The organism is Acetobacterium tundrae (genome assembly GCF_008086615.1).
GTDB lineage: Bacteria > Bacillota > Clostridia > Eubacteriales > Eubacteriaceae > Acetobacterium > Acetobacterium tundrae.
On record NZ_RXYB01000018.1, the window covers coordinates 1 to 57,671 of the forward strand.

51 protein-coding genes and 2 riboswitches are annotated in these 57,671 nt (G+C 44.0%); of the genes, 41 read left to right on the forward strand and 10 right to left on the reverse strand.

The window, feature by feature from the left end; genetic code table 11:
* Together FZC40_RS13035 and FZC40_RS13040 are read right to left on the reverse strand one after the other, a co-directional pair.
* Nucleotides 1–2,213: MFS transporter (locus FZC40_RS13035; protein ID WP_148605032.1), on the reverse strand; the 2,213-nt coding region annotated here is incomplete at its 3' end.
* Nucleotides 2,210–2,635 (reverse strand): MarR family winged helix-turn-helix transcriptional regulator, encoded by a 426-nt coding sequence (locus FZC40_RS13040; RefSeq protein WP_148605034.1) that lies wholly within the window; start codon nt 2,633–2,635, stop codon nt 2,210–2,212. The genes FZC40_RS13035 and FZC40_RS13040, both read right to left, overlap by 4 nt.
* Before the next feature lie 213 nt (nt 2,636–2,848).
* Here FZC40_RS13040 and FZC40_RS13045 point away from each other — a divergent pair, with 213 nt between their 5' ends.
* The 6 genes from FZC40_RS13045 to FZC40_RS13065 are packed head-to-tail and all read left to right on the forward strand — an operon-like array spanning nt 2,849 to nt 7,294.
* Nucleotides 2,849–4,333, forward strand: coding sequence for an urease accessory protein UreH domain-containing protein (locus FZC40_RS13045; protein WP_148605036.1), 1,485 nt, complete (start codon nt 2,849–2,851; stop codon nt 4,331–4,333).
* 13 nt (nt 4,334–4,346) lie between these two features.
* Nucleotides 4,347–4,496: a P-type ATPase actuator domain-containing protein gene (locus FZC40_RS17905; RefSeq protein ID WP_475638847.1), complete on the forward strand. Its 150-nt coding sequence runs from the start codon at nt 4,347–4,349 to the stop codon at nt 4,494–4,496.
* A gap of 17 nt (nt 4,497–4,513) precedes the next feature.
* On the forward strand, nt 4,514–4,930 hold the full coding sequence (locus FZC40_RS13050; RefSeq protein ID WP_148605038.1) for a SoxR reducing system RseC family protein: 417 nt from the start codon (nt 4,514–4,516) through the stop codon (nt 4,928–4,930).
* A 23-nt stretch (nt 4,931–4,953) separates the two neighbouring features.
* Nucleotides 4,954–5,163, forward strand: a complete 210-nt coding sequence (locus tag FZC40_RS13055; RefSeq protein ID WP_148605040.1) for a copper ion binding protein — start codon at nt 4,954–4,956, stop codon at nt 5,161–5,163.
* A gap of 39 nt (nt 5,164–5,202) precedes the next feature.
* The gene (locus FZC40_RS13060; RefSeq protein ID WP_148605042.1) at nt 5,203–5,916 is read left to right on the forward strand and encodes a response regulator transcription factor; all 714 of its coding nucleotides are present in this window, start codon (nt 5,203–5,205) and stop codon (nt 5,914–5,916) included.
* Nucleotides 5,906–7,294, forward strand: a complete 1,389-nt coding sequence (locus FZC40_RS13065; protein WP_148605044.1) for a sensor histidine kinase — start codon at nt 5,906–5,908, stop codon at nt 7,292–7,294. Before FZC40_RS13060 ends, FZC40_RS13065 begins: the two co-directional genes overlap by 11 nt.
* 92 nt (nt 7,295–7,386) lie before the next feature.
* On the opposite strand, the gene FZC40_RS13070 is transcribed toward FZC40_RS13065, so the two are convergent.
* The gene (locus tag FZC40_RS13070; RefSeq protein ID WP_148605046.1) at nt 7,387–8,175 is read right to left on the reverse strand and encodes an amidohydrolase family protein; all 789 of its coding nucleotides are present in this window, start codon (nt 8,173–8,175) and stop codon (nt 7,387–7,389) included.
* Nucleotides 8,176–8,298: 123 nt separating this feature from the next.
* Between FZC40_RS13070 and FZC40_RS13075 the strand changes: the two genes are divergently transcribed.
* From FZC40_RS13075 to FZC40_RS13095, 5 genes are all read left to right on the forward strand, one after another.
* Complete coding sequence (locus tag FZC40_RS13075; protein WP_148568274.1) at nt 8,299–8,622, forward strand: winged helix-turn-helix transcriptional regulator; 324 nt, start codon at nt 8,299–8,301, stop codon at nt 8,620–8,622.
* 365 nt (nt 8,623–8,987) lie between these two features.
* Nucleotides 8,988–10,007, forward strand: a complete 1,020-nt coding sequence (locus FZC40_RS13080; RefSeq protein WP_148605049.1) for a uroporphyrinogen decarboxylase family protein — start codon at nt 8,988–8,990, stop codon at nt 10,005–10,007.
* 44 nt (nt 10,008–10,051) lie between these two features.
* Complete coding sequence (locus FZC40_RS13085; RefSeq protein ID WP_148605051.1) at nt 10,052–10,669, forward strand: GTP-binding protein; 618 nt, start codon at nt 10,052–10,054, stop codon at nt 10,667–10,669.
* On the forward strand, nt 10,666–11,124 hold the full coding sequence (locus tag FZC40_RS13090; protein ID WP_148605053.1) for a hypothetical protein: 459 nt from the start codon (nt 10,666–10,668) through the stop codon (nt 11,122–11,124). Before FZC40_RS13085 ends, FZC40_RS13090 begins: the two co-directional genes overlap by 4 nt.
* Nucleotides 11,125–11,373: 249 nt before the next feature.
* Nucleotides 11,374–12,003, forward strand: a complete 630-nt coding sequence (locus FZC40_RS13095) for a flavin reductase (RefSeq protein WP_148605055.1) — start codon at nt 11,374–11,376, stop codon at nt 12,001–12,003.
* Nucleotides 12,004–12,234: 231 nt separating this feature from the next.
* Here the strand turns inward: FZC40_RS13095 and FZC40_RS13100 are convergent, their stop codons facing one another.
* Nucleotides 12,235–12,780: a flavoprotein gene (locus FZC40_RS13100; RefSeq protein WP_148605057.1), complete on the reverse strand. Its 546-nt coding sequence runs from the start codon at nt 12,778–12,780 to the stop codon at nt 12,235–12,237.
* A 189-nt stretch (nt 12,781–12,969) separates the two neighbouring features.
* Here FZC40_RS13100 and FZC40_RS13105 point away from each other — a divergent pair, with 189 nt between their 5' ends.
* The 4 genes from FZC40_RS13105 to FZC40_RS13120 all read left to right on the forward strand — a co-directional run bounded on the left by FZC40_RS13105 (nt 12,970) and on the right by FZC40_RS13120 (nt 17,542).
* Nucleotides 12,970–13,458 (forward strand): flavodoxin family protein, encoded by a 489-nt coding sequence (locus FZC40_RS13105; protein ID WP_148605059.1) that lies wholly within the window; start codon nt 12,970–12,972, stop codon nt 13,456–13,458.
* A 252-nt stretch (nt 13,459–13,710) separates the two neighbouring features.
* A complete protein-coding gene (locus FZC40_RS13110; protein ID WP_148605061.1) occupies nt 13,711–14,376 on the forward strand; it encodes a zinc-ribbon domain-containing protein in 666 nt (221 codons plus the stop codon).
* 147 nt (nt 14,377–14,523) lie between these two features.
* Nucleotides 14,524–15,231 (forward strand): phosphatase PAP2 family protein, encoded by a 708-nt coding sequence (locus FZC40_RS13115; protein ID WP_148605063.1) that lies wholly within the window; start codon nt 14,524–14,526, stop codon nt 15,229–15,231.
* Nucleotides 15,232–15,436: 205 nt separating this feature from the next.
* Nucleotides 15,437–15,496: riboswitch (Fluoride riboswitch) on the reverse strand.
* A gap of 200 nt (nt 15,497–15,696) precedes the next feature.
* Nucleotides 15,697–15,767, forward strand: a riboswitch (Fluoride riboswitch).
* Nucleotides 15,768–15,865: 98 nt separating this feature from the next.
* Entirely contained in the window at nt 15,866–17,542 is a 1,677-nt protein-coding gene (locus FZC40_RS13120) for a dynamin family protein (protein WP_148605065.1), read from the forward strand.
* A 20-nt stretch (nt 17,543–17,562) separates the two neighbouring features.
* Here FZC40_RS13120 and FZC40_RS13125 read toward each other — a convergent pair whose 3' ends face one another.
* A complete protein-coding gene (locus FZC40_RS13125; protein WP_311135689.1) occupies nt 17,563–18,312 on the reverse strand; it encodes a DMT family transporter in 750 nt (249 codons plus the stop codon).
* Complete coding sequence (locus tag FZC40_RS13130) at nt 18,282–20,273, reverse strand: oxidoreductase (protein WP_148605069.1); 1,992 nt, start codon at nt 20,271–20,273, stop codon at nt 18,282–18,284. Before FZC40_RS13130 ends, FZC40_RS13125 begins: the two co-directional genes overlap by 31 nt.
* Before the next feature lie 396 nt (nt 20,274–20,669).
* Here FZC40_RS13130 and FZC40_RS13135 point away from each other — a divergent pair, with 396 nt between their 5' ends.
* The 9 genes from FZC40_RS13135 (at nt 20,670) to FZC40_RS13170 (ending at nt 33,243) form a co-directional block, all read left to right on the forward strand.
* Complete coding sequence (locus tag FZC40_RS13135; RefSeq protein ID WP_243135815.1) at nt 20,670–21,494, forward strand: phosphate ABC transporter substrate-binding protein; 825 nt, start codon at nt 20,670–20,672, stop codon at nt 21,492–21,494.
* 76 nt (nt 21,495–21,570) lie between these two features.
* Entirely contained in the window at nt 21,571–22,956 is a 1,386-nt protein-coding gene (locus FZC40_RS13140) for a PP2C family protein-serine/threonine phosphatase (protein WP_148605072.1), read from the forward strand.
* A 360-nt stretch (nt 22,957–23,316) separates the two neighbouring features.
* Nucleotides 23,317–23,727, forward strand: coding sequence for a GlcG/HbpS family heme-binding protein (locus FZC40_RS13145; RefSeq protein WP_148605074.1), 411 nt, complete (start codon nt 23,317–23,319; stop codon nt 23,725–23,727).
* Between the two features lie 399 nt (nt 23,728–24,126).
* Entirely contained in the window at nt 24,127–25,152 is a 1,026-nt protein-coding gene (locus FZC40_RS13150; protein ID WP_148605076.1) for a molybdopterin-binding protein, read from the forward strand.
* Nucleotides 25,153–25,194: 42 nt separating this feature from the next.
* Nucleotides 25,195–26,226 carry an XdhC family protein gene (locus FZC40_RS13155; RefSeq protein WP_148605078.1) on the forward strand — a complete coding sequence of 344 codons (1,032 nt, stop codon included), beginning with the start codon at nt 25,195–25,197 and terminating at the stop codon, nt 26,224–26,226.
* A gap of 174 nt (nt 26,227–26,400) precedes the next feature.
* A complete protein-coding gene (locus FZC40_RS13160) occupies nt 26,401–26,832 on the forward strand; it encodes an MOSC domain-containing protein (protein WP_148605080.1) in 432 nt (143 codons plus the stop codon).
* Nucleotides 26,833–26,846: 14 nt separating this feature from the next.
* A complete protein-coding gene (locus FZC40_RS17165) occupies nt 26,847–27,014 on the forward strand; it encodes a hypothetical protein (protein WP_186843749.1) in 168 nt (55 codons plus the stop codon).
* Between the two features lie 388 nt (nt 27,015–27,402).
* A complete protein-coding gene (locus tag FZC40_RS13165; RefSeq protein WP_148605082.1) occupies nt 27,403–30,495 on the forward strand; it encodes an EAL domain-containing protein in 3,093 nt (1,030 codons plus the stop codon).
* Between the two features lie 69 nt (nt 30,496–30,564).
* A complete protein-coding gene (locus tag FZC40_RS13170) occupies nt 30,565–33,243 on the forward strand; it encodes a bifunctional diguanylate cyclase/phosphodiesterase (protein ID WP_148605085.1) in 2,679 nt (892 codons plus the stop codon).
* 82 nt (nt 33,244–33,325) lie between these two features.
* On the opposite strand, the gene FZC40_RS17460 is transcribed toward FZC40_RS13170, so the two are convergent.
* Both FZC40_RS17460 and FZC40_RS13180 read right to left on the reverse strand, forming a co-directional pair.
* Nucleotides 33,326–35,161, reverse strand: a complete 1,836-nt coding sequence (locus FZC40_RS17460) for a beta strand repeat-containing protein (protein ID WP_148605087.1) — start codon at nt 35,159–35,161, stop codon at nt 33,326–33,328.
* Between the two features lie 107 nt (nt 35,162–35,268).
* Nucleotides 35,269–35,928 (reverse strand): TetR/AcrR family transcriptional regulator, encoded by a 660-nt coding sequence (locus FZC40_RS13180; protein WP_243135816.1) that lies wholly within the window; start codon nt 35,926–35,928, stop codon nt 35,269–35,271.
* A gap of 331 nt (nt 35,929–36,259) precedes the next feature.
* Between FZC40_RS13180 and FZC40_RS13185 the strand changes: the two genes are divergently transcribed.
* The 4 genes from FZC40_RS13185 (at nt 36,260) to FZC40_RS13200 (ending at nt 40,864) form a co-directional block, all read left to right on the forward strand.
* Complete coding sequence (locus FZC40_RS13185; protein ID WP_148605091.1) at nt 36,260–36,889, forward strand: corrinoid protein; 630 nt, start codon at nt 36,260–36,262, stop codon at nt 36,887–36,889.
* Nucleotides 36,890–36,915: 26 nt separating this feature from the next.
* Nucleotides 36,916–37,893 (forward strand): uroporphyrinogen decarboxylase family protein, encoded by a 978-nt coding sequence (locus FZC40_RS13190; RefSeq protein ID WP_148605093.1) that lies wholly within the window; start codon nt 36,916–36,918, stop codon nt 37,891–37,893.
* Nucleotides 37,894–37,941: 48 nt separating this feature from the next.
* Nucleotides 37,942–39,117 carry an MFS transporter gene (locus tag FZC40_RS13195; protein WP_148605095.1) on the forward strand — a complete coding sequence of 392 codons (1,176 nt, stop codon included), beginning with the start codon at nt 37,942–37,944 and terminating at the stop codon, nt 39,115–39,117.
* Nucleotides 39,118–40,360: 1,243 nt separating this feature from the next.
* Complete coding sequence (locus FZC40_RS13200) at nt 40,361–40,864, forward strand: GNAT family N-acetyltransferase (protein ID WP_148605097.1); 504 nt, start codon at nt 40,361–40,363, stop codon at nt 40,862–40,864.
* Nucleotides 40,865–40,948: 84 nt separating this feature from the next.
* Here FZC40_RS13200 and FZC40_RS13205 read toward each other — a convergent pair whose 3' ends face one another.
* Nucleotides 40,949–41,401: a hypothetical protein gene (locus FZC40_RS13205; protein WP_186843750.1), complete on the reverse strand. Its 453-nt coding sequence runs from the start codon at nt 41,399–41,401 to the stop codon at nt 40,949–40,951.
* Nucleotides 41,402–41,411: 10 nt separating this feature from the next.
* Complete coding sequence (locus tag FZC40_RS13210) at nt 41,412–41,618, reverse strand: helix-turn-helix transcriptional regulator (RefSeq protein WP_148605102.1); 207 nt, start codon at nt 41,616–41,618, stop codon at nt 41,412–41,414.
* 348 nt (nt 41,619–41,966) lie between these two features.
* On the opposite strand from FZC40_RS13210, the gene FZC40_RS13215 reads away from it, so the two are divergent.
* The 13 genes from FZC40_RS13215 to FZC40_RS13275 all read left to right on the forward strand — a co-directional run bounded on the left by FZC40_RS13215 (nt 41,967) and on the right by FZC40_RS13275 (nt 57,595).
* Nucleotides 41,967–43,592 carry a diguanylate cyclase gene (locus tag FZC40_RS13215; protein ID WP_148605104.1) on the forward strand — a complete coding sequence of 542 codons (1,626 nt, stop codon included), beginning with the start codon at nt 41,967–41,969 and terminating at the stop codon, nt 43,590–43,592.
* Between the two features lie 227 nt (nt 43,593–43,819).
* Nucleotides 43,820–44,248 carry a MarR family winged helix-turn-helix transcriptional regulator gene (locus FZC40_RS13220; RefSeq protein ID WP_148605106.1) on the forward strand — a complete coding sequence of 143 codons (429 nt, stop codon included), beginning with the start codon at nt 43,820–43,822 and terminating at the stop codon, nt 44,246–44,248.
* 179 nt (nt 44,249–44,427) lie between these two features.
* Nucleotides 44,428–45,795 (forward strand): citrate/2-methylcitrate synthase, encoded by a 1,368-nt coding sequence (locus tag FZC40_RS13225; protein WP_243135817.1) that lies wholly within the window; start codon nt 44,428–44,430, stop codon nt 45,793–45,795.
* 446 nt (nt 45,796–46,241) lie between these two features.
* Complete coding sequence (locus FZC40_RS13230; protein ID WP_148605108.1) at nt 46,242–47,000, forward strand: class I SAM-dependent methyltransferase; 759 nt, start codon at nt 46,242–46,244, stop codon at nt 46,998–47,000.
* A 320-nt stretch (nt 47,001–47,320) separates the two neighbouring features.
* On the forward strand, nt 47,321–47,641 hold the full coding sequence (locus tag FZC40_RS13235; protein WP_148605111.1) for a metal-sensing transcriptional repressor: 321 nt from the start codon (nt 47,321–47,323) through the stop codon (nt 47,639–47,641).
* Nucleotides 47,642–47,655: 14 nt separating this feature from the next.
* Nucleotides 47,656–49,095, forward strand: a complete 1,440-nt coding sequence (gene nikB, locus FZC40_RS17705) for a nickel ABC transporter permease (protein ID WP_186843751.1) — start codon at nt 47,656–47,658, stop codon at nt 49,093–49,095.
* 3 nt (nt 49,096–49,098) lie between these two features.
* A complete protein-coding gene (gene nikC, locus FZC40_RS13245) occupies nt 49,099–49,962 on the forward strand; it encodes a nickel transporter permease (RefSeq protein ID WP_148605115.1) in 864 nt (287 codons plus the stop codon).
* Nucleotides 49,963–49,978: 16 nt separating this feature from the next.
* Complete coding sequence (locus FZC40_RS13250) at nt 49,979–51,532, forward strand: ABC transporter substrate-binding protein (RefSeq protein ID WP_148605118.1); 1,554 nt, start codon at nt 49,979–49,981, stop codon at nt 51,530–51,532.
* Nucleotides 51,533–51,553: 21 nt separating this feature from the next.
* On the forward strand, nt 51,554–52,339 hold the full coding sequence (locus FZC40_RS13255; RefSeq protein ID WP_148605120.1) for an ABC transporter ATP-binding protein: 786 nt from the start codon (nt 51,554–51,556) through the stop codon (nt 52,337–52,339).
* A gap of 4 nt (nt 52,340–52,343) precedes the next feature.
* The gene (locus FZC40_RS13260; RefSeq protein ID WP_148605122.1) at nt 52,344–53,099 is read left to right on the forward strand and encodes an ABC transporter ATP-binding protein; all 756 of its coding nucleotides are present in this window, start codon (nt 52,344–52,346) and stop codon (nt 53,097–53,099) included.
* Nucleotides 53,100–53,344: 245 nt separating this feature from the next.
* A complete protein-coding gene (locus tag FZC40_RS13265) occupies nt 53,345–55,054 on the forward strand; it encodes an ABC transporter ATP-binding protein (protein WP_148605125.1) in 1,710 nt (569 codons plus the stop codon).
* A 1-nt stretch (nt 55,055) separates the two neighbouring features.
* Entirely contained in the window at nt 55,056–56,822 is a 1,767-nt protein-coding gene (locus FZC40_RS13270) for an ABC transporter ATP-binding protein (RefSeq protein WP_148605127.1), read from the forward strand.
* 248 nt (nt 56,823–57,070) lie between these two features.
* Nucleotides 57,071–57,595 carry a C-GCAxxG-C-C family protein gene (locus FZC40_RS13275; RefSeq protein ID WP_148605129.1) on the forward strand — a complete coding sequence of 175 codons (525 nt, stop codon included), beginning with the start codon at nt 57,071–57,073 and terminating at the stop codon, nt 57,593–57,595.
* Nucleotides 57,596–57,671: the final 76 nt, after the last annotated feature.

Here is a 57,671-nt window from a genome sequence, read left to right on the forward strand (position 1 = left end):
ATATTATCGATTTCGGCCAGATAATCGTTTTTGGCGGTTTCGAAGGCGTCAGGGACAGCATTTTTCAGTGCTGTCATTTTGGTTACGGTGTCATTTATTTGAACTTTGGCATCCTGCATAGCAGTGACACCATCAAGCATTTTCGCCTGGCTGGCTTTGCTGTCAGAAACCTGAGACGCTAAGGTGGCAATGGCAGCTTGTAGTTGCGCAATCTTACTGTCCAAATCATCAACGGTTTGAACATCGCTCAGTTCATCGAGAACACTTTGCGGCATCTGACTTTTGACAGCATCGGGAATCATATCAATTAAGCTTGCGGATGCTCCGGCTGGTCCGCTCATCGTTGCGGATGCGGGCATTGCAGATGCTGAGGCTGATGCTGCCATAGCGGCGGACGCGGAAGCCGGCATCTCAACCATCGTGGTTCTCAGGCTTTCCAGCTGATCCAGGGCCTCTTTCTGAGACGCAATCGCTGTTTCCATTCCGGTGATCCCTTGATCGATGCCGTCATAAGCACTTTGTAAATCGGCAATATTGCTATCAATTTCTGTTGATGCATTATTCATGGCATTGATTCCGGTTTGGACGCCGTTCTGAATCTCGGCGATGGTATCCGGGGTCATCGCGGCAAACATATTTTCAGCGAGGATTTTGCTGTTTTCAGTAATCGTCGTGACATCCGAGGTTTTCATCAGATCCAATAGTTCCGGAGGCATGGTATAACCGCTGGTGTCATTCATATTGATTTTCACCGTTCGTGGGGTTGATAAGTCGGGAATTTCAATACCGGCCATTTTTTCTTTCATCGCATCATTGGACAGAAGTGAATTTTCGGTATCGGTAATTTCCTGGGCATAGGGGAGAGCGGGGACATTAACTTCTGAGGGCAGGATGTTCATAACATTTGTCTGAACGGCAAGTCCGGCATGTGAAATAAATCCGATCATGATGGCGGGAGCGATTGCCGTACCAATTGAACGAATAAGCGAAACGGTGGCCAGGGCGGAATTTGACTCCGCGGCAGCAGTATTGTCAAGCATCATATAATTGATCGGAGTCCCCATGGTGAATCCAATTCCAATGCCGATGAGGATCAGACAGACGGCAACAGTGATGAAATTCGGGTATGCGGTGGTGACAAAAATAAGGAACAGTGAGCCGAGAATGGATGCTGAAAATCCGATGGCCAGTACAAATTTAGCGCCAAATTTGTCGATCAGCTGGCCTGAAAGCGGGGCCCCAATACCGGCAAACAAACCGAGGATAATGACAAAATAACCGCCGCTTCCGGATGGAATTTTGAGGGCGTTTTCAGCAAACTGCGGAACAAAGATCATCCCCATCATCACCACACCGGTAATAAAGGAAAGAAACAGCGTGATCAGAATTGGCGGGCTTTTAAAATAATTTAAATTGATGACCGGATCTTCGGCCTTCTTTTCGGCTAAGATAAAGACCGGAAGAAGAAATACGAATAACAGCAGAAACGGATAGACAGAAGGGCTGGTGATGGTTTGATTGAAAGCAAAGAAATCGATGCTTTTTAGTCCATACAATAATGAAAGCACCATGCTGGTCAGGATCAGAATCCCCAAACCATCAATTTTTTTAGTGCTTTGTTCTTTGGTGTTCGGCAGGGCCATCAAGCCGGCAATTATAATAAACAGGGTAATCGGAACATTGACATAAAAAATAAACTGCCAGTTGTTTATTCCGAAGATATTAAGAATAGCACTGCCGGCAGAGGCACCGAAAATATTGGCAATTCCATATACGCCTCCGACGAGACCAAGTGCCAACCCGCGTTTATCTTCGGGAAAGGTGGTACCGAATTCGGCGGTTGCCACAGGTAAAATGCCGCCACCGCCGATGGCCTGGATCACTCTGGCGACAAGCAAAAATGAAAAGCTGCCGAAATTCTGGGACAGTCCGCAAAACAGCGAACCCACACCAAACAGCATAATGCTGAACAGATAGATATACTTGCGGCCAAATTTGTCTGCCAATTTTCCCATGACGGGGATACTGGCAGCATAGGCAAGTGTATAAATGGTGATCATCCAGATTCCGGTTTTTTCATCGACCATCAGATTGTTCTGAATAATGGTTCTGGCCGGTGTTACGATGCCGGTATCCAGTGCGCCCATAAAAATTCCCAGCAGATAGACTGCAAGGATGAGTCCGAATTTCGCTTTTTCATTCTGCTTTTTCATTGATTTGTCTCCCGCTCAATAAGCTTGGCAGCATTTGCTACCATTTTTTCCGTGGTTCTTTTCATTACGATAATATCCTCTTCTGAAATTCCTTCGTAAAGGCCTTCGTTCCAGTCAATCAGAATTTCATTCATATGTTTTATGATATTTTGACCATCCTGAGTTAGAGACACGAGATATTCACGTTTATTATCCGGATTTTGGATCCGGGTAATAAAACCTTTTTTTTCAAGCTTTACGGATGTTTTGGCAATGGCGCCCTTGTCGATCATATAATTTCTGGCTATTTTTTCCTGATTAACTTCATCGTGAGCGGAAACATACATTAGCACCAGCTGTTCAGAAAAACCCAAGTCATATTTTTTCAGTCGGCGTTCAGAAAAAGTACGACAAGACCGTTCGATGATTGAAAATTGTTTCATATAATTTCACTTCTTTCTGTAAAATGTTGCCGTTGCAACAATGGCAGAGACGACTGTTGTAACGACAACTAATATAGCATGCGGGAATCAATCTGTCAAGAAAATAATGCTGAGTTTGATAAGACGAAAATTTCTTATTCAGAATATCTCCATAAGTTCTACAAAACTTACTGTTATTATATCCATACACAATAAGTGACAAGGAGGTTTTGAATGGAACAGAAGCTTATTACAAAAACGCTGTTGGTCAAGGGGATGACCTGCGTCAACTGTGAAAACCGAATTGAAAACAAACTCAAGCAGCTAAATGGCGTGATCAGTGCCACCGCAAGTTATTCGCGGGCTCAGGTGAAATTTACATATGATGCCAATCAAGTCAGTCTGACCGCCATTGTGGCAGCCATTGAGGAACTGGATTATCAGGTGCAGCGGGCCGGACAAAAACAAAAAAATAAAGAGATCGAAGAAAAGCAAAAAAAAGCAAAAATGACGGAAATCTTGGTGCTTGTCCTGATTGTATTTGCCGCGAGCACCGTCATCAATCATTTTGGTGGTTTTAATATCTTTAACTCATTTCCAGTAGCAAAACAGGGTCTCGGTTATGGGGCCTTATTTCTGATCGGATTGCTGACCTCCATTCATTGCGTTGCCATGTGCGGCGGAATTAACCTGTCCCAATGTGTGCCACAGTCAAATAGTGGCGCAAACAGTGGTAAAAGCCATGCGAACTTCAAATCGAGTATTCTTTATAACCTGGGAAGAGTGGTTTCTTACACGATTGTCGGCGGTATTGTTGGGGCATTAGGGTCGGTCGTGAGTTTTTCGGGTGCTGCGAAGGGAATTGTGGCAATTATGGCAGGAATCTTCATGGTGATCATGGCGCTTAATATGCTCAATCTTTTTCCCTGGCTGCGCCGGTTTAATCCGAGAATGCCAAAGATTTTTGCCCAAAAGATTAATGCTAAAAAAGGAAGCAACAGTCCGCTTTTTGTGGGACTTTTAAATGGCCTGATGCCATGCGGGCCACTCCAGGCGATGCAGCTCTATGCGCTTTCCACCGGTGATCCTGTCAAAGGGGCATTGGCGATGCTGCTGTTCAGCTTAGGAACCGTCCCGCTGATGTTTGGGTTGGGGGCGCTCAGTTCACTGCTGAGCAAAAAGTTTGCCGCTAAAATGATGACGGCCAGTGGCGTATTGGTTCTTCTGCTTGGCGGGTTCATGTTCAGCAACGGCATGAGTTTGTCGGGGATTGCCCTGCCATTTGCAATCGGCGGCGGTTCGGTAGCGGCAGCCGCCTCTCAAAGTAATACGGCATCAGTCGACAGCGAAGGGGTTCAGACGATAACCACGAAACTAAGTCCCAACAGCTATGAACCGATAACCGTCAAGGTTGGGGTACCAGTTAAATGGATCATCCAGGCGGAGGCAAAAGACATAAATGGCTGCAATAATCAAATCCTCGTTCCCAAATACAATATTCAGCAAAAACTGGTACCCGGTGACAACGTGATTGAGTTTACGCCGACCGAAACCGGCACCGTTCCCTTCAGCTGCTGGATGGGGATGATAAAAAGCAAAATAACGGTTGTTGCTGATATCAACAATGTCACCAGTCAGGATATCAGCGGTGATTCCGGTGGTACAGGAATGGCAGCAGGTAGCGGCTGCAGCATGTGCAATAACATCAGTAACCAGTAAACGCGACGAACAAATGGATTGGGAAAGAAGGACGACAGATGATATGATCTTAGTCAAGACGGGGGGAATTCCCGTTGATGGTATGGTCATTGAAGGAAACACTGGCATCGACGAATCGGTGATCACCAACGCCCTTCGACTCAAGGAATTTAAAGCAAAATAAATAAAGAGGAGAATAAAATGAAACAGGAAGAATTTGGAGTTGTTGTTGAAGTGGATGGAAGTCTGGCAAAAGTTAAAGCGGCCCGACACGGAGATTGCGAAAACTGCGGGGCCTGCCCAGGAGATAATGCCATTCTCATGAATGTTCAAAATCCGATTTCGGCCAAGCCGGGGCAACGAGTCACGTTTGAGATGCAGGAAGCGAGTATGGTTTTGGCGGCATTTGTGGTATATTTTGTACCATTACTGGCAGCGGCGGCCGGCGCTGTTTTGGGAGGATTTGTTGGAAATCAGTTAACACAGGCGCTGGTGCCGTTTCAAATAGTCGGAGGAATCATCGGCTTTGGATTATCGTTAATCATTGTAAAAGCTTATGATAAAGCCATGAAAAATGATATCAAATCATTGCCGGTGATTGTAAAAATATTGAGTTAAAGTAAAATTTAGAGGAGAATAAAATGGAAAAAATAACATTGAATGTCAAAGGCATGTCCTGCTCCCACTGTGAAAGAGCGGTTAAAAATGGCGTTGGCGAACTGGCGGGCGTTGAAAACGTGACGGTTGATCTGCCGGGAAAAACTGTTATAATAGAGTATAATGCCAATCAGGCAACGATAGAAAGTTTTAAATCGGCAATTACAGAAGAGGGCTTTGAAGTAATCGACTGAACCAGCTAAAGCAAACGGCTTGATGCCAAGGGGCGTAACATGAATAATCATTTAAAAAAAGTGCTTGTGGTTGATGATGAAATTAAAATACTCGAGGTGGTGAAGTCTTTTCTGGAAAGCAAAGGCTTCACCGTCTTTGTTGCGGAAAATGGCCGACAGGCATTGGCGATCTTTGAAAGGGAGAACTTATCCCTCGTCTTGTTGGATTTAATGCTCCCAGACTTGTCAGGAGAAGAAATCTGTGTCGAGATTCGTAAAAAATCCCGGGTGCCGATTATCATGCTGACCGCCAAAATTGAGGAGTCGGATCTGTTGACGGGGTTAAACATCGGAGCTGATGATTACATCACAAAGCCGTTTAGCTTAAAAGAACTCTATGCAAGAATTGAAGCTGTCCTGCGCAGATCAAGCGACGATCTGGTGCCGCTTTATAATAAAACATCATTCAATCATGGCGATTTGGAAGTCGATTTTGAAAGCCACACGGTAAAAAAAAACCGGGTCGAGATCAACCTCACTCCTCATGAGTTTAAACTGTTGGCCGCTTTGATAAAGTATCCGAACAGAGTTTTTACTCGGGAGGACTTGATTAAAGTCGCTTTTGGGGATGAGTTCGAAGGATATGACCGTGCCGTGGACAGTCATATCAAAAATCTCAGACAAAAGATTGAAAGCGACCCCAGAAATCCGGTTTATATCCTGACGATCTTTGGTGTCGGTTATAAATTTGGGGGTGCTCAGAATGAAGCATAGTCTGCGAACAAAGTTAACGTTGACGATCGCTCTGGTCATGCTTATTACCATTGCCCTCATCAGCATTTTGGCGAATTTCCTGATTGAAAAGCAATTCACCACTTACCTGGCAAGTCAGCAACAGAACCAGACTCAGGAGATTGCCAACAGCCTCAGTCAACACTACAATGCAGCGACAAAAACATGGGATACAAACTTTGTCCAGACGATTGGTATGGACGCCCTTTATGACGGCTATATCATCACGGTTTACGATCTGGACAAGCAGACCATTTGGGATGCCCAAACCTGTGACATGAATCAGTGTTCCCAGGTAATGAATGATATTACTCAAAGTATGGCAATGAAGTACCCCCAATTAAATGGCGAGTTTACATCGAAAATTGTTGATATTACAGCTAACAATGAAAAAATTGGGACCGTCAGCATCGGTTATTATGGACCGTATTTCCTAAACGAAAATGATTTTCAGTTTTTACAGGCACTGAATGAAATTTTAATTGGTATTGCCATTTTTTCACTCTTCTTTTCGGTCGTGGTGGGTACAATTTTGGCTAAACGCTTTAGCCGTCCCATTTTAAAAACCGTCAATGCCACCAGACAGATATCCGATGGGGATTATGCCGTTCGTATTGAAGGAAACTCGAATACCCGGGAATTGGATGAACTGATCGGTTCAATCAACCATTTAGCTGATTCACTGGGCAAACAGGAAGCGTTGAGAAAACAATTGACGGCGGATGTCGCCCATGAATTACGAACCCCCATTACCTCAATCGGCACCCATATCGAGGCCATGATAGAGGGGGTATGGGAACCGACCATCGAGCGACTGCAAAGTTGCTATGATGAGATCTTGCGGATCGGCAAGATTACAGCTGATTTGGAAAGCCTTGCAAAAGTTGAAAGTGAAAATCTGAAACTGGATAAAACAAAAATCAATCTTACCGAGCTTGCCCAAAAGGCGGTTGGAAATTTTGAAGCGGACATCAATAAAAAACATCTGAAAATTTCAATGGACGGGAACGGTTCAGATGTTTGGGCTGATCGGGACAGAATCAGCCAGGTCTTGATTAATCTGCTGTCCAATGCCGTGAAATACACGCCGGATGGCGGTGCGATTCAAATCGTATGCTCGGAAACGGATCAGTGGGCGAAGATCACTATCAAAGACACCGGCATCGGGATTCCGGAAGATGAGCTGCCATTTGTCTTTGAACGTTTCTACCGTGCCGATAAATGTCGAAACCGTAAGACCGGAGGATCGGGAATTGGTCTCGCCATTGTTAAATCCATTGTGACGGCACACGGCGGTTCAGTTGAGGCCGAAAGCCGTCTAAACGAAGGCAGCTGCTTTACGGTGATGTTGCCAAAATGACATCAAAGGCTACCACTTTTCGTATCGGATTGGATCTGTGAAGAAGCATAAAGCCGATTAGAAAATTTTTTCTGATCGGCTTTTTTTTCTTTTTAAATCCCCAATAACTCAGCGATGTTTTCGCCGAGAACGGCGTCGGCAACAGTGGATGACTTTGAAACTTTCAGAATGGCTTCCCTGGACAGTTGGAGATCGCCGAAGGGCCGGTCAACGCCGAAAAGGCACTTTTCAGGCAGTTCATTAATCACCGTACTCAGAACAAAAGTGGAAAAATAAGCGGAGGTGTCCAGATATAGATTGGGAATTTCTTTTACCAGATCCATCGTTTCCAGCCAGTTATTCCCCCCCAGATGCCCCAGAATGACTGGGGTGCCGGGATATGCTTCGGCAAAAGCGGCAATCTCCTGGATATCCGCTAAAGTCAGGGGGAAAAAGGCATGCACCCAGATTGGCAGATTACCGTATTCACGGGAAGCTATGAAAATGTTTTTAAGAAGAGCTATTTGGCCGCTTCCGATTGTAAATTCGCCCATGCCGGCCAGTTGGTTGCGAAAAATATTCTCTTCCACATAGGCCATTGTTGCATCTTCATCCAAGCCCGGAGGAACAGCGCCGAAGCCGACGTAACGGTCCGGATAGCACTGGATGGCGTTCATGAGTTCGGCAATTGATTTTTTGCGTACTTGAATCATCGACCCCATTTTACCGGCGAGTAAATTGTTGAGATAGGTCATGGCTTGTTTTACTTCACTGGCGTTCTCAGCTGCTTCGGGATGGAAAGAGGTTGAAAACAGGACGGTTTTATCGATACCGACGCGGTTCATTTCTTTTATGTGTTCGTCAATTGGCAGGGTTACATGTGAATGTCCATCAATTATCATAATTATTTTTTCCTTTTCATTATAAAGTTGAATTTTTCTTGCTCTTTTATTATAATGAGTTTATGAAAATAAGAATAGTACGCACTATTTTGTGTGATACATACAAAAAGGAAAGTGATAGATATGCCGGAAAAAATTTGTTTTGTAAATAACAAGGAACCCTTTGAATATACGCTGTCTATCGTTACTGGGAAGTGGAAATTGAAAATCATTTATCTTCTTGCCTGTATGGGAACGGTGAGGTATGGGGTTTTAAAAAAGAATATTGAGAAAATCACGCACAAAATGCTGAGTTCTCAGCTCAAGGAACTGGAGGGTGAAAACATCATTCTTCGAAAAGAATACCCTCAGGTACCCCCGAAGGTGGAATATTCCCTGACGGAAAAGGGACAGAGTCTGATTCCCCTGGTGAACGATATGTGCAGTTGGGGAAGAGAACATCGTTAAGTTATGGTATGAAATAATCCAATGGTATCGAATAAATAGAGTGACGTGAGTTTACAATCGCTTTTCTATGAAAAAAATGTTTGTGGAAACGATTCGTAAAGCAATAAAAATTTCGGCATGGGAAAGCATGATGAAAAATTATATAAGTTTAATAAATTGAAAATTAAAAAACAAATAGGATAAGAAGGAAATATAGGAATTCATAACGAAAATAGTTTTATTAGAATTAATAGTGGCAAAATAAGCGGATTTTTTCATTCTTTGAAAACGTTATATTGTAAATAAAAATATTTTTACTAATCTCTTGACAAAGCTTAGACTGAATATTAAACTTATTTATAATTCAAACAATAAAGGAGAAAAGCATGACAGCACATTTAACTCAGAAAGAAAACTTTTTACGCGTGGCTCGTGGTGAAATGCCGGAATATGTACCGGTATCGACATTTTTCAGTATCGAAGAAGCGCCACTTTATTCAATGGCAGACCCCAGTATTCTGGGAAGCTTTAGAGGCCCAGGCGGCGGAAAAGATCCTTGGGGCGTTACCTATGTCACTGGTGAAGAGATCAAATTTGCCGCACTTCCGAAACCCAACGACTTTATTCTGACCGATGTTACAAAATGGCGTGATGCGATCAAAGCGCCGGACTACAGCGGATTTGACTGGGAAGCGGCTGCCAAAGCAGACCGGAAAAAATATGTGCAGGATCCAGATAAGACAGCCTTTGTGCTCGGTGGTTTTGCGGATTTATTTCAACAGTTTATCGGCTTTATGGGATTTACAGAAGGGCTTTGTGCCATCTATGAAGAACAGGAAGAAGTCGAAGAACTGCTGGATTATATGCTTGAACATTCACTCTATATCACCAAGAACTTACTTCATTACTATAAGCCTGAAGGCTACTATCTACTTGACGATACCGCGTCAAAACTTAATCCCTTTATTTCTCCAAAACTATTTAATGAAATCTTCGTCCCGCGGTATAAAAAATGTCTGGACCTTGTCCGCGATGAAAACGTTCCGATCTTTTATCACAATTGCGGCAGATGCGAGGATTTGATGCCGTCAATGATTGATATTGGTGTAAACGTTTGGGATCCGGCGCAGGCGCAGAATGATCTCGTCGGTATGAAAAAAAATTATGGCCGAAAACTTGCAATCAACGGCGGCTTCGAGTACACCATGCCGAGCACCTGGCCGGTTGTGGATGAAGAGGAAGTCCGTGAAACGGTACGGGATACCTACCAGAAGCTGGCCCCTGACGGCGGTTTTATTTTCAATGGAATGCTGACATCCCTCGACTTTGAAAATCCTAAAGTTCAGGAAGTCAACGGCTGGATTTTAGATGAAGCGAAAAAACTCAGTAAAACGGTGTATCAGTAAAACAACTTTGAACGACAAATATAGAAAAATCAGGGGCATAAAATATGAAGATACTAATTCTAGGGGGATTTTTAGGATCCGGAAAAACAAGTGTTGTCATCCAGCTGGCAAAATATATTCTGGGGAGCAACCCTGAAAACAAAACAAAAGTTGTTATCCTGGAAAATGAGATCGGGGAAGTCAGCATTGATGACAAATTGCTGCGCGGCAGCGGCTACGAAGTGGCGAACATGTTTTCCGGCTGTGTCTGTTGCACGATGGCCGGGGAACTCGTCATCGGGCTGCATAACATCATCCGGGACTTCAATCCCGAACTCATTATCATGGAAGCAACCGGAGTGGCTTATCCGGATAATATTAGGGAAACCATCGAACAGTCACTGCCAGATGCGGATTGTAGTATTACCTGCATCACCGATGCAAAGCGGTGGAAAAGATTGTTTCGGCCGATGGAAATGCTGCTCAAAGGACAGCTCGATGCCGCCGATGTCATTCTCATAAACAAAACGGATTTGGTTGATGGAGATACGTTAGACGAAGTGGAAGCATCGATCAGAACATTTAATGACATGGCACAATATTTCCGGATCAGTGCGGCCGAGCCGATCGACACTGTCGTATTCGAGGCTGTGCTCGGCATTGAACAAAGGAGTTTTAAATGATGAAAAGCGATCAGATCAAGCAGCACGAACATGATGAAAGCTGCGCGTGCGGATGCCACGATGAGCATCATGATGAACACCAACACCACGAATCAGAACCTCATCACCACGAACACCAACCGATTACCATCACCACCCATGATATGAGTATTGTTGGTTCGTATACATTCAATATTGAAAAAAACTACAAGGAATCAGAAACAATCCTTGACGATTTATTAAAGCAGGCTGCAAAGGAAGTCACTGATTTGGGGGGAATCATTGGTCATATCAAAGCCTTTCTAAAATCCGAAGGGGAAAGCTGTATGATTTCAATTACCGATGATGAATCAAATAAGCGTTATGTAAAAGAATCCCGATGCACCGTTGAAGGCGTGGCGATTGTCTTTTGTATTGAACCGGAGCAACTGCAGGATATTCTTGAAAATGTGTTTAAAGAATATATCAGTGAATAACGAAAAATTACGCCCCAAAAGTATATTGTTTTGATAAGCGAGTTGATTGATAATCAACTCGCTTATCACTGTCGGCAAATCAGCGCACCGCTCAATTGTTAGGCTGTTGTCTGGTCCGATCTTACCGACGTACTTCGTTGACACGATTTATTATAAGAAAAAATCCGAGTTGTGAATAGTTATTGTTTACAAATCACTGATATTGTAGTAAATTGATAGTAGAATAATTTTATAGGAGGCAATGTAATAATGGATACAACTGCAATGTTTAGTTTGACCTATGGTCTTTTCGTGGCCGGAGTAGCAGAAGGCGGAAAGAAGAATGCCTGTATTATCAATACCGCCGTTCAGGCAACCGCTGAGCCGGTACGTATGCATGTAACAATGCTGAAAGAAAACCTCACCACTCAACTGATCAGAAAAAAAGGAAGCCTAACCATTTCCGTTCTGTCCCTTGACTGCCCGTTGGAGCTGATTGGTTCTTTTGGCATGAGAAGCGGACGTGAGGTTAATAAATTCGATGGAATCGACTACCAAACCGACGGCAACGGAAATCCTTATCTGGATAAAAATACGGTCGCCTATATGAGTCTCAATGTCGCTTCAGTCATTGATTTGGAATCTCATTACCTGTTCATCTGCGATGTTGTCGAAGCCGAAAAAACGCAAAAAGGTCAGCCGATGAGCTATGGCGATTACCGAACGCTTAAATCTGGCGGCACCGTTGGAAAAGAAGGGGCCAAGGCGGGTAAGAAACATTGGGTATGTTCAGTTTGCCACTATGTTTATGACGGCAAAATACCGTTTGAAGAATTACCGGATGATTGGACTTGTCCGGTGTGCCAGAAACCAAAATCCGTATTTATTCTTGAAGACTAATGAAGACTAATATCGAAGAAAAAAATCGCTGAGAAAAATGTAAAAAAGCAACGAACCCCGGATGGGCGCGTTGCTTTTTTTACATGAGATTGGGAATGAAAAGAAAAAGAAAAGGGAGATTTTCATCTCGCAGGTTTATAATAACGCTGAAAACTTTAATGAAACTTGAAATTCAGCAACGCTTAAGACTACTGGCCCAAACGGAGTGCTTTCCGAATGAGGAGTAGAATTTTACAAATTATACCCCAGCGCAAGTATTTTCTTGACGCTTTCAATTATTGCATCCACACCGGGAAAAAGGCTTGGGTACTTGCTCTCAGAGTTTGGATTTTCAACAAAAATAAATCCGTCTGCTTTTAACTGATCAATATTTCGCTGGACACTTGGTTTGCTGTACATGGTCGGGTTGATGTGGGTAGCAACCAGAAGCGGCGATTTTGCCGACAAAATACTCGTTGAAAGCAAATTATCAGCGATCCCATTGGCTGCCTTTCCTAATGTATCGGCAGATGCTGGCGCAATTAACATTAAATCGGATTTGACTGCGATCGCTTGGTGATTTAAATCAAAAGCTTTTGGCAACTCAAATTGTTCAATTTGAATTGGTGTTCCGGCTTCTCTTTGAACCATCAAAGGGGTGACAAAGTTTACAGAATTAGGGGTCATAATAACATGCACTTCAGCGCCTAAATGCCTTAGTTCTTTAATCAGATCCAGGGCTTTGACGGCAGGACTGCAGGCGGTAATGCCTAAAGTAATCGTTTTTCCATTTAACATGGTTAATACCTCCAGAATATAGTCTAGATTATTATTATAGCACAGGCAGAATATTATAAGTCCTAACGCTATTTATTTTTAAGGGTGAAAAAATTAAATATAAAAAAAGAAGGATAATCAAAAAACATGATATGATAGTAAAAATTACAAAAAATAAAAAATGAATTAAGTAGAAAGGACCGAAAAAAGATGAAAACAGCTGTTATTTATTATTCTCTGGAAGGAAATATGGAATTTGTTGCTAAAAAAATTGGGGGCAATCATGCTGCTGATTTGATTAGGCTGATTCCGAAAAAAGAGTATCCAACTGGAAAGGTCAGCAAATATGTTTGGGGTGGAAAAAGCGCCACCTTTGGTGAAAGACCGAAACTGGCAAATGAAACCATCGATCTGGAAAAATACGATACCCTGATCATCGGCAGCCCTGTTTGGGCAGGAACGTTTACCCCCCCGGTTCACACCTTTCTGCATGACTACAGCATCAGCGGAAAAAATATCATTCTGGTGGCAACGAGCATGAGCGGCGAAGCGCAAAAATGCTTGGCAAAGATGAAAGACTATTTACAAGACAATAATATTATCGAAGCTTTTCAATTTGTTGAGCCGCTGCATCAGAAGGATGCCGGCTTGGATGAAAAGATCAGACAAATCCGAAAACGGATTGGCGCCGAAGCCTAAATTTTCCAGGATAAAAAAAGATATCTTCGAGTCGATACTGACGGTGATTGAAACAGAATATCTGTCATTGGAAGCAACAAAACGGATACGAGGAAACAAGCATAGAGAGCAATGAATATTTAATCAAGATGCGGGGTATAAGAAGACCAATGGATACCGGTACAGCCAGCCATCGGTTACCACTTTTGGGCGCAGTCCGATTGCCATCAGAAGGCTGACGTATATATATGAAAATAATCAGGAGGAACAGATATGAATTGTAAAAAATGCGGGGCCCCAATCACCGCGGATACCGAATTCTGCAGGCAATGCGGGACAGCAACGCGAGAAGACGCGGCGCCGCCATTGGGCGGCACGAATAGTCTGGTGGGTTGGTCAACGCACTGGCAAGATCCCGAAATCATGGCGGCGGTAAAAAAGAAAAATGCCACCGCCGTTGGATTCGCATGGGCCCTGGCGCTGGTATTTCCGATTGGCTTTCTCATTGCCGGGCTGTTGATCAAAACGATGCCCCTGGCCGGAGGGCTTATCATTGGTATTGTCTTAGGCATAGTAATGCTTGGCATTAATATGTTTTATATCAAGACCCGGAAGAATCAGATCTGGGAAGGTGTGATCACCGAAAAATATGAGCTTAATAAACATGCCGATGATGATTCGGATGATGACGATGATATCGAATATGTGCTGGTTGTTCAGAAAACAAACGGTCAAAAACACAAGATGATCTATAATAATCGGCGGGAAATGTACGACTATTTTGAAATAGGCGATCGCATACGTTATCATTCCGGTCTGTCAACCTACGAAAAATATGATAAATCCCGAGACCACATTATCTACTGCAATGTCTGCTCAGCAGAGAATCTGATTTCAAACGACCGCTGTGACTGCTGCAACAGCCCTTTGTTCAAATAAAAACAAAAAATCAAGCTTTGCCTGCTCACCATAAGGAAGAAAAATGGATGTAATGATCATCGTCCGGACTTTTTTTCAACTTTCACTGCACTTTATGATCACAAAAATGATATAATTATCTTTTAAGTGACGAAATTGGAGGTTTATATGATTAGAAAAGTGAGTAAATGGCTTTCAGCGAATCGGCATGCGTATGCAATGCTGTTTTTTATTTTTTATCTGGCGGCCTTTATTACATTGGAGCATTGGAACCGGCCGGTACATTTAATCCATTTTTTCCTGGATGATTACATACCGTTTAATGAATATTTTATCATTCCATATTTCATGTGGTTTTTTTGCATAGTAGCTTCATTAGTCGGATTCATGGTTTATGAAAAAGAGACTTTCCTAAATTTATGTCTGATGATGTTTGGCGGGATGACCTTCTGTCTGATCATTTACGCAGTCATTCCCAACGGACTTGATATCAGAGGGGAAATAGTAGGGAACAATCTCTGTTGTCTGCTGACAAAATGGCTCTATTCAATTGATACCCCAACGAATGTTTGTCCATCGATTCACGTAGCTAGTTCGATTTCGATTGCCTTTGCGGTGTGGAAATCGAAAAAATTGAAATCCTATTCGAAGTTTCAATTTGGAACGATAGCCCTGTTGATCTTAATTTGTATTTCAACCGTATTTATCAAACAGCATTCCCTGATTGATGTGTTCTGCGGAATCCTGTTAAGTACCTTTTTATACTATGTGGCATATTATACAAATTGGAAGAATATTACGGTTTGGACCAAGCATCAATTGGTTCTGAGGCACCGGAGATTACACTCGAACAGTTATCGAAGATGGAAATTCTAGACGAGAATGGCTGCTGAAAATAAGAATGGAATAAAAAAATTCAGTACAACGTCACAAAAATTGTACTGAATTGAAGGGGGATATATATGAACTGGCTTTTAAAGAATCACCAGAGAGACTTTGAATCAGTGCGGAGCGATGATAAAAACTGCAAAAGACTTCCCCAGATAGCAGGCAATAAAAAACCTGCAGAATTAAAAAAATCAATCCGACAGGAGTCATTAGCTCATCAGCAATTTAGGTGAACTCCATCACCTTTTTTAAAGTGATTTCAGGATAGCACGGGGGAAGAAATGCGTCAAGAGGATAATCAATTGAAATCGTAATCAAAAAAATGTAACCAAAATAAATTTAGCTACATTTAAGATATGCATTCGTTTGATTAAATATTTTGGGAAAAATCAATCGAACCTCGGTTATTAGTTCGCTTTTCTCATTGATATTCTGCTTCAGATCAAGTACAATGGATAAAAAGGTGATGAAGTTCACCGTGGCAAATGCCTAAATGCTCATGAGCTGATGACTTCTGCAAATAAATTTGTGGATGCATCAGTTTTTTTATGCCCTAAAAAAGCTAATGAGTGGTGCCTTAACAGTGCCCTAGGCAATATTAGAAGGATGAAAGGGAAACTTTATGAATAGGACAATCCAGAATACCCTCAAAGAAGCGGCTGAACTGCTAAAACGTTCAGGCATCTGTGAAGACGATATTATAACCGTTCAAAATTTTATGAAAAAGCTGGATAACCGAGAGCTGATCATTTCAGTCATCGGACAATTCAAGCGGGGTAAAACATCCTTTATCAATGCTATTTTAATGGAAGATCTTTTGCCGGTGGGGATCATCCCGGTGACGTCGGTCGTGACAAAAATCCAGTATGGCAGGGGTTATGCCACCGTATCATTCAAATCGGGTAATGAAGAAACGGTTTCCCTGGATACATTGGGAGAGTTCATCAGCGAACAGAACAATCCCGAAAATAAAAAAGGCGTCTCTTATGTCAATCTTTATCTGCCGCACGATTTTCTGAAAAACGGTCTTACGCTTGTCGATACACCAGGGGTCGGTTCCATTCATCAGCACAACACCGATGATGCCTATTCTTTTTTGACCGAGAGCGATGCCATTATTTTCATGATCTCGGTGGACAGTCCAATTAACGAAATTGAAAGAGCATTTCTGGCTGCGGCTAAAAATCATGCCACGAAATTCTATTTTGCTGTTAATAAAATTGACACCATCACGTTGTCGGATCTAAATGCCTACCTGGGCTATTGCCGTAATATTCTGAGTGACCTCATGGATGGAGAAGGCGTTGATCTTTTTCCCATCAGTGCCCGAAAAAACATTGGCATCGATACGCTATTTTCTACAATTCAGGAGGATCTTAAGACATCGGTGGATGAGATTCTTAGGGATTCTGTTCGGATTAAACTGAAGGAGGTTTTAATATCGGCATTGTCGCACATCGAATTGTACAATATCGCTTTACATCTGCCGCTTGATAATCTTGAAGCGAAAAAAGCGCTGCTCATTGTGAAACTTGAAAATCTTGACCGGATCATCAAGAATGCATCTTATTTTCTTAGTCAGAAGATTGATGAAGTTCTTGAACGAATTCAAGGGGCGTTACATACAGAAGCGATAGTCATCAGCGATGATCTTACAGCAACACTGAAGACTGTCTATGAAATAAATCGTGGCAAAAAAACGAGGCAGTTTGAAGAAGCATTGAAAGATGTTCTGAAAATGGATTTAAACGGCCATCTGACGGAACTGAGCGACCGGGGCTTGTTAATCCTTGAAACGGGATATGAGGAGGCGGCAGACTTGCTCAGCCAGAAGATCGATGACTTGAAAGATTTTCTGAAACAAGTCATCGATGAACTTTTTGGCATTGCGTATCAGTATAAAACGACGAATCAAGGCTTATCCGAACGGGAAGATTTTTATGTAAGTGTTAATAACGATAGCGGATCGCTGTTGCTGGATATAAACGATTTTGTTTATTTGCTGCCCAGGTCTTATGCCAATCAGAAAATTTTTAGCCGTTTTGTGAAAAAAATGCAGGACGATGTGGAATACAACATCAACAATATGATTTACAATTATCAATATAAACTGCGTGAGAGTGTGCGCACCTTCAATTCGACATTGGACACGGAGTCCACGGTGCTGAAAGAAGAAATTGCCGATATCGTCAATCGCGTGATTGCCGATAAAGAAAACACCAGCCTGGAACTGGACGAAAAAATGAATGACCTCAACCAAATTTGCAAAGCTTTGAGATTACGTATCAATGAATTGTGAAAGATTTTGCGGTCGCAGCGCTATGCTTCTTTTCCTTTTAAATTAAATAGGATGATGTTTGCGATGATAATAATTCCGCCGATGAAAGTGCCCATATTGGGAATTTCATTCAACAGCATAAAGCCCATCACCGTTGACAGCAGTGGTGTGACAAACATAAAATTGGTCACGTCGTTTGTCTTATCGGCCAAGGAAAGTGCTTTTCCCCAGAAAAAGTAAGCCATTGCACTGGGAAATGCACCAAGATAAATAACTAACAGCAGGTATTTGGGTTGTGCAGTCATTAACTGTACAACGCCCTGTGGTGCGAAAATCGCCAGCAGAATGGCACCGCAGCACATGCTGTAAGTTACGATTTCCAAAGCGGTGTAGCCTATGCTGGAAAGCTTGCGGTTTAAAAAATTGTAACCGCAGAAAACAGTGGCAACGCAAAGGGTCCAAATCAGGCCGATATTGACGGAGAACATACCTTCCCACAGCAGTAGAATCAAAACGCCGACAAAGGCCAGTAGGATGGTGAACCAGCCAAGCCGGTTTATTTTTTCGCGAAAGAAAATGGAGGCAACCACCGCAGTCATAATTGGGGTCGTGGCGATAATAATGCTGGCGGTTGCAGAGGTCAGCTTCTGCATTTCATAGAATTTAATATTATCATAAAATTGCTTGTTGATGAAATAAAAAAATAAAAGGCGGCCATCGCGGGGATGGCCGCCTTTTACTGAAAATCCGTCTTTGCCTATTAAATATATGCAGCCGCTTTGAAAGCGGATGAAACAGCTGAAGCGAGACTGGTTGTCACTTCGTAGGCATCGCCGACGACAAAAACTTCCGTATTGGGGGCACTCCCGCGTAAAGAGTCGGCGATGGTATGGTTTGGAGAAACGCCAAGAGCCAAGAGCACCGTATCCGCCGGAAATTCGATTTTTCCCGGTTCTTCCAGGTTGGTGCAGATGACGCTGGTATCCGTGATTTCCTCTAGCCGGGAGTTGAAATGGATGGGGATATTCAGCTTTTGTATTTCCGTCATGATATCGCCAAAGACCGCATGGTTGGATGCCATGAGCGAAGACAATCCCGCTGCCATCTCGATGACGGCAACATCCCGGCCTTCACGGGCGAGCTCAATCGCACATTCAAGACCAACCGCACCGGCGCCGATGATTAGGGTCTTGTTGCCGACTGACACCTTGCCGCTGTCAGCTTCCGGGGCCCAGTGGACATGGGGTTTCTCGACCCCGGGAACTTTCGGAATGATAGGACCGGCACCGACGGCAATGACGATCGCGTCATAACCTTCCGTATCAAGCAACGCTTTTGTCGCCTCGGTATTCAAAAGGATTTGTCCCGGTGCTTTGTTTGCCTGTCGTACCATGTAGTCGAGATAGTCCTTCAGATCCTGTTTGAATGAAGGGGCCGCAGCATAATCGATCACGCCGCCGAGATGATCGCTTTGCTCATAAAGCGTCACGTCATGACCGCGGTCGCAAAGTGTCAACAGGGCCTGGATCCCGGCCGGTCCGCCACCGATGACGGCAACTTTTTTCCTGACCATTGCGGGTTTTACCCGGCCATCAGGAAACTCGGTTTCATTGCCCACGAAAGGATTAACAGCGCAGATCAGGACAGCGGGATTGATCAGGCGGGCGCAGCATTGCTGGCAGCGGATGCATGGACGGTGATCCGCTTCGTTGCCCAATGCAAATTTCCGCGGCATTTCGGGATCGGCGAGATAGGGACGGCCCATTGCCGCAAAATCAGCCTGGCCGGCGGCGATGATCGCGTCCGCATTTTCAACATTCATAATCGAGCCGACGGTGCAGACCAGCAGCTCAGGGAAGGCTTTTTTGATATCGGCGGCGTAATGCACATTGAACATTCGGTCCATCAGGTAGTTCTGCCACCAGTTTCGGAAGTATTCAAAGTCGCTGTGGAGACCTGCGGAAACATGGAGAATGTCGACCTGGTCCTGGATCAAGGCAATGAACTGGAGTGTTTCTTCAAAATGCATGCCTTTCGGATGGATCTCATCTGCAGAAATACGGTATTCAATCACGAAATTCTCCCCGCATCTTTCGCGAACGGCATTAAGGACCTCAAGGGCAAAACGGGCTCGGTTTTCGATGGAGCCGCCGTATTCATCCGTCCGTTTGTTGTACAGGGGGCTGGCAAATTGGCCAAGGAGATTGCCATGGGCACCATGAAGCATGCACATTTTACAGCCCGCTCTTTTTGTCCGGAAGGCGGCGGCAGCGTATTTTTCAACGGTATCCCTGATTTTTGCATGATTCATTTCAATTGTGGTCACCGGTTCGCGGCCTTGCTGTGCTGCTGCCATTACCTCACCGGAGGTAATAATGGCGGAAGGCCCATAGATCTTTTTACCATCTGAATAGGGGACACTGACGCCGCTGTGGTTAACTTCCAACGAGAGTTGTACGCCGAATCCCTGGGCCATTTCGACGAGTCGGGTGAGGGGGAGGATGCATTCATCGGTTGAAAGATCCGGCTGACGCGGCTCATCCCGGGATTCCGGGTCGATGACGGCATTGCCTACGGTAATGATGCCGGCGCCGCCGCGGGCAAAGGGGCGGCAGAAATTGACAAACTCAGGCGAGATGGTGCCATCTTGGTTCACGAGGTTGGGGGACATTGGCGCGACTTCCAGGCGGTTCTTGAATGCAACGCCTCTGATTCGGATCGGTTCAAATACATGTTCATACTTTGTTTTCATAGTATCTTCCTTTTTTTTACACTGGTTGAATTAACCTAATTTACTAATACATTCGCAGCGGTTTGTGTAAACGATATAAATCAAGTTCAGTTCAGTATAAGCCCTGCTGTTATCTTTGTAAATCATACTCTTTTATTGAAAACCGCCCCCCCGTCTTATATCATGTGGATAAGGTGGGGGCCAGCGAATCGAATACCGAGTCAGAAAGCAATGGCGACACCGGGGGTCAACGCATGGCATGACGACGGTTTCCCGACACTTGTCTTTTTTACAAATCATTGTATAATGTATTTATAAATGAACTGCCAGAAGAAAATGAAATATAGATGCGCGGTTATATTTTGTGATAAAATAGAGATGCGAAAACGAAAATTAGGAATTCAAGGAGAAAAAATATTGAAAAGTTTGAAAAAGGTAACCGCTTTACTTCTCGCTGGTGCCGTGGTACTGGTATTGGCAGGCTGTTCATCAGGAACAACGCAATCGGCAACAACGGGAGAAATTAATGGCGGCGGGTCAACATCGGTCCAAAAGATCATCGATGCGGTCGGATCGGAGTATACGGCATTAAATCCGGATATTAAATTTACTTACAGCGGCACCGGTTCTTCAGACGGAATCAAGGGGGCAATATCGGGCACCTATTCATTTGGTTGTTCATCTCGAGATTTAAAGACCGAAGAAAAAACGAATTTAACCGAAATGATATTTGCCTATGACGGCATTGCAATAATCGTCAATCCTGAAAATACGGTATCCGGTCTCACCAAGATACAATTGGCAGAAATTTATACCGGGGAAATTACAAATTGGAGTGAAGTCGGCGGAAAAGATGCGCCGATTGTCGTTGTATCCCGGGAAGACGGCTCAGGTACCAGAACGGCAACTGAAGAATTAGTGGGATTCACGGAACAATTAAAAGGCAGTGCGACCATTAAAGAAGGAAATGGCAATGTTCAGACAACGGTTGCCGTCAATCCCAATGCCATTGGGTATGTATCCCTGACTTTTGTTAATAAAACCGTCAAGGCCATTGATGTGGATGGCGTCAAAGCAACTGTTGATAACGTGCTAAATAAAACGTATGCGCTATCTCGACCATTCGTGGCTGTTTATGATGCCACCAAGGTTGACGATGTCACGCTGGCTTTTCTTGATTTCCTGATGAGCAAAGATGGTCAGAAGATTGTGACCAAAAATGGTGGCATAACGGTGCTGTAAAAAAATCGGCAGTCAAAATATTTTTTAATCAATTTTATCTGGATAGGTATAAATAAGAGACTGGGGTGAATTGGCCATGACAAAAAATGATGTTGCAATGAATAATGAAATTTTTATCGAAAATGAGGATAAGGCGAATCAATATGCTGCCAAATGTTTAATCTTTGTTGCCGCTATTGTTGGAATGGTATGGATCTTAAATGCCATCGATTTTTTCATCATTCCCAAAATACTGATGAATATCGCGATGCCGATCAGTATGGGTTTGCTTTTATTGCCGACACTGCTGAATAAAGTAATTGGCGGCCATAAGTGGTACCTAAAATATCTCATTATGTCATGCACGATCCTGGGAATAACCATTCTTTCCATGATGATGACGTTGCATACGGTACTGGCGTGGCTGTGTCCTTTGCTGATTTCCTGCCATTATTATTCGCGAAAATTCACAGGATGGACATTGGCCGGCAGCGTCATTTTTATGACCATTGCCATTTTTGGCGGACTTTATGTGGGCTTATGGGATTCGAATATGATGCTTAGTGTGGACGTGGGGCAAGAACGGATCATCACTGCGAGTATTCTGATCAGAACACTAAAATTTTATTATCTGCCGCGGGTATTTACCTTAGTGGCGCTGTCGCCAATTTGTTTCACTTTGGCGAACCGCACCCGAAATCTTCTGAAAAAACAGGAACAGGATAATGAAGAAAAACAACGTATTTCAGCTGAATTAAATGTGGCCACCCAGATCCAGGTTTCCATGCTTCCAAGCATCTTTCCGGCCTACGCTGACCGAGCAGAATTTGACATTTATGCGACGATGCTGCCGGCTAAAGAAGTGGGCGGCGATTTCTATGACTTCTTCTCAATTGATGACGATCATCTGGCCGTGGTTATTGCCGATGTGTCCGGCAAGGGTGTTCCGGCGGCGTTGTTTATGGTGATTGCTAAAACATTGATTAAAAATCATATGCAGGCCGGCATGACCCCGGCAGAAGTTTTTGCTTTAGTGAATAACCAGCTTTGCGAAAATAATGAAGTGGGTATGTTTGTCACAGCTTGGATGGGGGTGCTGGAAATTTCGACCCATCATTTTATCTCTGTGAACGCAGGACATAATCCACCGCTGCTAAAAAAAGCTAACGGCAGTTTTGAATATTTGAATTTAAATTCCGGCTTTGTCCTGGGAGGAATGGAAAATACTAAGTATCAACAGGTAGCAATGCAGCTGACTAATGGTGATGAACTGGTTCTCTATACCGATGGGGTGACTGAGGCAACGAATGTCAACAATGATTTATATGGCGAGCAACGATTGCGGTCTGTTCTCAACGACAGTATCGGATTAACTCCGGATGCCCTGCTGTCAATGATAAAAAAAGATATTGACAACTTTGTTAATGGAGCACCTCAATTTGATGATATTACCATGGTTGCCTTGAAAATCAGTGAAGGATAGCAATCACTGATAAGAAAAACGAAACGCTTTCCGGTTAAAAACAAGACTGGCAACTGATTTATTCCAGTCTGAAAAAAGTGATTAATAAACGAACAAATGCTCAATAAATGAACGTCTTTTTATAACGAAAAACGTTTAAAAAACGAACATAAGCAATGATAATATGAAAAAAGCCTATTATCTGGTCTTCTTTTTATTGGCATGAAAATTGCTTTTTAAATAGATGTGCTGATTAAACGAACATAAATTTGCATGTTAATTTGGACTTGATTGTGGTATAAACAGATAAGTTGGACTTGGTTGTAGTATCAAGAGATAAATTGAGATGAAAAAAAATTTTTAAAAAAAGTGGAGGACAAAATGACAACTACCGGTAAATTATTAGATATGGCAAAAAAAATGGCTGAAGCGGCTGCAGTAAAAGCAATCGAAATTGATGTGCCAATGGTGATCGTTATATGTGATGCAAATGGAAATATGGTATTATATAACCGTATGGAAGATTCTTTATTAGCCAGCATGAGCATTGCGACGAATAAAGCCTATACCGCAGTTGCACTTAAAATGAGCACCGACACCTTAACCGACCTTGCCAAAGAATCAGGTCAACTCTTTGGCATCACTTCATGTGATAATGGAAGAATGGTTGCCTTTGGCGGTGGCTTCCCCATTATTGAAAACGGCAAAATTATCGCTGGCATTGGTGTCAGTGGTGGCAGTGTCGCAGAAGACATGAGCGTGGCTCAGGCTGGTCTGGATGCACTTAAATAAGCTGTAAACACTTATTAATTGGCCAGCTGATACGAAAATAATTAAAAAAATAACGGAACTTTACATAGATAAAATTAATCAAGTCCAAATCATCATGCAAATTTAGAACCGTTTAGTCAGTTGGCCAAAATCCCTAAGCGGATTATTCTAACAACTGAGGCAAAAATGTCAGATAAAGTGACATTTTTGCCTCTTAACTTTAAATGAACAGAAACAGCTATAACAAATAAGCGTTTGCGGGCTTCAGATAGAAAATCCACGGTGTTAAATGATTGCAGAAAAAAAGCACAGCAAATCTCTGAGAATTGATGGGCTGCTTTAATAGAGAAAAAAGGGATAACGATTCTAATTTCGAAGGTAATTTGTAAAAAAAACAATACGGTAAAACAGGAGAAAAGAATGAAACAGATTGAAACAACCGATGCAGTCGGCAGCGTGCTTTGTCACGACATCACCCAGATTATCAAAGGTGTGAAAAAAGAACCGGTGTTCTCAAAAGGGCATATTGTCAGGGCGGAAGACATCCCGGTACTGCTGTCGGTGGGGAAGGAACATCTTTATGTCTGGGAAAAGGAAGAAGGTATGCTGCATGAAAACGATGCGGCTAAAATTCTCTATGATCTGTGCAAAGGCGAAAACATGAAACCTTCCGAAATAAAGGAAGGGAAGATCGAACTGATCGCGGCCTGCGACGGGGTTCTGAAAATTGACAAAGAGAAAGTTAATCAGGTCAATGCCCTGGGCGAGATGATGATCGCCAGTCGTCACGGCAATTTTCCGGTAAAAGCCGGCGACGTCCTGGCTGGTACCCGGGTGATTCCCCTGGTGATTGAAGAAAGCAAAATGGATCAGGCCAAAGCCTTATGCGGCGCCGCGCCGCTTTTTGAGATCAGAAAATACGTCCATAAGAAAGTCGGCATCGTCACAACCGGCAGTGAAGTGTATTACGGACGGATTGAAGATACCTTCACCCCCGTGATTGAAGAAAAACTGGCGGAATTCGACGTCGAGATCGTCGGACACATCCTGTCTAACGACGAGCATGAGATGATTACTGAATCGATCATGCAGCTGCTGAAAAAAGGCGCGGATATGATTATCTGCACCGGTGGCATGAGCGTGGATCCCGATGACCGGACCCCTCTGGCGATCAAGAATACCGGCGCCAAAATGATTACCTATGGGGCCCCAGTCCTGCCCGGCGCGATGTTTCTGTTGGCCTACTATCAAGGGAAAATCCCCATTATCGGACTGCCCGGCTGCGTGATGTATGCCAAACGAACCATCTTCGATCTGGTCCTGCCCCGGATCATGACCGACGAACGCCTGAGAATCGGCGATTTCACCCGCTTGGGACAGGGCGGCCTCTGCCTTTCCTGTGATGTCTGTACCTTCCCGAACTGCGGCTTCGGAAAAGGCGCATGAATCAAGTGAAAGCGAATCAGCAGAAAGCGAAGGACAAAAAATATGAACAAACTATATGAAATTATCCGGGCCAGCAGTCCCAATCATAAGAATTCTGTGGCAACCGTCGTGGCCGGTGAGCATCTCGGCGAAAAGGCCTTTTTTGACGGAGATGACTGCCGCTTTGAAACCGAACCGAACGGCTTTTTATGCCGCCACCGCGAAATTATTTTAAACGATACCAAAAACGGGAGCCAGTCCATTGACGGCAATCAGGTATTCTGCGAACGCGTCGGCACGGAAAAGAAACTCGTGATCTGCGGCGCCGGACACATCTCAATCCCGATCATCAAAATCGCTCTGATGGCGGATTTTTATGTGACGGTCATCGAAGACCGCTACGACTTCGCCCAAAACGCCCAGGCCGCCGGGGCCCACCGGGTTATCTGCGAACCCTTTGAAGACGGGCTGACAAAAATCGACGGGGACATGAACACTTATTTTGTCATCGTGACTCGGGGCCACCGTTACGATCAGGTCTGTCTGGAAACCATTATTGAGAAACCCAATGCCTACATTGGCATGATCGGAAGTAAGCTGCGGGTGAAGAAGGTCATGGAGCAGCTGGAAGGCAATGGCGTGGATGCCGGTCAGCTGGAAAAAGTCTATACCCCCATCGGGCTGAAGATCAAGGCGGAAACCCCCACGGAAATCGCCGTATCCATTATGGCCGAGATCATCGCGGTCAAAAACCAGAAAAAGGAAAGCTGCGGTTATTCAAAAGAACTGCTCAAAGCCATAGAAAAATATAACCTTGTACAACAGAAGATTGTGCTGGCGACGATTGTCAGCCGCAAAGGCTCGGCCCCCCGAGAAACCGGATCGAAAATGCTGATCTTCCCGGACGGAAAAACCGTGGAGACCCTCGGGGGCGGCTGTGCGGAAGCCGCCATTAAACTGAAGGCCATCGACATGTTAAGGGCCGAGAAACCCGCTCCGGAACTGCATGTGGTGGATATGACCGGGTGGGAAGCCGAAGAAGAAGGCATGGTTTGCGGCGGTGTGATCGAGGTATTTCTTGAGGTCGTTGAGTAAAGCGCATAAACCGATGGGACATCATTTCGGAGAAAAATTTTCATCCTCAAGAAAAATGCAAATGATCGGCGGCTGATTTTATGGTATACTTTCTACATTGATAATTGTGGGATAAACTGACCGTGGCAGAAAAAACGGTAAAAATTTAAATTTGGAAAAAATTGAGGAGTAAAAATGGCTAAAGTAATTGCAGTGAATATCAGCGACCGAAAAGGCGTGATCAAACATCCGGTTGAAGTCGGAGAATGTCTGGTCGATTTTGGCATAAAAGGGGATGCCCACGGCGGAAACTGGCATCGGCAGATCAGCCTGCTGGGGCAGGAAAGTATTGATAAAATGACAGCAATGGGCGTTGCCGGACTGGATCCTGGTAAATTTGCGGAAAATTTAACCACCGCAGGGATTGAACTGTTCACGCTGCCGATTGGAACCCTGCTGGAGATCAATGGCGTTCTGCTTGAAGTCACTCAGATCGGCAAGGAATGCCATAAAGGGTGTGCCATTAAACAGCAGGTCGGCGATTGCATCATGCCCAGAGAAGGAATCTTTGTCAAGGTGCTGAAGAATGGTGAAATCAGACCAGGAGACGAAATCATCATAAAATAAACAGAATGCTATTGATGCAACACATAATAACTAAGGGTAAGTTTGAGATGATCATCGGGGTTGATATGAAAATCGACCTCTTTTTAGGTTGGTCAGGCTGTTCGCAAACGATTGCCGACAGGACCGGCAATTTCGTAAAATCGATCAACTGTAAAAAAATATTAACGGCAGAAAACAATTAGCAATTGATTTCTGCCAGACAGAATAGTATAATACAATTGTTGTTGCCTTAGGGTTAACAATAGATAAAAAAATTATCGCTCAGATCGACTGCCGGGTTTACAAAGAAACATTATGGAGTCGGATTTTTCAAGTGATCGGATCGTGTATCGGAACAAACATCAGTAAGACGTACTTTGAAAATTAGAGTTAATTTTTTATAAGCAATCGGCTTCAAAACAAAATTATAATGGTAAGAGATGCCAAAAAGTTTTAACTGGTTGACAGAAAGAACGGATTACGAGCCTTATTCACTGGCGGTACTCCGTTCTTTTTTTATGGAGAATCAGAGACCGCGATTTCAGAAGGAAGATTACTCGTTTTTTAAGCGAATTTCTTAGAGGAGACAAAATGACACTGCAAAACCTGATTTCAATAATCCTTTACATTTCATTTGTCACCTATGCCCTGATTGGAGCGTATAGTTTTACGCTCAATAAAGAGGCTCGGCTCAATCGATTGTTTATGTCTCTTTGTCTTTGCTTTTCGCTGTGGAGTTTTGCATTTGCTGTGGGTAATTCGGCAGGTACCTATGCTGAAGCGCTGTTCTGGCGAAGAATTGCCGTATTGGGGTGGGGTGTTGCCTATTGTGTTATCCTCCATTTTATCATTGTTTTAACAGGAGCGAACTGGAGCAGGAAGGAGAAAAAGCCCCTGCTATTAATGGTGCTTTATGTGCCGGCAGTCCTGAATGTTATTATTATTATGCTTTACAGCCAAACCACCAATGCCCAGATGCAACTGATTCATACAGTTGCCGGCTGGGCCATAAAACCGGCCAATGATTTTTGGAATACGCTGTTTTATCTCTATTCTCTAGGCTTTTCACTGACCGCTATTGTTTTGCTGCTGCGATGGTTTCGCAGTACGAAAAATTTTATCAACAAGAAGAAAGCATTGTATCTGTTGATTTCATTCAGTGTGGCGCTATTTTTGGGAATGTTTGCAGATATTTTAGCGAATCATTTTCTAAATTGTCAACTGCCTTATCTTACTCCACTGGTCATTATGATTCTGATGGGAACGATTTATCACATCATTCATAAATATGGATTAATATCTGCCAATTGGCAAAATAATGAAAGCTCCAAAGGCATCATACTGAATGCTGATAGCCGGGCTAAGCTTTTTCAGTATATTGGCATCGTCCTGGCAACAGGAAGTATCATTAATTTTTATTTGCAGGTTATACTTTCAAGAGAAAGAGAAACCGGCATTTTATTCAGTTTTGTTTTAGTCTTGATGAGCGTGGTACTGATGGTCATTCCCTATCTGATTAAGCAGGTTAAATATCAGCAGCTGATCCTGACTCTGCTGATCCTTGCGATTTTACCAATTGTGATGCTCGCATATTATGACGGACCTTTCAGTAATATCATCTGGCCGGTGCCGATACTTATCATCATGATCACCGTTATATCGAATGACAGACGACTGTTTTTTTTCGCGGCAGTTCTCAGTTTGCTTCTGGGGGTGCTTTTTTGGGTAAGAATGCCGAGCTTTAATCTAATCATTAACGGGGAGACGTATGCTTTGCGGTTGTTATTCTATGCGATTGGAATCAGCCTCACGGCCCTGATTACGAATATTTATGTTTCTCGGCTGATGGAAAATAGAAAACAGCGGGATTTTCAAAAACTGATCGCAGAAATATCTACAGATTTTGTGACCATGACCCGCTTTGATTTTGATGACAAGGTTAAAAATTTACTAAAAAAAAGCGGGCTCTTCATCAATGCCGATCGAGCGGCTGTCGCGCTATTTTCTGATGATTCTCAGAGCGCTGCTTTTACCCATGAGTGGGTGAGGGAAGCCATGGAATTCATAGATAAAGAAACTGAAAAATGCCTGGTACAGGTGTTGGATTGGAGCAGAAAACAACTGCTTGACAATGCCATTGTTTATATACCATCGATTGATAGGCTGGCTCCTGAGGCCGATGAAGACAGAAGGATACTGAAAGAAGCAAAAATTCAGTCTCTAATTTGTATTCCGATTCATAGTAAAGACAGCGTGATCGGATTTATCGGGTTTGATCAGATCAGCAAAGACAAAGTATGGAAAATACTTGACTTTGAATTGCTGCGAGTGCTGACCAACATAGTGGCGGATGCCATTGCAAAGGTCGAAACCGAAAAGGAAATCAATGATCTGGCTTATTACGATGCCCTCACCAATTTGCCCAATCGGGTACTGTTTAATGACCGTCTGGAACAGGCGCTGGCCCTGGCAAAACGCAGCGGAAAACTGCTGGGGGTGATTTTCCTTGATCTCGATGGCTTTAAGGAAGTCAATGATACCCTTGGCCACGATTGGGGGGATCATCTGCTGAATAAGATTGGCAAGCGTCTGTCAGCTTGTGTGCGAAAATACGATACGGTGGCCCGGTTTGGCGGGGATGAGTTTCTGATTATGGTGCCCCAACTCGCCCAGAAAAAAGATCTGGATGAAGTCGCTAAGAAAATCATGGGAATTTTTCAGCAACCGGTGATGACCGATGAACAAGAATTTTTCATGAATGCCAGCAGCGGGATTGCCGTTTTTCCCGAAGATGGGGAGGATGTTATAACCCTCTTGAGAAATGCCGATATGGCCATGTATGTGGCCAAGAAAAACGGCAAAGGACAGGCTGTCTTTTGTTCAGGGAAAATGAAGAATGATGTGCTGGAAAAAGTGACTTTGACCAACAGCCTTTATCAGGCCTTGGAAAAAAACGAACTGATGCTCCATTACCAGCCCCAGGTCAGTGCCGCCAGCAGGGAGATTATCGGTTTCGAAGCCTTGCTGCGGTGGGAACATCAAAAGCTGGGAACCATTCCGCCAGCGGTATTTATTCCCATTGCGGAGGAGACCGGTCTCATCAACAGCATTGGCGAATGGGTGCTGATGACAGCCTGCGCCCAGAATAAGGAATGGCAGGACAAAGGCTTCAAACCGGTGCAGATGGCCGTTAATCTGTCGCTGGAACAGTTTAAAAGCGAAAATCTGGAAGCCATTGTCAAAAAATGCCTGGTGGAAACAGGCCTTGATCCACGGTATCTGGAGCTGGAAATCACGGAAAGCATTGCGATGAAGGAGTCCGGAGATGTGACCGCATGCCTCCACCGTTTAAAAGCGATCGGAGTGACCATCAGCATCGATGATTTCGGCACCGAGTTTTCATCGCTGGGCCGGTTAAAAGACCTGCCGGTAGATCGACTCAAAATCGATATGGAATTTATTCATGGAATCAGTCAGAATCTCAAGGATGAATCCATCATTGTAGTGATGATCCATTTGGCCAAAATGCTGGGACTTCAGATCATTGCCGAAGGAGTTGAGACCGAAATTCAACTGGGCTTTCTAAAAGACGAAGCCTGTGATGCGATCCAGGGGTTTTACTATTATAAACCGCTTTCAAAAAATGAAATAGAAGGCGATATATATAAAACTTCACCGGCGTAATAAAAAAATCCCGAAAGAAATAATTAGTTTATATTCAGTACCGAAATTTGTTGGGAAGGAGGATAAAGGATGCTGCAAAACATACTATCAATCATATTCTATGCCATCTTTATCTTTGATGCCCTTCTGGGCGTAGTGGGTTTGATGCTCAATAGAAAAGCCCGCTTAAATCAATCTTTTTTCGGCATTTGTCTGAGTATTTCAAGCTTGAATTATGTTTTTGCAATCGTCAATTCACTGAATGTTGTTGATGATGGGCTGATTTGGGGCTGGGTTGCGATTTTTGCGCCAATGATGATACTCTTACCAGTTATCACATTCGCCTATAATTTAGAGAAATTCAGAATCTTAGGACCAAAAGAAGTCAACCAAAAACAGAATTTCAGCGACATCTTAAGTACCGACACCCATTCAACCTTTATTCGCTACATTGCCCTGGTTTATTTCAGTATCAGCGTTTTAATTCTCTTCAAGAGCTTCTTTTTTTCCACGGTAATCTGGGAAGATATGATCTTCAGCACGGTATTGGTGATTATCGGACTGATCATGTTCGGTCTGAGCCTATCCGACTTAGCCATCATTGTTCAGGACCGGATATTAACGGTGATGATGGCATTCTCCATTCCGTTTACCTTGTTTTGGTTTATGAATGATCGGATGGGCAATATTATCTGGATCACGCCACTGACCTGTTTGATGATGACGATTATCTTCAAACGCAAAAAAATGTTTTGGGCGGTTTCAGCGGTGACGCTAGTAGCCGGGATGGCTTTATGGTTAATGGTCCCGGAGCAGACTGTTTATGTCGGGACCCTGGATTATTTGGGCAGACTGATTCTTTACGCCATTGCCATTGTTTTGGCCGCCTTTATCAATAAAACCTATATTGCCCGGCTGAAACAAAATGAGCAGCAGGTCGGGTTTCAGAAAATGATTGCCAGCATTACCACCAATTTTGTTTCCGTGACCAGGGCTAATTTTAATGACAAAGTATGGGATTTGCTCAGAACAAGCGGCGGCCTCATCAATGCCGACCGGGCCTTTATCGGCATATTTTCTGAAGATATGAAAAATATTCGCTATACGCATGAGTGGCTGGGCGAAACCATTGGAACGGATTGGTCGAAAATTGGAAAAAATGAAAAATACCGGTTGCTAACGATACCGTGGTATGTAAAAAAGCTTCTTGACAATGATATTGTTTTGATACCATCAGGAGATATCCTGACGGCGGAAGAGCTAGCGGAAAAAGAAATAATGAATAAGCTAAAAATTAAAGCGGTGTCCGGCATTCCCATTCAAGGGCGGGACCACATTATCGGGTTCATTCGGTATGATCAGATCAGACCCGGCGGAGCATGGCGAAAAGATGATCTCGAATTACTGAGAGTGCTGGCTAACATCCTGGCAGATGCCTTTGAAAAGATCGAAACGGAAAGAAAAATCAATCAATTGGCTTATTATGATCCGCTCACCAACCTTCCCAATCGGGTGCTGTTTAAAGATCGTCTGGAACAGGTGCTTGCCTTGGCAAAACGCCGCGGGAAACTGATTGGGGTGATTTTTCTTGATCTCGACGGCTTCAAGGAAGTCAATGATACCCTGGGCCACAACTGGGGGGATCAGCTGCTGAATCAGATCGGAAAGCGCCTGTCAGCTTGTGTGCGAAAATATGATACTGTGGCCCGGTTTGGTGGGGATGAGTTTCTGATTATGGTTCCCCAACTTTCTCAGCTGGAAGATCTGGTGGAAATCGCCGAAAAAATCATGGCCGTATTTAAACAGCCGGTCCTCATTGAAGAACAGGAAGTTTATGTGAATGCCAGCAGTGGGATTGCGGTTTTCCCGGAAGATGGGGAAAATGGAAATATGCTGATAAAAAATGCCGATCTGGCGATGTACGCCGCCAAAAAAAGCGGCAAAGGCCAGGTTGCCTTTTGTTCAGAGGATATGAAGAACAGGGTTCTGGAAAAAATGAGCATGACCAACAGCCTGTATCGAGCTCAGGAACGAAACGAACTGCATCTTCATTATCAGCCCCAGATCAGCACCGTCGCTAAGGAGATTATCGGTTTTGAAGCGCTGCTGCGGTGGAACCACCCGACTTTGGGAGCTGTTTCCCCAACTGTATTCATCCCCATTGCCGAACGGACCGGCCTCATCAACAGTATTGGCGAATGGGTGTTGTTGACTGCCTGTGCTCAGAACAAGGCCTGGCAGGATGCGGGGTTCAAACCAGTACCGATGGGGGTTAATCTCTCACTGGAGCAGTTTCGAAACGCCAATCTGGACAACGTCATCAAAAAATGCCTGGCGGAAACCGGGCTGGAACCAAAGTATCTGGAACTGGAAATTACCGAAGGGATTGCCATGAAGGAGTCCGGGGATGTGACCCGATGTCTCCGTGAATTAAAAGCGCTTGGAGTGAGCATCAGTATTGATGATTTCGGCACCGAGTTTTCGTCCCTGAGCCGCTTGAAAGACCTGCCGGTGGACCGGCTCAAAATCGATATGCAGTTTATCCAGGGAATTGCCGTCAATGCCAAGGACGAATCCATCATCACGGTGATGATCAATCTGGCCAAAAGGCTGGGGCTCAAGGTGATTGCCGAAGGGGTGGAAACAGCTGTTCAGCTGGGCTTTCTCAGAGCTGAGAACTGTGATGAAATTCAGGGATATTACTATTTCAAGCCCTTATCCTCAGATGAGATCGAAAAGAACAACTTTGAATTGTTCACGAAAAAATAACGTAACGGGATAACGTTTTAAGAAACAAAAAAATCACCTACTGAATTTTCAGTGAGGTGATTTTTTTATTGGGGCCTGAGGGTCAGCTTGCTTTCTCGCCATTAACATAAAGAGAATGGCCATTTAGCTGGACGTTGCTCATACTGCCGTTAAACGCAGTCACATAGCTGTCGGCCGTCAGGGACCAGGTGCTGGTTGCATCGAGAGTAACTTTCAGGGCAGCCGCAGCGGTGCCATCGGAATTGATGGCTCCGGTGAACGCGGAAGCATCTTTGATCGTCAGATCCAAGGTGGAGATGGCATCCGCTTTGATGTCTCCGGCAAGGGCTTGTTGTGCGGCTGTAAAGGTACAGTTGCCGCCGTTTGAGCCGGCAGTTCCCCAGCCATTCGAGGCATCATTGCCAGCTACCAGCAACAGATAGGTATTGGCAGCAGGGGTCAGGGTTACACCGCTGAGTTGGATATTGGCGGTGGTATTGGTGACATAGAACATATCGCCATTATTGGCGGTCAGTGAGCCGCCGTTCATAGTAAAGGTGCTGTTGCCGGTGGCGGCATCGCCAGACATACTTTGATACAGCATGACATTATGGATGTTTTCACCGCTTGATCCGTAGGTTCCGCTCATATTGCCGGCGACTGTACAGTTGTTAAGAGCAACGGAGTTGAACCCTTCCACCACGATGGCTTCGGAGGTATTGGCGGTCAGAGCGGCATTACTCACCGTGATGTCAGCCGTGCTGTATACCGCCGGCGCGCCGGAACTGCCGCTGGTTGAGTAGGTTCCGCCATCAACCACCATAGTTCCGCCGCCGCGGTCACTGCGAATTGCTGCTTTGACGGTAGATTTGACGGTCAGATTGGTGGCATTCAGGATGCCCCCGCCGGCGACTTCGATGCCACCGGAATTGCCCCCCGAGACATTAATCGTGGTATCGTTGATGTTGATGGTCCCACCGTCATAGGCAAAGACCCCGTTTGATCCATCAGCGGTGGCAGTAATATTGCCTCCGGTAATATTCAAAATGGCATCGCTGAGAGCCAGAACGGCGGCATTCAAACCGTAGAAACTGCTGGCATCATTGTTGCTGGCGGCACCGGCGGTTTTGCTGACAGTGACATTGTTAAGCGCAGCCGTAATGCCGTTTTCGGCCCGAATGGCATTTTCATCGGCATTGGTGGAGGTGTAAGTTCCGCCGGTCAGGGTTTCACTGGCAGTGAGATTGTAGGCGCTGGTGCCGGTGTCTGCGGCAGCGCTGCCACCGGTTTGCCCGCCGCCGGTGATGATCTCGAGCGAAGCAATTTTCTGGGAATTGGATTTGTAGGTAATCTTCAACACCGTTCCGGTAGTGATGTCGGAAACTGAGGCCGCCGTACCGCTGGCTGAATCAGTGCTGGTAGAGTTTGCTCCGCTCCCAGGCTGTGATGCGCTTTGTTTGGTGATGGAAACCGCATCGGACAGAGTGATCGTTCTGGTTTCTCCTGTCAGCGTCAGTAGTTCCGGCATGCTGCCTTGGGCTGTGCCTGAAGGAGCCGTACCTGAGGGAGCCGTACCAGAAGGGGCTGTGCCGGAAGGCGGCGTCTGGGCATCCGTGCCGGTTGTTGTCGGCGGGGTTGGCGGGGTCGTCGTGCTGCTGTCAGTGGCAGTGGCTGGCTGGGTCGTCGTGCTGTTGTCAGTGGCATTGGCTGGCTGGGTCGTCGTGCTGTTGTCAGTGGCATTGGCTGGTTGAGTCGTCGTTTGACTGTCTCCGCTGCCTTCATTCAAGGTTCCCACCGCAATGGTTAAGTCAGATCCGTTAATTGCGGTGACCTTGCCATAAATGACGGTTCCGCTGCTAGCTGTGGTGCAGGCACTCAAACTCAAACTGCTCAATGCCATGATCAGCAGGGTAACCAATAAGAATCGCTTTTTATTCATATAATCAATTCACTCCTTTTAATGTAGTTATAAGATTGTTTATAGAATACCAGCTTCATGTGACGGTTATGTGTCGGTTAGGTTATTTATTTCTGATGAGACAGCATCTATTCTATCTGAAAGTAGGGCTTGTATTCAAAGTGAACTTCTTCTAGTACTTGCTTACTCTCAGCCAGGATGGCATCGATGCGGTTTTTGTCAACATGCATCAGAACAAAATTCAGGCGGGTGATATAATCCAGGCAATCTTCTTCAGAACATTTGAAATCGCCCCGATCGTAGGCCCAGAGGATCGAGAAAGTGGAGGCCCGGGCGGCATTGGCAAGCATGGAAATTTCATCCGAATCATGATTGATTTTCAGATGGTACCGGCGATCATGCATTTGATAAAGACGATTTCCCTCCTGACTGAATAGATCCTCATACTTATCGTCGGCCAGCTCTTTGATAAAACGCATGGCGTTGGCATCGGAAAGAAACAATTGATTGTACAGACGAATTTCTACCGCGGCACTGACCTGAAGATCGGTTTTTCGTCCTTTAAAATAATCGGTATAAAGTTTCATGGCAATTTTGTTTTTATAAGCAAAGAGGCAGGCGTCGCTCACGGCCCGGCCCAATTTTGACTTGGATTTAAAATGGTAGGATATCAGGGGTTTGGTAATCTCGCAAAGCTCGGCAATTTGTTCCAGATAGGTGTTTTTGTAGCCCTGTTCGTAAAATAGCCGGATGGCGGTTTCGAGAATATTATCTTTCTGGTTTTTCATCGGCATCTCTTTCTTTCGAGGTAATTTTTGTCTTAGTTTATTTTAGACCTTTCTGGTTATGGAAGCAAGTTTATTTTGCTGAACCGGTTAATATTAAACTGATATAAAAAGTATTGACATTTCGTAAAAAAACGATTACAATACAAATATTGAACCGGTTAAATAATTTGAATGCAAATAATCACTCGGCTCAAATCCTCGGATATATCGGATATATGCTTATTTAATGCGCTTAAAAACATTAAATATAAAATCGATAAACACTGTGGGAAAGCAACCAGCTAGTCAAAATTCGTAAGAAAATTGAATTCGTTTAAAAGGAGGAGAAAGCATGTCAAAAATCGAAGAAGTAAAAGCGAAGGTTGAAGCCGGAAAATCGAAGCTTGTTCCGGGACTGGTACAGGAAGCATTGGACGCCGGAATTGCCCCGGCCGAGATTCTGCAGGCCATGGTGGATTCTATGAGTGTGGTGGGAGATAAGTTCTCTGCTGGAGAGATCTTTGTCCCAGAAATGCTCATTGCCGCCAAAGCCATGTCAAAAGGCGTGGAGGTCTTAAAACCATTGATGGCAGGAGACAGCTCGTCCTCGCTGGGCACCTGTGTAATTGGCACCGTCGCAGGGGATTTGCATGATATCGGAAAAAATCTGGTTTCGATGATGATCGAAAGCACCGGCTTTGAGATGGTGGATCTGGGGGTTGATGTTTCAGCCGATGCCTTTGTGGAAGCTGTGAAAAACAATGCCAATGTCAAATTAGTTGCCTGTTCCGGACTGTTGACCACCACAATGCCAGCAATGAAAGAAGCCGTCCAGACCATTAAAGCTGCATTCCCGGATTTGAAAGTGATCGTGGGCGGAGCGCCGGTAACACCGGAATATGCTGCCGAAATTGGCGCCGACGGATACGCACCGGATGCCGGTAGTGCCTCTGTTAAAGCCAAAGCACTGGTTACGGTATAACAATAAAATCATAAGGAGGTAGAAGGATGTTAACAAAACGACAGAACCTGCTGGAAACAATTCATGGGGGTAAACCGGACCGTTTCGTCAATCAGTATGAATTCCTGAACATTATTATGGAAACGCCTACAGGTATTGAGTTTCGTTATGGCGAAACCTGGAAAGATCACTGGGGAATCACCTGGCAATGGCCAGAAGGTCAACTGGGAATGTTTCCGGTTCACCATGATGGTTTAGCGGTCATTCAGGATATTACCGAATGGCAGAAATTTGTGAAAAAACCAGAGATTGTAACATCTGATGAAGCATGGGCGCCAGCCGTTGCGCATGCAAATGCCGTTGACCGCAATGAAGAGTATGTCGCCGGATTCTTTGCTCCGGGAATTTTTGAAATGACCCATCATCTCATGGGCATGGAAAATGCCCTAATGGCACTTTATGAAGAACCGGAAGCGATGCAGGAATTGATCGACTTTCTGCTTAGCTACGAATTGGAATTCGCTCAGGTGATGATCGATAAAATCCATCCGGATTGTATTTTCCATCATGATGACTGGGGTAGTCAGCTTTCATCTTTTGTTTCCCCGGAAATGTTTGCGGAATTCTTCCTACCGGCCTACAAAAAAATCTACGGTTTCTATAAAGCCAATGGCGTGGAACTGGTTGTTCACCACAGCGACAGCTATGCGGCCAATCTGGTCCCCGATATGATCGATATGGGCATCGATATCTGGCAGGGAGTCATGAACACGAATAACATTCCCGAACTCATTAAAGAATATGGGGGGGGAATTTCCTTCATGGGCGGTATCCATAGTGGACTCGTTGATTTCCCGGCATGGACTCCGGAAATTGTGGCGGAATATGTGGAAAAAACCTGTCGTGATAACGGCAAGCAGTATTTTATTCCCTGTCAGACCTCTGGTCTTCCGATTGATAACTTTCAGGGTGTGTATGAAACGATCAACAAAGAAATTGACCGCATGAGTAAAGAACTTTTCTAGATTTTTCGCTAACATCAATTATATAATTTATATTTTAAGGAGAAAGAAATGAATCAATCAGTAAAACCCCTCTCAATATTTACCATAATGGCGTTGGCGTTTTTTGGAATGGGAGTTGGGACCATTACCCCAGCCCTAAATGCAATTTTTGTTCAGTTTAATACTTTACCGATCACCACGCTTCTGCTGGTGTCGACCCTGCCATCATTACTCGTTATTCCGGCCACTATTGTTGCCGGATCCGTTGCCGGAAGCAAAGTCAAATACAAGACCCTGGCTATCCTGGGAATGACGCTCTTTGTACTGGGCGGCGTGGCTCCATATTTTGCAACTGACTTCACCGTTATTCTAATTGAACGGGCCGTCTTTGGTATCGGTCTGGGGATTATGTCACCACTGGCTAATTCACTGGTTATGGGTCTTTATGAAGGCGATAAACTGGCAACCATGACCGGAATAGTTACCCTGGCGATGAATATTGGTGGGATGATCCTGCAATACATGGGTGGTTATTTTGCCTCAATCGGCTGGAATTATAGTTTCTTGCCTCATGGTCTTGGTATTATTTCTCTCATTATGGTTATCTTTTTCCTGCCGGAACCAGCACAAGCACCGGTAACGGTTCAAACCGAGCTCGTTCCCAAAGAAAAACTGCCTTTAAAAGTATGGATCACGGTACTCGTTTACGGGATCTTTACCCTGACGATTTATCCCATGTTAGTTAACATGTCGACCCTGATCGTGAATCGCGGCCTGGGTACGACAGCAACAGCCGGGATTGTCCTCGCAATTTTTACTATCGGTGGGATGCTTGCAGGTTCCGTCTTTGGTAAGCTCTTCAAAATTTCCAACCGCTTTGTTCTCGCTTTAGGATTTGCCATCGCTGTTGCGGGTTCGCTAGTAGTTGTTTATGCCGGAAATGTTTACATATTATCTGTTGGCGCATTTCTTGGAGGGTTTGCTATGTCAACCCTGATTCCAGGCTGTATGATGATTATCGGAATGACGGCTAAACCCGCCCAGATGGCATTTGCGGTATCCTTATTCTTTGCCGGCATGAATCTTTTCGGATTCCTGTCAACTTACTGGATCGGCGCTATTGCCGGCATCACTGGTGATGCCGTTACCGCACCTATCCTAGTGAGTGGGGGAGTCCAGGCAGTCTTCTGTTTACTGTATCTGGTTGTGAATCCGTTAAAACCAAGTCCGGTAAGAGAACAGTAGTCAGAAACATTAACAACGCAGCATTCTTATAATTAAAAAGAAAACCGAAGATTCCCAGTGTTTTGACTGGGAATCTTCGGTTTTTCTTGTGTGCCCGGAATATATTTAAAATGAAGAAAAGAGGGCGACAAAATAATCACCGACTTGTTGCATGATCCTGTAACTGATTAATGTAGGGGCGATTACTAATCGCCCGTGAACGTAGGGCTGGCGACTGACGCGCGGGCGGGTAATACCCGCCGCTTACAGTATCCATTTGGGTTGCCACAGGTAACTTGTTGCATAATCCTGTAGGGGCGATTAGTAATCGCCCGTGAACGTGGGGTTTGCAACTGACGCGTGGGCGCGTAAATACCAGCGCCGACACGATCCTTTTAACTTCTTTGTTATCGGGAAGACGTCAGGTCACAATCGCTACAGGTCCGTCATAAATCAGTTTACTTCCTTAAACAATCCTTAATTAGTGTCGCTTTTTCCTGATTGCTGACGGTTCAGAACAAAAAAATAATCGGGACATGCGGTCGGAATATAACAATAATATGGATGAAAAAGGGCACGTAATGGTATCTGCCAGGCGTGATTTTCACTCGTCCGGAAAAGGCGGCCGGCAATTGCGGGGAAGATCTTTCTATCTTTTGGGGGAGTGCCGGTTTGGGTTCTGAGGCACAGAAAAAAGCAGAATGCCCCGGCAAATCATAAAATGTATTTTTAAGAATTGTTTTGACGCCGAAAAATTAAAAATGTTTTTAAATGAGACTAAAATATCAGAATCAGGTATTCAAAATAACAATTTGAGTGGTCATTAAATATTAAGGTTACACTTTATATTGCGGCTAAAGCGACGCTTGAGACAGAAAGATAATTTGTTAAATAACAAACGAAATATTACTTGCCTTGACGATCGTTTGAGAAATAACAAACAAGAACCTATAATATATTGCTGTTAAAAGAAAAAATATTGACATATCTTGGAAATAATGTTACTCTTATGAAAAATTAGAACACAACAGAGAATAAATGGATTGATTGATCTGCAGGTTTCGAAAATAAAAAAAAGGAAAAGTAGTGAGAAAGTGGTGAGAGAGAAGGGTTGATTATAAACTCAAATTTTAATAAGGTTACCTGAATAAATTGAAATCGATAACAAATGTCGGTACGCATTAGGTCGCTATCTTTAGTCTAGCTCATAGCGGGCAGTTTAGAAAACTCGGATCATTTATAAAAGCATGAGGAGGTCATGAAAATGGAATTTAAATTAAGAGACTGGAAACTGAGTGATGCAGAAGGCATCGTACCATTGGCAAACAATCAGAAGATCGCAGGAAATCTGAGAAACACGTTTCCTTATCCCTATACTCTGGATGATGCCCATCTTTTTATCACCAAAAGCATTCATTCCCATAAACGGAATCATCTTAACAAAGCGATCGAAATTGACGGCTCACCGTCGGGGTCCATCAGCCTGCTGATGCAGGAAGATGTCAGCTGTAAAAGCGGCGAGCTGGGTTTCTGGCTGGGCGAACCGTTCTGGGGCAAAGGCATTATGGCCGATGCGATCACACAGATATGCGAAACGGGCTTTGAAGATCTGGCACTGGAGCGAATCTATGCGCGGCCCTTTGCTGAAAACACGGCCGCTCGCAAAACCCTGGAAAAAGCCGGCTTCCAGCTGGAAGGCATTTTCAAGAAGAGTATTTTTAAAAATGGCAAAGTCATGGATTCATGCATGTATGCACTGACGCGATAAAGAACAACGAACCCTTTTGATGGTGATAATCATTCAAAAAAGGGTTCGTTTTTTGAGCTGCTTTTTTTGATGAACGCTTCGACACTACATTTTTGTCATGCAGACGAGTTTGACGCCGGCGCTGATGGCCAGCTGGGCCAGCACGGCGGCCACCAGGGTATAGAAGACGACGATGTTGAAATAGCCGGCAATGATGGCGGCGATAATCATCAACACGGATGTGATTGACAGCAGCGGTTGTCCCGCTTTACTGCGGATGGTTTTTAACCGTTCATCATGCTCTTTGTTGTATAAAACTTTGAGTTTGATCTCATCATTAAGAGCCCGCCGCAACTTGACGACCGATACCATTGATAAAATGCCGATGCTCATGATGAGTCCGAACTGAAATCCCGAAATAAAGCCCGCAGACATCGTGGCATCATCGGGAACGTTCTGCAGTGAAAAGACAGCATAAATACCCAGGGCCACGGCCACCAGCGTCAAGCCTGAAGCAAGGATGATTCTTCGATTGACTTTTGTTCTAAATTCTTCCATAGTATTCCTCCTAAAATTCATTTGCATTTGAAAAATCAAATACTTCTTCAATCGTCAGCCCGAAATAGTGGGCGATTTTGTAGGCCAGCACCAGCGATGCCGTATATTTTCCAACCTCAATCGAGGTGATGGTCTGGCGGGTGGTGCCGACTTCTAGGGCCAGTTCTTCCTGAGACAATTTTCGTTTTTTTCGCAATTCTTTAATGCGTGTTTTCATATTGACACCTTCTGTTGATTTGCATAGTATACTTAGCATTTTTAGTATAGCTCGCTTTGCAATAAATGTCAAGCGGACTTTGCAAATAAAATCCGGATCCGCTTTTTTGACATTGTTTGGATAATAAATAATCTAAAACGATCTGACCAGCACAACTTGCAAACATTAGAAATATATGATATTATATTTAATATATGATTAAAATTAAAAGGTAGTTTCGAATGATTTTTTAGTGATAAAAAAATTTGGAGCATTTTGAAACAAATAGTATAAAAACTGGATCTTTTCAAAATGTAATGCTAAGGATTACATGGAAAACAACAATTATTAATAAAATGAGGACTATTAATGTTAAACGAAGAAGCAAAAGCCCTGATGAATTATTTTAAAGCCCTTTTAAATGATGAGAAAACAGAAAGCGAACTATCGGAGAAATTTACCGAAGATGATGATTTTGTGGAACTGAATGACCTGATCAGAAAGATCCGTCAGGTATCGAAAGCCCTGAGAGATGGGGATCTGTCTTATGACGTTCACGGTAGTGGTTTTGTTTTAGAAGCGATGGAAACGTTTAAGAATTCCTTCAAAAGTTTTACATTAAATGCAGCTGAAGTTGTTCCACAGAATTTTCCAACCAGTGAGAAACCTTCTTTTAAGTTTTCTGATATTTTCAACAGGATGACGAAACAATTTTGTTTTTCTGTCAGCAAATTAAAAGAATCCAATAAGAATTTTGAAATGATTTTTCACAATATCCCCGATGCTACGGTACTCATCAGTATGGAAGAGTGGACGGTTATGGCCGCCAATCAAACATTTTTGGAGTTAACCAACTACACAGAACAGGAAGTGCTGCATAAACATCTGGCAAGCTTTAATCTGGGTATCACCCCTGAGCAATTGACGACGAGCCATGAAGACCTTAAAAAAAATGGCTTCTACAAAAATATGGAGGTGACCTTTCGAAATAATAAAAATGAATGTTATTTTGGAAGCATTTCATCAAAAATAATTAAGATAAAAGGTAAAGACTGCATACTGAGTGTCATCACCGATGTAACTGACATCAAGAAACTCGAAATTAAATTCAGAGAAAGTGAAGAAAGACACCGGCTTTTAGCTGACCACGCAGATGACATCATTTCCACCGTTAATCTGATGGGTGATTTTACCTATATCAGTCCATCGGTTGAACGAATAACCGGCTATACGGTTGATGAAGTGATGTACCACTATCTGGAAATCAATTACTTTACACCCGCGATACTCAAAACGATGCAGCACATCTTGAAGCTTATTAACAGACTGGTGAAAAACGGAGAGTATTTTGAACCGGTGCGGTTTGAACAATTACAAATTCGTAAGGACGGCAGTGCCTTCTGGTCGGATACGATCCTGTCCGGAATTTACGATGATGAAAATCAGTTCAAAGAATTACTAGGGGTGACCCGGGACAACACTGAAAATGTGAAACTACGGGACGAAATTAAAAAACTATCGGAAACGGATAAACTGACGCAACTATACAATCGGCTCAAGCTGGATGACGCTCTGAAAAAAGAATCCAAAAATGCTAAGAAAACGGGTGGGTCTTTTGCTTTGATTATGCTGGATATTGATCATTTTAAATGGGTCAACGATGATTTTGGACACCAGGCTGGTGATATGATGTTGATTGAACTGGCAACGATCTTTAAAGACTGTATCCGGTCTCGAGATATCGTCGGGCGCTGGGGGGGCGAAGAATTTCTTTTTATCCTCCCGGAAACGGATGCAAATGGCGCCATAATGTTAGCGGAAAAAATAAGAAACTGTATCCATGAAAAGCGTTTTTCGCTACCGAAAAGGATTACGGTAAGTCTTGGCGTTACTGTTTATCGTGGGGACAACATCATTGAAACCATTGTTTCACGGGCCGACGAAGCGATGTATGTGGCGAAGAACAACGGCAGAAACCAGGTGCAGTTCCTCTGATTGCCGGTATGACGTAGTCTGATAAATTCGTCCCAAAAGGACTTGCTTGATGTTTTTTGCACGCGAATAAGCCCGGCATTTGGTTGCCGGGCTTATTCGCGTTTACGGAAAGAAAGCAGCTTATTTTTCCCACTTGACAAATTAAAAAAAAGTGGTATTATAGTTCAGTATTGAACAGTTCAGAAAAGAACAGTTCAATACTGAACCAAAACTAAGGAGTTAAAAAAATGACGAATGACTTTGAGACATTAATCAGCGGGCAGCAATTTAAAAAGATCTATGAAAAAAAGTACAATCGCATCACCGAAAAATACGGACTGCATAAAATCGAAATTGAGATCCTGCTGTTTTTAGAAAGCACGAATTATGACAAGGCCAGGGATATTGCCGAAATCCGTTTTTTTTCCAAGGCGCATATTTCCAAAGCCACGGAAAATTTAATCCGCAGAGGCTACCTGTCCGGAACCGATGACGAAGGTGACCGCCGCATCGTTCATCTGGAACTGACTGATGAATCCCGGCCGATCCTGAGTGAAATCAAAAAATTGCGAACCAATTTGTCAGAGACGCTGTTTTCCGGCGTCACCGCCGAAGAAAAGAAAACGATGCTGATCGTCGCCAAGAAAATCGTCCACAACATCAACAACGAACTGTAATAATTAAGATGAACGCGGTAGTGAATGTGGTATTATAGTGAGGAATTTTTCATTTGGAAAAATAAATCTTGAACCTATTTTAAAACGATGCTAAAAACTGTTTTATAAGCATCCATCATTGTGAAAGGGTTGTACTTTTTGCAAAGGCCAATAAAGAAAAATAAGTTAGGAGAAGTTTAATGGAAAATAAAATGAACGAGCAACATACAGCGAACTTTAAGCAATACGGTGAAACGTGTCGGCAGAATTCAACCATTGAAAGTCAATTATTCGAAAAATACGACGTCAAGAGAGGCCTCCGGGATAAAGATGGCAAAGGGGTTTTATGCGGCCTGACCAATATCTCGATGATTAAATCCTCGGAAGTCATTGATGGCAAAAGTGTGCCATGCGATGGGGTTCTATCCTATCGGGGTTACAACATCATCGATCTGATTAAGGGCTTCGTGAAAAACAAACGGTTTGGCTACGAAGAAGTCGCCTATCTGTTATTGTTCGGCAGACTTCCTAACAGCAATGAGTTAGCAATATTTAAGGGTGATCTGGCATTCAGCCTGAATTTGCCGACAAACTTCGCCCGCGATGTAATCATGAAAGCGCCAACGAAGGATATCATGAATTCGATGACCAAGAGCGTTCTGACCTTGGCTTCATACGACGCGGAAGTTTCAAATTTGGAAATCGAAAATGTTTTACGACAATGCATGAAGCTGATCAGTGTTTTTCCGATGCTTTCAGTCTACGGCTATCATGCCTATAATCATTATGATTGCGGAGATAGTTTATATATTCATCAGCCGGATCCGAATTTATCAACAGCTGAAAATATTCTCACCATGCTGAGACCGGATAAACAGTATACTGAGGTCGAAGCGCGGGTTCTCGATGTTGCTCTAGTGTTGCATATGGAGCATGGTGGCGGAAATAATTCAACCTTTACCACCCGCGTCGTCACCTCATCCGGGTCCGATACGTATTCGGTTATCGCGGCAGCACTGACGTCCCTGAAAGGACCCAAACACGGTGGTGCAAACATTAAAGTCGTTGAAATGATGACAGACATCAAGAATCATGTCAGCGATATTACCGATCAGGATGCGGTGCGGCAGTATCTGGAAAAAATCGTTGATAAAGAAGCCTTTGACAGGCGGGGCCTTATTTACGGAATGGGCCATGCAGTTTATTCAATCTCAGATCCAAGAGCGGAAGTGTTTAAGGAATTTGTTGAGAAACTGGCCATTGAAAAGGATCGCCGGGATGATTTCCTGCTGTATTCGATGATTGAAAATTTGGCGCCGGAAGTGATCGCCGAAAAAAGACATATCTACAAAGGCGTTAGTGCCAATGTGGATTTCTACAGCGGGTTTGTTTACAGTATGCTGGATATTCCCCTTGAACTGTTTACACCGATGTTTGCGGTTGCCCGAATTGTCGGCTGGAGTGCTCATCGGATAGAAGAATTAATCAATATGGATAAGATCATTCGACCAGCCTATATGAATGTTTCAACTGAACAGGATTATATCGGTCTGCTTGAACGGGAATAATGCCTGTTGAGATTTCTTCTGCATCGATCCAAAAAAATATTGTCAAATATTTGACAAAAAAAACAGAATATGCTATCTTGTAAACATTGATTGCAATCAACGTTTATAAATATTTTAGTTTTGGGATGAACCCAAAGGGATGCTACTGTAGTAGGTCCTTTTGGGTTATTTTTTTGCGAAGATAGGTGTTAAAAGAAATTGTATCAAGAAAAAATGGAGGAAATAGGGTGAATCATTCTAAAATAAAAAATCTTGTCGATACCGATGAATTGTATATTCTTTCTGGGAAAAAGATATAAGATTCCAATTGACAAAGAGTATTTATTATGAGAAACTACAAATAAATACATGTATATACAAAGTCATGAAGGCTTAATTCGGTCAGAAGATCGTTTTATTTCTTTGTGGCTTTTTTTAATTTAATAAATTAGGGGAAAAAGATCAATATGGAAAATATTCTGAAAGAAGTAGAAAATTATTGGGATGGCCGATCAGAGGGATATTCCGAGGTCAATGTGGCGGAACTCAACAGTTATAAAATGGATGTGTGGAAAGAGCTGATTAACCGCTATAAACCCAATGTGATCGGCAGAAAATTAAAAGTTTTAGACATTGGAACGGGCCCGGGATTTTTTGCTATTGCCATGGCATCCTGTGGCTATGATGTAACAGCTGTGGATTATACCGATGCTATGCTGCACCGGGCAAAAAAGAATGCCGGCTCTTTAAAGAACTGTATTAACTTTATCCAGATGGATGCCCATGCGTTGAATTTTAAAGAGAATACCTTTGATTTGATTGTCACAAGAAATTTGACCTGGAATTTGGAAAAACCGGATCAGGCTTACAAAGAATGGCACCGTGTGCTGGTCACTGGCGGCAGACTATTGAATTTTGATGCAAATTGGTATCTCCATCTTTTCGATGAAACAAAAAAATCTGAATATGAAGAAGATCGTATGAATTCTCAAAAACAGGGCGTGAAAGATCACTATGTCCATACCGATACGGCAGCGATGGAAGAAATTGCGAAAAATCTTCCGTTAAGCCGAACCATGCGACCTCAATGGGATGCCGCTGTTCTGATTAATACCGGCTTTAAAAAAGTAATGGTTGAGCAGGATATTGGAGAACAGGTTTGGGATAATGAAGAACAGATAAATTATGCATCAACACCAATGTTTATGATTTTTGCGGAAAAATAGGTTAGTAAAAGCATAAGTTTGTGTTCTATATAGGCAATGAAGTTAAAATGATAGATCAATATAGATTTAAATAATAAGCCAGCGAGGTAGTTATTCTTTGATGAGAATTTTACTTCGCTTTTTTTAATTTAAAATCTGAGATTATTATAGCACTTTAATTGAATTTAGGAACCAATTGGTTTGTAACTGCATATTTTGGGGATGATGGTGATCAAACACAGCGTTTTATTGTGGCGATAAGAAAAATAGCAAGCGGAATAATCAAAAAAATATTTTTAAAGAGAAATTTGTGCAGTAAGCATAATTATAGGAGAAATCAGATGCTTTTAGAAAAAATAGACGAGCCGATTGAAGAAACACAGGCAAAGAAACCAAATCATGATCATACCCAGACGAAAGCGGTGTTGAACCGTTTGTCCAAAGCCACCGGTCATTTAGAATCGATTCGAAAAATGGTGGAATCAGGGAGAGACTGTTCAGAGGTATTAATCCAGTTAGCAGCTGTGAAAGCAGCGATTAATAATACCGGGAAGATTATTCTAAAAGACCATATTGACCATTGTATTGTAGCTGCGGTTGAAAAAGGAGATCAAAAAGCGCTTAATGATTTGCATAAAGCTATTGATCAATTCATGAAATAAAGAAAAAAATGCGGTTGAAAACAGCGATTATAGTTGCAGATTCAACAGAAAAATTTGGAAAAAATGACGGTGGTGTTTTTATGACAGAAGAAAGCGATGGAAAAAAAAGAATGAGTGATAAAAGACCGAAGCAGGTTCGAGAGATGATTGAACTAAAACAATTGCAGTATTTTGTTGTGAGTGCGGATGTTGGATCATTCAGTAAGGCTGCAGAAATATTATATACCACACAACCGAATGTAAGCAAAGCCATAAAAGCCCTGGAAGAACAGTTGGGGTTTGATCTGTTTGAACGAAAAAGCAGAGGCATTCTGCTGACCGCAAAAGGCGACCATGTTTATGAATATGCCTGTAAAGCCATCGAAAATGTTGAAACCTTGTCCTCTTTTTCACAGACCGAAAAAGTTGAACAGTTGAAGATATCAAGTAATCCAAGTCAATGGATGGCGCAATGTTTTGCAGAATTCTACAACCAATATCATTTGGAAAAGCTACAGTTCCGTTTATATACGGCAAGTGTGGAAGAAATAATGAAACGCCTGATACAATTGATCCCGATTATTTTGGGAATTACACTATTGTCTTTTACGCTGATGCACACGGCAACAGGTGATGCGGTTGATGCCCTATACGATAATTCGGGAGGCGGTGCGACCGAACAGGTCAAGGCCGAGAAACGGGCAGAGTTGGGATTGGATCAACCCTTCCTGGTTCAGTATACCAACTGGCTGGTTGGAATTGCGACGGGTAATATGGGAACATCATATATTTCGAACCAGCCGGTGTTTGAAACATTTGTTTCAAAGCTGCCGGCAACGATTTATCTGACCCTGACATCCATACTGGTAACCGTCGTGATTTCCATCCCCCTTGGGATACTGGCAGCAGTCAAACAAAATCGCGTGACGGACTATCTCATCCGGGGAATGAGTTTTATTGGAAATTCGATGCCGGGATTTTTTGTATCGCTCCTGTTGATTTATTTTTTTGCCCTGAAATTAAGGCTATTCCCAGTCATGGGTAATGAAGGGTGGCAGAGTATTTGTCTGCCGACCCTGACTCTGGCAATTGCAATGGCTGCCAAGTATACACGCCAGGTTCGGGCAACGGTGCTGGAAGAACTGAATAAGGATTACGTCATGGGAGCCAGAGCCCGTGGGGTGAGAGAAACGGTGATCCTCTGGTCCAGTGTGCTGAAATCAGCCATGCTCACCATTGTGACTCTGCTGGCATTGTCGATCGGATCGTTGCTTGGCGGAACGGCGATCATTGAGTCGATTTTCATGTGGGACGGGGTGGGCAAACTGGCGGTGGATTCCATCATGGCCAGGGATTATCCGATGATTCAGGCTTATGTTATCTGGATGGCCCTGATTTATGTGCTGGTCAATCTGGTTACGGATATTCTGTATCATTATCTCGATCCCCGGATTCGCCTGGAAAAGGAGGGCTAAGGATTGGAAATAGGATTAGAAAAATCAGTGACCGTTCGAAAATCAAAAACGCGAAAAGACCAGACAAAGTTAAAGCTTTATGTATTTTCAGCACTTGTGGTTGTGCTACTTGTAATTGCTGCTTTTGCATCCCAGCTGGTGCCCTATGATCCCTACCAGCAGGATTTAGGAAAGGCTTTGCAGGCGCCAAATTCAAATTACTTGCTTGGTACCGACCGTTACGGCCGGGATCTGTTATCCCGGGTGATTATGGGAGCCCAAGCCACGATCTTTTCGTCATTGCTGCTGGTTTGCATCATTTCGGTGATCGGAACAGGTGTTGGATTATTTTGCGGTTACAAAGGCGGAAAAATTGACTCGCTGATCATGCGCATTTCCGATGTCTTTCTCGCATTTCCGGGTATGGTCTTTGCGATTGCTGTAGCCGGGGTTTTAGGCGGCGGCATCATGAATGCCGTTCTTGCGCTGGCCTGCATTTCATGGCCAAAATTTGCCAGACTTGCCAGAGGCCAGGTATTATCCGTCAAAAACATGCCCTATATTTCGGCGTCAAAATTGAGCGGATCACGACCGGCAAAAATTATTTTCAAACATATTCTGCCGAACATCATGGGTCCGATTTTGGTAACGGCAACCCTGGATATCGGGACGATGATGATGGAGCTTGCCGGCTTGTCATTTCTGGGATTGGGTGCCATGCCTCCCATTGCCGAATGGGGCTCAATGATGAGTAATGGGCGGAGTATGCTGCAAACATCACCATGGGTAATTTTAGCACCGGGCGGGGCTATTTTTATAACCGTCATGGTGTTTAATTTACTGGGAGATACGGTGCGAGATGTACTGGATCCAAAATTCAAAAAATAAAAAACGGGAGGAAAACATGAAAAGGAAAGGAAAATTGTTGGCTTTGGTGCTGACAGGGGCATTGGCAGTTGGCATGCTAACAGGATGCGGCAATGCTGGCAGTACCAAAAGTGAGGTGGAAAAAGAGTTTAATTATGGGACGGTGGCCTACAGTGTCAGTAATTCAAATACAGGACTGAATCCGCACGACTCTTACAGCGGCTGGTCGACGGTGCGTTACGGTGTCGGCGAAACCCTGTTCAAATTCAATGCGAAGATGGAACTGGAACCCTGGCTGGCAAAAGATTATGAACAGATTGATGATAACACGGTTAAAATCAATTTAAGAGATGACGTTAAATTCTCCAATGGGAAGAAAATGACCGGGGAAGCGGTTAAAGCCTGTTTTGAAGATCTGATTGCCAAACATGACCGGGCACCCAAGGATTTGCAGATCAAATCCATTACAGCAGATGGTCAGAGTGTCACGATTGTATCAGAAAACAAGGTGCCGGCTTTAATCAACTACTTGTGTGATCCCTATGGTGCCATCGTCGATGTAGAAGCAGGGGTAACCGCTGACAAAAATGTGGTGGGTACTGGTCCCTATGTGGCAACTGCTGTGTCGGATACAGAAATCAATCTGGAAGCGAATAAGGATTATTGGGGCGGCACACCGAAGGTAGGCAAGGTCAATGTTAAGAGCATCACCGACGGCGATACATTAACAATGGCATTGCAAAGCGGAGAAATTGATGCCAGCCAGGGTCTTCCCTATGCCAGTCTGAAGCTATTTCAGGATAACAACGATTATACGATCAGTTCCTGCAATACGTCTCGCGTGTACCAGGCGGCTTTGAATTACAATTCGCCAGTTATTCAGGATGCTGCCGTACGCCAAGCCATGGCCATGAGCATGGACAAAGACGGATTTGCTTCGACTCTACTTCAAGGTAACGGGACGCCTGCTATTGGTCCATTCCCGGCTAATCTGATATTTGGTGGAGACAAGGTTAATGCCTCTAAATATGATATTGAAGGAGCTAAGAAAGTGCTCGAAGCGGCTGGATGGGTGGATATCGATGGCGATGGTATTCGCGAAAAAGATGGTCAGAAATTGTCGGTCAAATGGTTAACGTATACCTCACGACAGGAATTGCCGTTACTGGCAGAATCGGTTCAGGCGAGCTACAAGCTGGCTGGGATAGACGTTCATGTTAATGCCACCGATAGCTATAAAGATTTTCTGAAAGCGGGCGATTATGATGTCTTTGCCAATGCCTTTGTCACCACTCCAACTGGTGATCCGCAATATTATTTCACAACTCATGTTGTTGATGGATCAGATTACAACCAGGGTCATTATCACTGCGAAAAGGTTGAACAATTGGTAGCTCAGCTTCGAACTGAATTTGATAAAGATAAGAGAAATGATCTGGCAGTAAAGATTGCCCAGCAGGTTGTCGATGACAACGCCTATATTTATGCATCGTATTTAAAAATGTCTTTTGTCATGAAAAAAGGTGTCACCGGCTTTACCTCCCATCCCTCCGATTATTATGAAATTACTGCCGACCTGGACATGAATTAAAGCAAGCAAAGGAAAAATATTATGCAACAGCCATTATTAGAAATGCAGCATGTGGAAATATGTTATGACGGCAAACCGACGGTATTTGATTTTAATCTGAAGATGGAGTTGGGTGAAATACTTGGCATTGTCGGCGAATCTGGCAGCGGAAAAAGTACCCTGATTAAAGCGGCCATGGGTCTTTTGGGCACAGCCGGCGCGGTGACCCGAGGTGATATTTATGTTAAAGGCAAAAACGTGCTGGATATTCAGAATGATGAATTGCGTCAGATGCGGGGACCGGAAATGGGAATGATTTTTCAAAACTGCGGCAGTGCTCTCTGTTCGATAAGGACCATCGGCGATCAATTATATGAGAGCATGGAACAGCATCACGCCATAAAAAGAGCAGCAGTGGATCAGTTGGCAATGCAGCTGTTTGAAAAAATCAATCTGCCGGATAGTGAGCGGATTCTAAAAAGCTATCCCTTTGAATTATCCGGTGGGATGAATCAGCGGGTGGGGATTGTCATGGCGATGATTCAAAAACCGGAGCTGCTGTTTGCCGATGAACCGACATCAGCACTGGATGTAACGGTACAGGCCCAGGTGATCCGGGAAATGATGGCCCTGAGAAACGAATTCGGCACCGGTATTGCAATCGTGACCCACAATATTGGGGTAGTATCCTATATGGCGGATAAAGTCGCCGTCATGCACAAAGGGCATTTAGTTGAATACGGTAAGACTCGGGATGTCATCAACAATTCTCAGGAAGCCTATACCAGAAAATTGATTCAGGCGGTACCAAGAATCAGAAAGCGGTAATCTCATGAGTGCATTGCTGGAGGTAAGAAATTTAAAGAAAGCCTATCAAAAAGGAAAAACGGAAATAATGGCTGTGGATGGCATCAGTTTTCAGATTAACAAAGGGGAGTGTTTGGGCCTTGTTGGGGAAAGCGGCTGTGGAAAAAGCACCACGGCCAAAATGATCACCCGTTTGGAAGCAGCGGATGAAGGCGGAATTTTTCTGAATGGAAAAGAGATTACGCAGGCCGGCAATAAAGAACTGAGAGCGATCTATCGAGATATTCAGATGATCTTCCAGATGCCGGTGGATTCCTTTAATCCAAGAATTAGACTGGGTGAAAGTATTATGGAAAGCATGATCAATCAGGGCATGAAACGGCACCGGGCGAAAGCGCGAGCGCAGGAATGTCTGGCGGTTTGCGGACTGCCAAAAGAATTTGCCGACCGTTATCCCCATCAGGTTAGCGGCGGCGAATGCCAGCGGGCATCGATTGCCAGAGCGATTGCCAATCAACCGAGTCTGCTGATCTGTGATGAAGCAACCAGTGCGTTGGATGTAACCATTCAGGCACAGATTCTAAAATTGATCCGGCAGTTTCAGAATGAAATGGGCATGACCTGTCTGCTGATTTGCCACGACCTGGCACTGGTTCAGGAAGTCTGTGACCGCGTCCTCGTGATGTCCAACGGCAGGATTGTGGAAGAGGGCACACCGGATGAGATCATCATGAATCCCCGGGAGGAGTATACAAAGAGATTGATTGATTCTGTGCTTTAAAATCCAAAGCTGATCAATGACGCTTAAACCGCTCTTTAAGCAGAGAAAAAAGGCCGGATTGGGATTACATCTTTCTCAATGAAATTAGTATAAAATTATACTTGAGAAAGGTGGTACAGATTAGGCGTTGTTTTAACGTCTGCTGATCGTGATGGTATCAAATTATATTAAGCCGAAGGCCAAGTGAGTGCACCACTTGACGCAATCCTATTTTATCGTTAAAATCAATAAAAGAGGAGGCTCTCATGAAACAGATTTTCTCAGTTTATTTAAAACCATTCTATCATCGCATGCTATTCGGGGTATTCTTTAAATTTACCGGTTCGATCATGGACCTTTTTTTGCCCTATATTCTGGCTTACATTATTGATAATGTCATTCCGCAAAACAACAAAACGGAAATTTATTACTGGGGCGTCGTGATGTTGGTCTGCTCGATTATCGGGGTGGCTTTTAATATTATCGCCAACCGCATGGCGGCCCGGGTCGGCAGTGATGCCACCGAGGTCATTCGCCATGATCTGTTTACCCGGGTGATGTATCTGTCCAGTCAACAAATGGACAGGATTACCAAGCCGTCGGTGATTTCCCGCTTAACAACCGATACCTACAATATCCATCAGATGATCATCCGGATTCAGCGGCTGGGAATCCGGGCGCCGATTATGCTGATCGGCGGGATTGTTGTCACCATGACCCTGGATCCGGTGCTGGCCGCGGTCTTGATCGGGATGATGCCGATTATGGTCATCATCATTACGTTGGTTTCCAAAAAAAGTATTCCCCTGTTTGGGGCCCTGCAGCAGACCATTGATCGTTTTGTCAGGCTGGTCAGAGAAGATATCAGCGGCATTCGGGTGATCAAAGCATTATCTAAAACAGACTATGAAAAAGCACGATTTGAAGTCATCAATGGCGAAGTGGTTAACCGGGAAAAAACAGCGCGAATGACCATCGCGGTTATTCAGCCGGCGATGAACGTGTGCCTGAATCTTGGTTTGGTCTGCGTTGTCTTAGTAGGCGCTTACGGTGTCAATAATGGCACAACCGAAGTGGGGAAAATTCTGGCCTTCATGACCTATTTTGCGATTATTCTTCAGGCGGTGCTGTCGGTTTCCAGTATCTTTGAGACCTGGACGAAGGCGACTGCTTCCGCTGATCGGATCAACTGGGTGCTAGCGCTTGAAGAGGAATTGACGATCCCGGCAGGGGAGCAAAAAGCAAGCGATTATTATTTGGAAGTTGCGGATGTCTCTTTTTCCTACAACAAAAAAGAACCGAATCTTGCCAATATTTCATTTGCCCTCAAAAGAGGCGAAACCCTGGGGATTATCGGGGAAACCGGGGCCGGTAAATCGACGCTCTTAAAATTACTGATGCGTCTGTATGATGTCGACGACGGCGCCATCTACATTGATGGTCAGAATGTTAAGTCGATTCCCCCGGGGAAACTGCATCAGCACTTTGGCGTGGTCTTTCAAAATGATATTATTTTTGAAGCCAGCATTGAAGAAAATATTGGACTGGAAAGAAATCTGTCGCCAGCAGAAATCGAAAAGGCTATTCTTTATGCCGGCGCCAAAGCATTTGTGGATGAAAAAGCAGACCGATCCGGGGAAGCCCTGACCATTAAGGGGGCCAATCTCAGCGGCGGGCAGAAGCAGCGCATTCTGATTGCCCGGGCCCTGGCGGCACAGCCGGATATTCTCATTTTGGATGATGCCTCCAGCGCTTTGGACTATAAAACTGATGCCGCTTTCCGGAAAGTGATAAAAGAACACTTTGGCGAGACTACGATCATCATTGTCGCCCAGCGGGTGAGTTCGATTCTGCATGCGGATCATATTTTGGTGCTGGAAAATGGCGCCGCCATCGGCTATGGCAAGCACGCACACTTGATGGCCACCTGTGACGTCTATCGGGAAATCAGCTGTTCGCAAATGGGGGAGGTCTGAGATGAGACATTCACAAAAATTCGAAAAACCGAAAAACAGAAAAGGAACCCTGATGCAACTCGGCGGCTATCTGATGCGCTTTAAGTGGCGGCTGCTGGTAGCGATTTTGCTGACCATCGGCAGTAATCTGCTGGCCCTGGTGGGTCCACTGTTATCCGGATATGCGATTGATGCCATTGAATTGGGTGTCGGACAGGTCAATTTTAGTCGGGTTTTTTATTTTGCTTTCTGGATGGTCGGCTTTTATCTTGCGTCGGCCGGACTTTCATATATTTTGGAAGTACTGATGATTACGATCAGCCGTAAGGTGACCTACGCCATGCGCAAGGATGTCTTCAACAAGCTGCTGGATTTACCGATCGGGTATTTTGATGTCCATCAGACCGGCGACGTGATCAGCCGGATTAGCTACGATATTGATACGGTAAACAGCTCGCTTTCCGATGATCTGGTCCAGGTTTCATCGGCGGTGATTACCGTGTTGGGATCATTTCTGATGATGCTGGCCATCTCCCCCAAGCTGGTATTGATTTTTGTTGTCACCGTGCCGCTGTCATTATTAATGTCGAAATATCTGGTTAAAAAGACCCGGCCACTGTTTAGCCGCCGTTCCGGGAAACTCGGAAAACTCAACGGTTTTGTCGAAGAAATGGTATCGGGTCAACGAACCCTCAAGGTTTATGACCAGGAAGAAAGTACCATCAAAAGATTTGACATCAAGAACAAAGAAGCGGTCGAGGCCTATTACAATGCGGAATACTACGGCAGTATGATTTTTCCAATGGTCAACTTTATCAATAACATTTCGCTGTCTTTCATCAGCGTGTTCGGGGCGCTTTTGTATCTGGCTGGCGAAATGACCATCGGGAAGATCTCATCCTTCGTCCTGTATTCCAGAAAATTCGCCGGACCGATCAATGAAATGGCCAATATCATGAGTGATCTGCAATCGGCTTTGGCGGCCGCCGAACGGGTTTTCGACCTGTTAAATGAATTGTCGGAAGCCCCCGATGCCAAGGAAGCGGTGCCGTTGGCAGATGTCAAGGGTGATATTGAGCTTTGCAATGTTAAATTCGGTTATAATCCCCAGCAGCTGATTATCAATGATCTCAGTCTAAAAGTGACGGCCGGCGAACTGATCGCCATTGTCGGCGAAACCGGCGCCGGCAAAACAACGATCATCAATCTGCTGATGCGCTTTTATGATGCGGATGCCGGACAGATTTATATCGACGGCACGGAAGTGCACGACGTGACCCGGGATAGCCTGAGAAAAGCCTACGCCATGGTGCTTCAGGATACCTGGATTTTTTACGGCAATATTTTTGAAAACCTGACCTATGGCAAAGAAAATGCCACTATGGAAGAAGTCGTAGCCGCCGCCAAGGCTGCCAGAATTCATTCCTTCATCACCCATCTGCCGGATGGCTACGAAACAATTTTAAGTGATGAAGGGGCCAATATTTCCAAGGGCCAGAAACAGCTTTTAAGCATTGCCCGGGCGATGCTTTTGGAGGCAAAAATACTGATTCTGGATGAGGCAACGTCCAATGTCGATACTAGAACAGAGAAGAAGATTCAGGAGGCGATGCGCAATCTGATGAAAGATAAAACGTGCTTTGTGATTGCACATCGCCTTTCAACGATCCAGAATGCCGATCATATTCTGGTTGTGGATCGGGGCGAGATCGTCGAAACCGGCACGCATCAGGAACTGATGCGCATGACCGGCCGCTATTGGCAGTTGTATCAAGCGCAGTTTGAGTAGGATAGAACTGCCCAATCGTAGTTTTAAAATTGAAAGATTAAGATCAGTTCGTCACTGATAAAACTTTTAAAAATAGGATTGGATGAGTTTTGAAAATAGTTATTGACATATGCTTTCTATGGATTATAATAATTAATTAATAGCATATGTCGATAACGGATGGTTTTCAATAGCTAATCCAATAGTGCAACAATGCTTTCGGTAATGGGTGTAAACCTTGTAAAAAATAGTTAGAAAAGAGGGATAAAATGAATAGCGAAGATGAAAAAAGTCAATTGGTCAAAGATTATGCCATTGAAAATTTTAAAAGTGGTTTAAATTGTGCAGAAAGCGTCTATGATGCGTTGTTGCGTGCCGATGTTTTGGATGTGCCCAAGGAAACGATCGCGATGTGTACCGGTTTTGGCGGCGGCATCGGACTTTGCGGGGAAACCTGTGGGGCACTGTCAGCCGCTGTGATGGCAAACAGTGCGGTTTATGGCAGAAAGGATCCCTGGAGCATCGATGCTGATGTGCGGGGACCTGAAGTCGGTCAAAAATATTACCGCCGTTATAATAATCTGGTCACAGAATTCGGCGAAACCAATGGCTCCACAACTTGTCGCGCCATCTGTGAGCCGTTTGAAGATTGGAATGGAAAAGATCGACGCGTGCACTGTATGAAAATGGTGGGGACAACGGCCCAATTAGCTTATAAATATCTGAAAATCTCTCAAGATGAAGCGTTCGAGCTGCCATATGGCGAAAAAATGAGTGATAACAAAAAGAAGTAGTCAAAAGAGTTACCTTATCCAGGTGTTGAAAATTTAGTTGATCCGAAGGTGACCAGCGTATCAATGTTGCGTTAAC

Coding starts and splice junctions, on each gene's coding strand:
- FZC40_RS13040 (WP_148605034.1), bottom strand. CDS start 2,635: ATGAAACAATTTTCAATCATCGAACGGTCTTGTCGTACTTTTTCTGAA.
- FZC40_RS13045 (WP_148605036.1), top strand. CDS start 2,849: ATGGAACAGAAGCTTATTACAAAAACGCTGTTGGTCAAGGGGATGACC.
- FZC40_RS17905 (WP_475638847.1), top strand. CDS start 4,347: ATGGATTGGGAAAGAAGGACGACAGATGATATGATCTTAGTCAAGACG.
- FZC40_RS13050 (WP_148605038.1), top strand. CDS start 4,514: ATGAAACAGGAAGAATTTGGAGTTGTTGTTGAAGTGGATGGAAGTCTG.
- FZC40_RS13055 (WP_148605040.1), top strand. CDS start 4,954: ATGGAAAAAATAACATTGAATGTCAAAGGCATGTCCTGCTCCCACTGT.
- FZC40_RS13060 (WP_148605042.1), top strand. CDS start 5,203: ATGAATAATCATTTAAAAAAAGTGCTTGTGGTTGATGATGAAATTAAA.
- FZC40_RS13065 (WP_148605044.1), top strand. CDS start 5,906: ATGAAGCATAGTCTGCGAACAAAGTTAACGTTGACGATCGCTCTGGTC.
- FZC40_RS13070 (WP_148605046.1), bottom strand. CDS start 8,175: ATGATAATTGATGGACATTCACATGTAACCCTGCCAATTGACGAACAC.
- FZC40_RS13075 (WP_148568274.1), top strand. CDS start 8,299: ATGCCGGAAAAAATTTGTTTTGTAAATAACAAGGAACCCTTTGAATAT.
- FZC40_RS13080 (WP_148605049.1), top strand. CDS start 8,988: ATGACAGCACATTTAACTCAGAAAGAAAACTTTTTACGCGTGGCTCGT.
- FZC40_RS13085 (WP_148605051.1), top strand. CDS start 10,052: ATGAAGATACTAATTCTAGGGGGATTTTTAGGATCCGGAAAAACAAGT.
- FZC40_RS13090 (WP_148605053.1), top strand. CDS start 10,666: ATGATGAAAAGCGATCAGATCAAGCAGCACGAACATGATGAAAGCTGC.
- FZC40_RS13095 (WP_148605055.1), top strand. CDS start 11,374: ATGGATACAACTGCAATGTTTAGTTTGACCTATGGTCTTTTCGTGGCC.
- FZC40_RS13100 (WP_148605057.1), bottom strand. CDS start 12,780: ATGTTAAATGGAAAAACGATTACTTTAGGCATTACCGCCTGCAGTCCT.
- FZC40_RS13105 (WP_148605059.1), top strand. CDS start 12,970: ATGAAAACAGCTGTTATTTATTATTCTCTGGAAGGAAATATGGAATTT.
- FZC40_RS13110 (WP_148605061.1), top strand. CDS start 13,711: ATGAATTGTAAAAAATGCGGGGCCCCAATCACCGCGGATACCGAATTC.
- FZC40_RS13115 (WP_148605063.1), top strand. CDS start 14,524: ATGATTAGAAAAGTGAGTAAATGGCTTTCAGCGAATCGGCATGCGTAT.
- FZC40_RS13120 (WP_148605065.1), top strand. CDS start 15,866: ATGAATAGGACAATCCAGAATACCCTCAAAGAAGCGGCTGAACTGCTA.
- FZC40_RS13130 (WP_148605069.1), bottom strand. CDS start 20,273: ATGAAAACAAAGTATGAACATGTATTTGAACCGATCCGAATCAGAGGC.
- FZC40_RS13140 (WP_148605072.1), top strand. CDS start 21,571: ATGACAAAAAATGATGTTGCAATGAATAATGAAATTTTTATCGAAAAT.
- FZC40_RS13145 (WP_148605074.1), top strand. CDS start 23,317: ATGACAACTACCGGTAAATTATTAGATATGGCAAAAAAAATGGCTGAA.
- FZC40_RS13150 (WP_148605076.1), top strand. CDS start 24,127: ATGAAACAGATTGAAACAACCGATGCAGTCGGCAGCGTGCTTTGTCAC.
- FZC40_RS13155 (WP_148605078.1), top strand. CDS start 25,195: ATGAACAAACTATATGAAATTATCCGGGCCAGCAGTCCCAATCATAAG.
- FZC40_RS13160 (WP_148605080.1), top strand. CDS start 26,401: ATGGCTAAAGTAATTGCAGTGAATATCAGCGACCGAAAAGGCGTGATC.
- FZC40_RS17165 (WP_186843749.1), top strand. CDS start 26,847: ATGCAACACATAATAACTAAGGGTAAGTTTGAGATGATCATCGGGGTT.
- FZC40_RS13165 (WP_148605082.1), top strand. CDS start 27,403: ATGACACTGCAAAACCTGATTTCAATAATCCTTTACATTTCATTTGTC.
- FZC40_RS13170 (WP_148605085.1), top strand. CDS start 30,565: ATGCTGCAAAACATACTATCAATCATATTCTATGCCATCTTTATCTTT.
- FZC40_RS17460 (WP_148605087.1), bottom strand. CDS start 35,161: ATGAATAAAAAGCGATTCTTATTGGTTACCCTGCTGATCATGGCATTG.
- FZC40_RS13180 (WP_243135816.1), bottom strand. CDS start 35,928: ATGAAAAACCAGAAAGATAATATTCTCGAAACCGCCATCCGGCTATTT.
- FZC40_RS13185 (WP_148605091.1), top strand. CDS start 36,260: ATGTCAAAAATCGAAGAAGTAAAAGCGAAGGTTGAAGCCGGAAAATCG.
- FZC40_RS13190 (WP_148605093.1), top strand. CDS start 36,916: ATGTTAACAAAACGACAGAACCTGCTGGAAACAATTCATGGGGGTAAA.
- FZC40_RS13195 (WP_148605095.1), top strand. CDS start 37,942: ATGAATCAATCAGTAAAACCCCTCTCAATATTTACCATAATGGCGTTG.
- FZC40_RS13200 (WP_148605097.1), top strand. CDS start 40,361: ATGGAATTTAAATTAAGAGACTGGAAACTGAGTGATGCAGAAGGCATC.
- FZC40_RS13205 (WP_186843750.1), bottom strand. CDS start 41,401: ATGGAAGAATTTAGAACAAAAGTCAATCGAAGAATCATCCTTGCTTCA.
- FZC40_RS13210 (WP_148605102.1), bottom strand. CDS start 41,618: ATGAAAACACGCATTAAAGAATTGCGAAAAAAACGAAAATTGTCTCAG.
- FZC40_RS13215 (WP_148605104.1), top strand. CDS start 41,967: ATGTTAAACGAAGAAGCAAAAGCCCTGATGAATTATTTTAAAGCCCTT.
- FZC40_RS13220 (WP_148605106.1), top strand. CDS start 43,820: ATGACGAATGACTTTGAGACATTAATCAGCGGGCAGCAATTTAAAAAG.
- FZC40_RS13225 (WP_243135817.1), top strand. CDS start 44,428: ATGGAAAATAAAATGAACGAGCAACATACAGCGAACTTTAAGCAATAC.
- FZC40_RS13230 (WP_148605108.1), top strand. CDS start 46,242: ATGGAAAATATTCTGAAAGAAGTAGAAAATTATTGGGATGGCCGATCA.
- FZC40_RS13235 (WP_148605111.1), top strand. CDS start 47,321: ATGCTTTTAGAAAAAATAGACGAGCCGATTGAAGAAACACAGGCAAAG.
- FZC40_RS13250 (WP_148605118.1), top strand. CDS start 49,979: ATGAAAAGGAAAGGAAAATTGTTGGCTTTGGTGCTGACAGGGGCATTG.
- FZC40_RS13255 (WP_148605120.1), top strand. CDS start 51,554: ATGCAACAGCCATTATTAGAAATGCAGCATGTGGAAATATGTTATGAC.
- FZC40_RS13260 (WP_148605122.1), top strand. CDS start 52,344: ATGAGTGCATTGCTGGAGGTAAGAAATTTAAAGAAAGCCTATCAAAAA.
- FZC40_RS13265 (WP_148605125.1), top strand. CDS start 53,345: ATGAAACAGATTTTCTCAGTTTATTTAAAACCATTCTATCATCGCATG.
- FZC40_RS13270 (WP_148605127.1), top strand. CDS start 55,056: ATGAGACATTCACAAAAATTCGAAAAACCGAAAAACAGAAAAGGAACC.
- FZC40_RS13275 (WP_148605129.1), top strand. CDS start 57,071: ATGAATAGCGAAGATGAAAAAAGTCAATTGGTCAAAGATTATGCCATT.